This window comes from Acidobacteriota bacterium (assembly GCA_030949985.1).
Taxonomy (GTDB): Bacteria; Acidobacteriota; Polarisedimenticolia; order J045; family J045; genus JALTMS01.
The window spans coordinates 1-56,819 of sequence record JAUZRX010000021.1 but is presented as its reverse complement, the minus strand read 5'-3'; the positions used below and the strand labels follow the sequence as shown (position 1 = coordinate 56,819).

General features: G+C 66.1%; 56 protein-coding genes (1 of these 56 running past the window's edge). 44 read left to right on the top strand and 12 right to left on the bottom strand.

The features are described 5' to 3' along the window. From Q9Q40_05205 to Q9Q40_05180, 6 genes are all read right to left on the bottom strand, one after another. Positions 1-190: the 5' portion of an Hsp20/alpha crystallin family protein gene (locus Q9Q40_05205; GenBank protein MDQ7006607.1), read on the bottom strand. The gene continues 230 nt to the left of window position 1, outside the view; 190 of the gene's 420 nt are visible here — the first part of the coding sequence; the start codon lies at positions 188-190; its stop codon lies beyond the left edge, outside the window. Between the two features lie 167 nt (positions 191-357). Beyond that, entirely contained in the window at positions 358-1,254 is an 897-nt protein-coding gene (locus tag Q9Q40_05200) for a tyrosine recombinase XerC (protein MDQ7006606.1), read from the bottom strand. Between the two features lie 8 nt (positions 1,255-1,262). Further along, positions 1,263-1,718: a DUF4870 domain-containing protein gene (locus tag Q9Q40_05195; protein MDQ7006605.1), complete on the bottom strand. Its 456-nt coding sequence runs from the start codon at positions 1,716-1,718 to the stop codon at positions 1,263-1,265. A 106-nt stretch (positions 1,719-1,824) separates the two neighbouring features. Then, positions 1,825-2,514, bottom strand: coding sequence for a hypothetical protein (locus tag Q9Q40_05190; GenBank protein MDQ7006604.1), 690 nt, complete (start codon positions 2,512-2,514; stop codon positions 1,825-1,827). Continuing rightward, positions 2,511-3,905, bottom strand: a complete 1,395-nt coding sequence (gene trmFO / locus Q9Q40_05185) for a methylenetetrahydrofolate--tRNA-(uracil(54)-C(5))-methyltransferase (FADH(2)-oxidizing) TrmFO (GenBank protein MDQ7006603.1) — start codon at positions 3,903-3,905, stop codon at positions 2,511-2,513. Before trmFO ends, Q9Q40_05190 begins: the two co-directional genes overlap by 4 nt. 133 nt (positions 3,906-4,038) lie before the next feature. After that, positions 4,039-5,556, bottom strand: coding sequence for a sodium:proton antiporter (locus tag Q9Q40_05180; GenBank protein MDQ7006602.1), 1,518 nt, complete (start codon positions 5,554-5,556; stop codon positions 4,039-4,041). Between the two features lie 144 nt (positions 5,557-5,700). Here Q9Q40_05180 and Q9Q40_05175 point away from each other — a divergent pair, with 144 nt between their 5' ends. The 4 genes from Q9Q40_05175 to Q9Q40_05160 are packed head-to-tail and all read left to right on the top strand — an operon-like array spanning position 5,701 to position 10,748. Beyond that, positions 5,701-6,858: a hypothetical protein gene (locus Q9Q40_05175; protein MDQ7006601.1), complete on the top strand. Its 1,158-nt coding sequence runs from the start codon at positions 5,701-5,703 to the stop codon at positions 6,856-6,858. Continuing rightward, positions 6,848-7,891, top strand: coding sequence for a DUF362 domain-containing protein (locus tag Q9Q40_05170; protein MDQ7006600.1), 1,044 nt, complete (start codon positions 6,848-6,850; stop codon positions 7,889-7,891). Before Q9Q40_05175 ends, Q9Q40_05170 begins: the two co-directional genes overlap by 11 nt. Further along, positions 7,888-9,549, top strand: coding sequence for a 4Fe-4S dicluster domain-containing protein (locus Q9Q40_05165; GenBank protein MDQ7006599.1), 1,662 nt, complete (start codon positions 7,888-7,890; stop codon positions 9,547-9,549). The genes Q9Q40_05170 and Q9Q40_05165 overlap by 4 nt, the downstream gene beginning before the upstream one ends. Next, positions 9,546-10,748, top strand: a complete 1,203-nt coding sequence (locus Q9Q40_05160) for an aldo/keto reductase (GenBank protein MDQ7006598.1) — start codon at positions 9,546-9,548, stop codon at positions 10,746-10,748. Before Q9Q40_05165 ends, Q9Q40_05160 begins: the two co-directional genes overlap by 4 nt. An 82-nt stretch (positions 10,749-10,830) precedes the next feature. Here the strand turns inward: Q9Q40_05160 and Q9Q40_05155 are convergent, their stop codons facing one another. Both Q9Q40_05155 and Q9Q40_05150 read right to left on the bottom strand, forming a co-directional pair. Next, entirely contained in the window at positions 10,831-11,295 is a 465-nt protein-coding gene (locus Q9Q40_05155; GenBank protein MDQ7006597.1) for a CopD family protein, read from the bottom strand. 88 nt (positions 11,296-11,383) lie between these two features. Further along, the gene (locus Q9Q40_05150; GenBank protein MDQ7006596.1) at positions 11,384-12,817 is read right to left on the bottom strand and encodes a glycosyltransferase family 2 protein; all 1,434 of its coding nucleotides are present in this window, start codon (positions 12,815-12,817) and stop codon (positions 11,384-11,386) included. Between the two features lie 179 nt (positions 12,818-12,996). Here Q9Q40_05150 and Q9Q40_05145 point away from each other — a divergent pair, with 179 nt between their 5' ends. The 20 genes from Q9Q40_05145 to Q9Q40_05050 all read left to right on the top strand — a co-directional run bounded on the left by Q9Q40_05145 (position 12,997) and on the right by Q9Q40_05050 (position 32,786). Continuing rightward, on the top strand, positions 12,997-13,974 hold the full coding sequence (locus Q9Q40_05145; protein MDQ7006595.1) for an ABC transporter ATP-binding protein: 978 nt from the start codon (positions 12,997-12,999) through the stop codon (positions 13,972-13,974). Next, positions 13,971-14,948, top strand: a complete 978-nt coding sequence (locus Q9Q40_05140; GenBank protein ID MDQ7006594.1) for an ABC transporter ATP-binding protein — start codon at positions 13,971-13,973, stop codon at positions 14,946-14,948. The genes Q9Q40_05145 and Q9Q40_05140 overlap by 4 nt, the downstream gene beginning before the upstream one ends. Before the next feature lie 23 nt (positions 14,949-14,971). Further along, complete coding sequence (locus Q9Q40_05135; GenBank protein ID MDQ7006593.1) at positions 14,972-16,612, top strand: TolC family protein; 1,641 nt, start codon at positions 14,972-14,974, stop codon at positions 16,610-16,612. 388 nt (positions 16,613-17,000) lie between these two features. After that, a complete protein-coding gene (locus Q9Q40_05130) occupies positions 17,001-17,633 on the top strand; it encodes a MotA/TolQ/ExbB proton channel family protein (protein ID MDQ7006592.1) in 633 nt (210 codons plus the stop codon). 12 nt (positions 17,634-17,645) lie between these two features. Further along, entirely contained in the window at positions 17,646-18,092 is a 447-nt protein-coding gene (locus tag Q9Q40_05125; protein ID MDQ7006591.1) for a biopolymer transporter ExbD, read from the top strand. An 11-nt stretch (positions 18,093-18,103) separates the two neighbouring features. After that, on the top strand, positions 18,104-18,598 hold the full coding sequence (locus Q9Q40_05120) for a biopolymer transporter ExbD (protein ID MDQ7006590.1): 495 nt from the start codon (positions 18,104-18,106) through the stop codon (positions 18,596-18,598). A gap of 10 nt (positions 18,599-18,608) precedes the next feature. Beyond that, positions 18,609-19,337, top strand: a complete 729-nt coding sequence (locus Q9Q40_05115; protein ID MDQ7006589.1) for an energy transducer TonB — start codon at positions 18,609-18,611, stop codon at positions 19,335-19,337. Between the two features lie 280 nt (positions 19,338-19,617). Continuing rightward, positions 19,618-20,868 carry a tetratricopeptide repeat protein gene (locus tag Q9Q40_05110; protein MDQ7006588.1) on the top strand — a complete coding sequence of 417 codons (1,251 nt, stop codon included), beginning with the start codon at positions 19,618-19,620 and terminating at the stop codon, positions 20,866-20,868. A 266-nt stretch (positions 20,869-21,134) separates the two neighbouring features. Beyond that, on the top strand, positions 21,135-21,512 hold the full coding sequence (gene ndhC, locus Q9Q40_05105; GenBank protein MDQ7006587.1) for an NADH-quinone oxidoreductase subunit A: 378 nt from the start codon (positions 21,135-21,137) through the stop codon (positions 21,510-21,512). Positions 21,513-21,514: 2 nt separating this feature from the next. Continuing rightward, entirely contained in the window at positions 21,515-22,006 is a 492-nt protein-coding gene (locus tag Q9Q40_05100; protein MDQ7006586.1) for an NADH-quinone oxidoreductase subunit C, read from the top strand. A 55-nt stretch (positions 22,007-22,061) separates the two neighbouring features. After that, entirely contained in the window at positions 22,062-23,264 is a 1,203-nt protein-coding gene (gene nuoD, locus Q9Q40_05095) for an NADH dehydrogenase (quinone) subunit D (protein MDQ7006585.1), read from the top strand. Between the two features lie 53 nt (positions 23,265-23,317). After that, entirely contained in the window at positions 23,318-23,797 is a 480-nt protein-coding gene (locus Q9Q40_05090; GenBank protein ID MDQ7006584.1) for an NAD(P)H-dependent oxidoreductase subunit E, read from the top strand. Between the two features lie 2 nt (positions 23,798-23,799). Continuing rightward, a complete protein-coding gene (gene nuoF, locus Q9Q40_05085) occupies positions 23,800-25,080 on the top strand; it encodes an NADH-quinone oxidoreductase subunit NuoF (protein ID MDQ7006583.1) in 1,281 nt (426 codons plus the stop codon). Positions 25,081-25,097: 17 nt separating this feature from the next. After that, positions 25,098-26,747, top strand: a complete 1,650-nt coding sequence (locus Q9Q40_05080) for a 2Fe-2S iron-sulfur cluster-binding protein (GenBank protein ID MDQ7006582.1) — start codon at positions 25,098-25,100, stop codon at positions 26,745-26,747. A gap of 13 nt (positions 26,748-26,760) precedes the next feature. Continuing rightward, positions 26,761-27,804, top strand: coding sequence for an NADH-quinone oxidoreductase subunit NuoH (nuoH, locus tag Q9Q40_05075; GenBank protein MDQ7006581.1), 1,044 nt, complete (start codon positions 26,761-26,763; stop codon positions 27,802-27,804). Then, entirely contained in the window at positions 27,801-28,337 is a 537-nt protein-coding gene (locus Q9Q40_05070) for an NADH-quinone oxidoreductase subunit J (GenBank protein ID MDQ7006580.1), read from the top strand. The genes nuoH and Q9Q40_05070 overlap by 4 nt, the downstream gene beginning before the upstream one ends. A gap of 3 nt (positions 28,338-28,340) precedes the next feature. Then, positions 28,341-28,664 (top strand): NADH-quinone oxidoreductase subunit NuoK, encoded by a 324-nt coding sequence (gene nuoK / locus Q9Q40_05065; GenBank protein ID MDQ7006579.1) that lies wholly within the window; start codon positions 28,341-28,343, stop codon positions 28,662-28,664. A 25-nt stretch (positions 28,665-28,689) separates the two neighbouring features. Further along, the gene (nuoL, locus tag Q9Q40_05060) at positions 28,690-30,843 is read left to right on the top strand and encodes an NADH-quinone oxidoreductase subunit L (GenBank protein ID MDQ7006578.1); all 2,154 of its coding nucleotides are present in this window, start codon (positions 28,690-28,692) and stop codon (positions 30,841-30,843) included. 12 nt (positions 30,844-30,855) lie between these two features. Further along, a complete protein-coding gene (locus tag Q9Q40_05055; protein ID MDQ7006577.1) occupies positions 30,856-32,337 on the top strand; it encodes an NADH-quinone oxidoreductase subunit N in 1,482 nt (493 codons plus the stop codon). Further along, the gene (locus tag Q9Q40_05050) at positions 32,334-32,786 is read left to right on the top strand and encodes a PTS sugar transporter subunit IIA (GenBank protein MDQ7006576.1); all 453 of its coding nucleotides are present in this window, start codon (positions 32,334-32,336) and stop codon (positions 32,784-32,786) included. Before Q9Q40_05055 ends, Q9Q40_05050 begins: the two co-directional genes overlap by 4 nt. A gap of 67 nt (positions 32,787-32,853) precedes the next feature. Here Q9Q40_05050 and Q9Q40_05045 read toward each other — a convergent pair whose 3' ends face one another. Next, positions 32,854-33,444, bottom strand: a complete 591-nt coding sequence (locus tag Q9Q40_05045) for a PilZ domain-containing protein (protein ID MDQ7006575.1) — start codon at positions 33,442-33,444, stop codon at positions 32,854-32,856. Continuing rightward, entirely contained in the window at positions 33,441-34,493 is a 1,053-nt protein-coding gene (locus tag Q9Q40_05040) for a GGDEF domain-containing protein (protein MDQ7006574.1), read from the bottom strand. Before Q9Q40_05040 ends, Q9Q40_05045 begins: the two co-directional genes overlap by 4 nt. Before the next feature lie 190 nt (positions 34,494-34,683). Here Q9Q40_05040 and Q9Q40_05035 point away from each other — a divergent pair, with 190 nt between their 5' ends. The 6 genes from Q9Q40_05035 (at position 34,684) to Q9Q40_05010 (ending at position 39,965) form a co-directional block, all read left to right on the top strand. Further along, positions 34,684-35,520: a flagellin gene (locus Q9Q40_05035; GenBank protein MDQ7006573.1), complete on the top strand. Its 837-nt coding sequence runs from the start codon at positions 34,684-34,686 to the stop codon at positions 35,518-35,520. Positions 35,521-35,872: 352 nt separating this feature from the next. Continuing rightward, positions 35,873-36,715: a flagellin gene (locus Q9Q40_05030; GenBank protein MDQ7006572.1), complete on the top strand. Its 843-nt coding sequence runs from the start codon at positions 35,873-35,875 to the stop codon at positions 36,713-36,715. A gap of 281 nt (positions 36,716-36,996) precedes the next feature. Continuing rightward, positions 36,997-37,227 carry a flagellar protein FlaG gene (locus Q9Q40_05025; GenBank protein MDQ7006571.1) on the top strand — a complete coding sequence of 77 codons (231 nt, stop codon included), beginning with the start codon at positions 36,997-36,999 and terminating at the stop codon, positions 37,225-37,227. A 52-nt stretch (positions 37,228-37,279) separates the two neighbouring features. After that, positions 37,280-39,199 carry a flagellar filament capping protein FliD gene (gene fliD / locus Q9Q40_05020; GenBank protein ID MDQ7006570.1) on the top strand — a complete coding sequence of 640 codons (1,920 nt, stop codon included), beginning with the start codon at positions 37,280-37,282 and terminating at the stop codon, positions 39,197-39,199. A 35-nt stretch (positions 39,200-39,234) separates the two neighbouring features. Beyond that, positions 39,235-39,648, top strand: a complete 414-nt coding sequence (gene fliS / locus Q9Q40_05015) for a flagellar export chaperone FliS (protein MDQ7006569.1) — start codon at positions 39,235-39,237, stop codon at positions 39,646-39,648. Next, on the top strand, positions 39,645-39,965 hold the full coding sequence (locus tag Q9Q40_05010) for a hypothetical protein (GenBank protein MDQ7006568.1): 321 nt from the start codon (positions 39,645-39,647) through the stop codon (positions 39,963-39,965). Before fliS ends, Q9Q40_05010 begins: the two co-directional genes overlap by 4 nt. Positions 39,966-39,984: 19 nt before the next feature. Here Q9Q40_05010 and Q9Q40_05005 read toward each other — a convergent pair whose 3' ends face one another. After that, positions 39,985-40,452, bottom strand: coding sequence for a hypothetical protein (locus Q9Q40_05005; protein MDQ7006567.1), 468 nt, complete (start codon positions 40,450-40,452; stop codon positions 39,985-39,987). A gap of 185 nt (positions 40,453-40,637) precedes the next feature. Beyond that, positions 40,638-42,056, bottom strand: a complete 1,419-nt coding sequence (locus Q9Q40_05000) for a sigma-54 dependent transcriptional regulator (protein MDQ7006566.1) — start codon at positions 42,054-42,056, stop codon at positions 40,638-40,640. A gap of 341 nt (positions 42,057-42,397) precedes the next feature. On the opposite strand from Q9Q40_05000, the gene Q9Q40_04995 reads away from it, so the two are divergent. From Q9Q40_04995 to Q9Q40_04930, 14 genes are all read left to right on the top strand, one after another. After that, complete coding sequence (locus tag Q9Q40_04995) at positions 42,398-44,233, top strand: hypothetical protein (protein ID MDQ7006565.1); 1,836 nt, start codon at positions 42,398-42,400, stop codon at positions 44,231-44,233. Beyond that, on the top strand, positions 44,230-45,417 hold the full coding sequence (locus Q9Q40_04990; GenBank protein ID MDQ7006564.1) for an ATP-binding protein: 1,188 nt from the start codon (positions 44,230-44,232) through the stop codon (positions 45,415-45,417). The genes Q9Q40_04995 and Q9Q40_04990 overlap by 4 nt, the downstream gene beginning before the upstream one ends. Beyond that, entirely contained in the window at positions 45,414-46,760 is a 1,347-nt protein-coding gene (locus Q9Q40_04985) for a sigma-54 dependent transcriptional regulator (GenBank protein MDQ7006563.1), read from the top strand. The genes Q9Q40_04990 and Q9Q40_04985 overlap by 4 nt, the downstream gene beginning before the upstream one ends. Before the next feature lie 153 nt (positions 46,761-46,913). Then, entirely contained in the window at positions 46,914-47,288 is a 375-nt protein-coding gene (flgB, locus tag Q9Q40_04980; protein MDQ7006562.1) for a flagellar basal body rod protein FlgB, read from the top strand. Next, complete coding sequence (flgC, locus tag Q9Q40_04975; GenBank protein MDQ7006561.1) at positions 47,288-47,716, top strand: flagellar basal body rod protein FlgC; 429 nt, start codon at positions 47,288-47,290, stop codon at positions 47,714-47,716. Before flgB ends, flgC begins: the two co-directional genes overlap by 1 nt. 15 nt (positions 47,717-47,731) lie before the next feature. Next, a complete protein-coding gene (gene fliE / locus Q9Q40_04970) occupies positions 47,732-48,043 on the top strand; it encodes a flagellar hook-basal body complex protein FliE (protein MDQ7006560.1) in 312 nt (103 codons plus the stop codon). 41 nt (positions 48,044-48,084) lie between these two features. Then, complete coding sequence (gene fliF / locus Q9Q40_04965) at positions 48,085-49,665, top strand: flagellar basal-body MS-ring/collar protein FliF (protein MDQ7006559.1); 1,581 nt, start codon at positions 48,085-48,087, stop codon at positions 49,663-49,665. A gap of 3 nt (positions 49,666-49,668) precedes the next feature. Next, entirely contained in the window at positions 49,669-50,697 is a 1,029-nt protein-coding gene (fliG, locus tag Q9Q40_04960) for a flagellar motor switch protein FliG (GenBank protein ID MDQ7006558.1), read from the top strand. After that, on the top strand, positions 50,687-51,268 hold the full coding sequence (locus Q9Q40_04955; GenBank protein MDQ7006557.1) for a FliH/SctL family protein: 582 nt from the start codon (positions 50,687-50,689) through the stop codon (positions 51,266-51,268). Before fliG ends, Q9Q40_04955 begins: the two co-directional genes overlap by 11 nt. Further along, positions 51,265-52,620, top strand: a complete 1,356-nt coding sequence (locus Q9Q40_04950) for a FliI/YscN family ATPase (GenBank protein MDQ7006556.1) — start codon at positions 51,265-51,267, stop codon at positions 52,618-52,620. The genes Q9Q40_04955 and Q9Q40_04950 overlap by 4 nt, the downstream gene beginning before the upstream one ends. Further along, a complete protein-coding gene (locus Q9Q40_04945; protein ID MDQ7006555.1) occupies positions 52,617-53,093 on the top strand; it encodes a flagellar FliJ family protein in 477 nt (158 codons plus the stop codon). Before Q9Q40_04950 ends, Q9Q40_04945 begins: the two co-directional genes overlap by 4 nt. Further along, positions 53,090-53,716, top strand: coding sequence for a hypothetical protein (locus tag Q9Q40_04940; protein ID MDQ7006554.1), 627 nt, complete (start codon positions 53,090-53,092; stop codon positions 53,714-53,716). The genes Q9Q40_04945 and Q9Q40_04940 overlap by 4 nt, the downstream gene beginning before the upstream one ends. A gap of 600 nt (positions 53,717-54,316) precedes the next feature. Continuing rightward, positions 54,317-55,477 (top strand): sulfotransferase domain-containing protein, encoded by a 1,161-nt coding sequence (locus Q9Q40_04935; GenBank protein ID MDQ7006553.1) that lies wholly within the window; start codon positions 54,317-54,319, stop codon positions 55,475-55,477. Positions 55,478-55,563: 86 nt separating this feature from the next. Continuing rightward, a partial coding sequence (locus tag Q9Q40_04930; protein ID MDQ7006552.1) for a class II fumarate hydratase occupies positions 55,564-56,819 on the top strand: 1,256 nt, incomplete at its 3' end.

The window sequence follows — 56,819 nt, the reverse complement described above, 5'->3', positions numbered from 1 at the left end:
CGATGTTGAGATGCACGTCGTCACGGCTCAGGCCGGGCAGTTCGACGGCGATCAACATCGATTCGTCCGTCTCGACGATGTCCACTGCGGGGGTCCAGCCGAAGAAGCCACCATTGGGTGTCAGAAGATGGTCGAGTTCACTCGAGAGGCGATCGAGTTCACGGAAGGGGTTGAAGGGTACGAGCTGCATGGTTTTCCTCCTTTCCTGATCGCGATGCTTGGCTTTCTCGCGTTTGCTTTTTGCTTCGGGCCGGGGGGCGGCGATCTTTTCGCTTCTTCCCGGCCGCGGATTCCATGGGATCGAGACGCGGAGTTGTCAACCTCTCCGTGTGCCGTCCGAAGCCAAAAAGCGGTGGTTCAGGAGCGGGGGTGAGTCCGATCGTAGACTTCCAGGATGTGGTCGAGGGACAGGCGGGTGTAGCGCTGGGTGGTGGCCAGGCGGGCGTGGCCCAGCAGCTCCTGGATCGCCCGCAGGTCCATGCCGGACTCCAGCAGGTGAGTGGCGAAAGAATGGCGCAGCACGTGGGGATGGACGCCCCGCGCCAGAGCGGCCCGGGACACGGCGGCATCGAGGATCCGCCGTACCGAGCGATCGCTCAGGCGGCCTCCCCGAAGGTTGAGGAACAGGGCATGTTCGCCGCTCTTCTCCCGCAGGGGCACGAAGGCGGCCAGGTAGGCGCCCAGGGCGTCGGCGGCCTGGCGTCCATAGGGGACGATGCGTTCCTTGCCGCCCTTGCCGAGCACGCGTACGGTGCGTCCCCGCAGGGCCAGATCGTCCAGGTCGAGACCCACCAGTTCGGAGACCCGCAGGCCCGCCCCGTAGAGCAGTTCCAGCAGGGCCCGGTCCCGCAGACCGGCGCGGCGGGAACGATCGGGAGCGGCGAGGATCGCCTCCACGTCTTCCACGTTCAGGTGCCGGGGGAGGGAGTCCGGACGCCTGGGGTTGGGGATTTCCGCCGCCGGGTTGGCCGCGACTTCACCACGCTCCACCAGCCAGCGGAACAAGGCCCGGGCCCCGGCCAGGCGCCGGCCGATGGATGTGGGCTTGAGCCCCCGGTGATGAAGGTCGGCGACCCAGGCGCGGATCATCCGCGGCGTCACATCCCCCGGGGGGGGCGGCACCTGCTTACCGGTCAGGCCGGCGAGAAAGGTCGCCAGGTCGCCCAGGTCACCACCGTAGGCGCGCACGGTTTGAGGCGACACGCCCCGCTGAAACTGCAGGGAATCGAGGAACCGCTGGATCTCTTCGATCACGTCCTGGATCAGGAAAGCTGTTTGCGGGCCAGTTCACCGGCCACCATGTACTCGGTCCACAGCCCGTCCTTGGCCTTGATCCCGACAAACACCCCGTAGACGGCTCCACCGATGTTGATCAGCAGGCTCAAGGGAGCCGTCAGCAGGAACAGTCCGAACATGCCGAAGACCCACAGACCGAAGTTGGCCACCCCGATGGCGCCGAAGAAGAACAGGGCCTGCAGGGAGTGGAAGGCCACGAAACGGGATTTGTCCTTGTTGAACAGGTAGATCAGCAACGCCGGCGCCCAGCCGAACGGCGCCGTCAGGCAGATCAGCGAAAGGACCGCTCCGATGATGTGCGCCCACATGGCGGTCAGGGCATCGGCGTCTCCGGGCTGACCCGAGTCGGCCCCACCCGGTGGCGGTGGTTGCGGCGACGAAGGGGGAGGAGGCGGAGGGAGGGCCGTCTCGTTGTCATTCATCGGGGAAGGTTCCTTCTCGGGATAGGAGCGCCGTGGAAGGCGACCCTAACAATCCCCACTGCGGGCGGCAACCGCTCCCGGGAAGGCGAAGTCCGGCGGGTCCGCTTCAGACCGAGCGCGGTTCGCCCGCGGGCCGGCCGGCGTCGATCCACGCAATCAGTCGGCGAATCCTGTCGGAGGTGGCGACGGCTTCCGCTCCGGCTTCCCGCTCGTGGCGTTCGTGACGTTCGAGAGACTCGGCCAGCACACCCCGGACCTGGGCCGGGTCGTGGCCCGCCTCGAGCAGGTCCATGGCCACCCGCCAGTCGGGCAGTTCGCAGGATTGCCAGGCGCCGAAGGCCCCGAGCCGGTCTCCGTCGGCGAGCATCGCGCGGGCCAGCAGGGCGTGGGCCCGGGAGTAGAAAACCGGAGACCCCTCGTCCCGTTCCTGGCACCACTGCAGGGCGAGGGCGGCGTGATGGGAGGCCCGCCCCGCGTTGCCGGCCAGCAGCAGGTAGCCCTCGGCCAGCATCAGGGCGGTTTCGGGTTCCGGCGGGAAGTCACTTTCGATTTCGCCGAGTACCTCGGCGGCCTTTTCCGGCTCGTTCATCCGGGCATGGCAGAGGGCGATCTGGGAGAGGAGAAAACGCCGGCCGGTGATGTCGTCACCGCGCTCCCGCGTGCGTTCGAGCTCCTTGCGAAGGATGGCCACCGCCTCTTCTCCGCGTCCCTCCGCCAGCCGCCGGGCGACGGCGAAAGATGCGGTGAAGTAGGCGTCGGCCCTCCGGCGGGCAGGGGCATCGGGCTCACGGGTCATGCCGGCTCACCTCCTGGTCGCAAGGCTCCCCCATCCGCCGCGGATTCCGGGGGATGCTGCGGGCCTTCAAAGAGTGGGCATTGACAAAGATAGTCAGAAAGGGCGCGCAAGGCCCGTTCCGAGATCATTCTTTTTCTTTCGCGCCGCCGCCGGGGGCCCTGGGCCAGGGGGGGGAGCAGGCCGAAAGAGATGTTCGTCGGCTGGTACCGTGTTCCCTCGGCGTGGGCGATGTAGCGCTGGAGCGAGCCCAGAGCGGTTTCCGCTGGAAAGACCGGTGCCTCGAGACCCCGTAGCAGGGCCACCGCGCCGACGCCCGCCACCAGCCCCGAGGCGGTGGACTCGGTGTAGCCTTCGACGCCAGAAATCTGGCCGGCGAAGAAGAGATCGCCCCGCTCCTTGGCCTGGAAGGTCTCCCGCAGGATGCGCGGGGCGTTGATGTAGGTGTTGCGATGCATCATGCCCAGCTTGACGAAGCGGGCCTGGCCCAGGCCGGGAATCATGCGGAACACCCGCTTCTGTTCGCTCCACTTCAGGCGATTCTGGAATCCGACCATGCTCCAGTGGGAAGCGGCGAGATTGTCCTGGCGCAATTGCACGGTGGCCCAGGGCCGGTGCCCTGTGCGGGGGTCCACCAGGCCGACGGGCTTGAGCGGGCCGAAGCGCAGGGTGTCCCGCCCCCTGGCCGCCAGTTCTTCCACCGGCAGGCAGCCCTCGAAAAGCAGTTTGCGGTCGAAGTCGTGCAGCGGCGCGGGGTCGGCGGCCAGCAGCGCCGCGTGAAACGCTTCGTACTCCTCCCGGTTCATCGGGCAGTTCAGGTAGTCATCACCACCACCCTTACCGTAGCGGGAGGCGCGGAAGGCGATGGAGGTGTCGATGGACTCTCCCTCGACGATCGGACTGATCGCATCGAAAAAGGCGAGCTGCTGTTCCCCGGTGAAGCGGGCGATGGCTTCGGCCAGGGCCGGTGAGCAGAGGGGTCCCGCCGCCACGATCAGCGGTCCTTCCGGTGGCAGGCCGGTGATTTCTTCGCGCCGGATTTCGACCAGGGGGTGCTGCTCGAGTCGCTCGGTGACGCGACGGGCGAAGGCCTCCCTGTCCACTGCCAGGGCGGCGCCGGCGGGGAGTCGGGCGGCCATGGCGCAATCGATCACAAGGCTGCCCGCGGCTCGTAGCTCGGCCTTGAGCAGGCCGTGGGACGAGACCGTCTCGAGGGACTTGAAGGAATTCGAGCAGACCAACTCGGCCAGATCGCCGCTGCGATGGACCGCGGTGGGCCGCGTGGGGCGCATCTCGTAGAGCCGCACCGGCACACCCCGGCACGCGCACTGCCAGGCGGCCTCGCTGCCCGCGAGGCCGCCCCCGATGATCGTGACCCTGCCTGGAGACCTCATGGCTGCGATGGTAGCCCGGATTCCGCCCGGCGCCCGTGCTCTCCTGCGAGGTCAGGGTTGGTGCCCGTCTCCGCGCCTTTTCCTCGTCATTGCGGCTCTCCGCCTTTTCCCTGCAGTCCGGGAGCCGGGATCATCAGAGGAAGAAGAGGAAGGTCACCACCAGGAAGGTGGGGATCAGGATCGGCAGGGTCCAGCGGAAGATGTAGCCGAAGAAGGAAGGCATCTGGATGCCGGCCTGCTCGGCGATCGACTTGACCATGAAGTTGGGCGCGTTGCCGATGTAGGTGCAGGCCCCCATGAACACGGCTCCGGAGGCGATGGCCTCGAGGAAGATCTCGTTGTTGGCGATCAACTGGCGCACGGCCTCGGCCTCCACCACGCCGGGATAGAACTTACCCAGGGCCGTGTTGAAGAAGGTCAGGTAGGTCGGCGCGTTGTCGAGGAAACTCGAAAGCCCACCGGTGATCCAGAAGTAGTGCCAGGGTTCGTTCACCGAGCGGATCAGGCCCGCCAGGGCGCCATGCTCGCCGGCCTTGAGGATTTCGAGGGCCGGGATGATGGTCATGAAGATGCCGGCGAAGAGATAGGCTACTTCGAGAATCGGTTCCCAGGAGAACTCGTTCTCGCGGCGCAGTTCCCGGCGGGTGGTCCACAGGGAGAGCAGGCCCATGACGATGATCCCCACGTCCCGGGCCAGGTTCTGCAGGCCCACCTCGATACCCATCACGCTCAGGTGGCCCGGCTTCCACACGCCGCTCATCAGCACCAGGCCGACGATGCCGGCGAGGAAGAGGAAATTGTGAGCGCCGGCGATGGCGAACTTCCGCCGCTCTCCCGAATGTTCGAGGGTCGCGGGATCTTCCTTGCGGGCCAGCACCGTGTCGATGGCGAAGTAGGTCGCCAGCAGCAGGACCGAGACCACCGCCATGGGCAGGGCGAGCTTGAAGGTCCAGAAGAAGGGCACCGAGTGGAGAAAGCCGAGGAAGAGCGGCGGATCACCCAGGGGGGTCAGGGAACCGCCGATATTGGCGACGAGAAAGATGAAGAAGATGACCGTGTGCACCTTGTGGCGTCGGCTGGCGTTGGCCCGCAACACCGGCCGGATCATCACCATCGCCGCGCCGGTGGTCCCGACCCAGGAGGCGATCAACGTACCGATGGCCAGCATGGTGGTATTGACCGCCGGTCGGCCGCGCAAAGAGCCCCGTACGACGATGCCGCCGGCCACGGTGAACAGGCCCCAGAGCAGGATGATGAAGGGGATGTAGTCGATCAGGTAGATATGGACGATGGCGTGCAGGGCCTCGTGTCCGTAGGCCACCAGGAAGGGGATGGCCAGCAGCAGGGCCCAGAAGGCCGCCACCTTGGGATAGTGGTGATGCCAGAAAGCCGTGGCCAGCAATGGGAACACGGCGATCGAAAGCAGGATTCCGGCGAAGGGTACGACCCACCAGAGCGCCAGTTCCGCGCCCAGATGCTCGGACTGCGCCGACGCATGCTCGGCCCCTCCGTGCAGGGCGGCGGCTTCTTGGCTGTGGGCGGGCGGCCCGGTATGGGAAGATTCCTGGCCCAGCGCGAGCCCCGCGGCACCGCAAACGAGCAAGACCAGGACGCTGACCAGGAACAACCGGCTGAGTCTTCTCAAGCTCATTGTTGACGTCTCCTCCGGCCCCGGGCGGAACGACCCGCGGTGGGGGCCGGAATCGGGAGTCGGATTCTACTCCCCTTTCTCCCGATGTCTTTTCGGGTTGTTCGCTCCTGACCTTGAGCCTGATTTTCCTGGAAGTAAAAATCGGTGGCGGACTTTGCCGACCGACTGCGGGTACAATCCGCTGCGGGTATCGACGTGGTTTCTCGTGACCAGTCCCAGCGGGTCTTCAACCCCATCCCCCGTCGTCTCCTCCGGCGGCGGATCACCCGTGCCGAGGCGATGGCCGGTGGCCTGACCCTGTTGGCGCTGCTGGTCTTCGGAGCCTGGATCCTGACCCGCGCCGAGGCCTACGACCCGGCGGAGAGGGACATCGCTTTCGAGACCCTCCAGCAGGGGAGTGTGGCGGACACCCTCTACCGGCGCCCTGTCCGGCGCTGGGTCGACCCGGGTACTCCGGCGGCCCCCACGGTGGATCTCGGGCCCTTCCCCCCGTCCCTGCTCGAAGGTGGCTGGACTCTCGATGGCCGGGTGGAGACCTACACTCCCGAGAATCTCTACGTGAAGATCAACGGGGCCGCCGAGCAGTACCTGGCCTTCGATTTCCGCCGGTTGACCTACTTGACCCTGGCCCGCGGTCCCCTCTTCCTGACCATCGAACTCTACGACCAGGGCCGGCCGGCCCATGCCCTGGGACTCTTTGCCCGCCAACGGAACGCCGACGCCCCGGTGCTCTCCGAACAGGGCGTGCATTACACCCGGACCTCCGTGGGCGCGCTGGGCATGCGTGGCGGCCTGTTTTTCCGGATCGCGGCCAGCGCCCCCGGGCCCCTGGTGGAGGCCAAGACCCGGCAGGTCCTCCGCCTGCTCGCCGAAGTGGATCGGTCCGGGCAGGAGCCGGACGGGAAGATCGTCGAGTTTTTCACCGGGCGCCTCGGCCTGCCTTTCGAGGCGGTCTCCTACCAGAAAGAGAACGTCTTTCAGTATGACTTTCTCGAGGACTTCTGGTTTGCCTCGGGGCTCGAGAAGCTCGGCGCCGGTCGCGATGCGCGGATCTTCGTTCACCAGGCGCGTGACGCGGGTCGGGCCGAGGCGCTCTACCGGCGCCTGGTGGCCGAGCAGCTCGCCGAGTACGAGCCGATCGAGCAGGCGGGGGAGGACATCCTGCTCCGCCATCGTTATCTGGGCACGGTCTTCGCCCTGGCCCGGGATGGGGCGCGACTCTACGGTGTCGAGCACGCGGCGGATCGAGCCGTCGCACGCGCCCTGCTGGCGCGGATGCAGGAGGCTGCCGGTGGCGACTAGGCGAGACAAGCCCCTCCAACATCCCGAGTACCGGAAGCAGATCCTGGGCCGACGGGAATTTGCCCGGCGTCTGCTGGCCACCGTCGGTTTCGGCGGCGGTGTCGCGTACCTGGCCCTGGCTCCCGAGAACTGGCCCCTGTCCCTGCGCGATGGCAGCGGTCTGCGATCGGTGCCCGCGGAAAGGCCGATGCGCCTGGGCGACTACCGGGTGCCTCCCCCGGCCGGCTCCGCGGAGGTGGCCGTGGGCTACGGGTCGAGCGTGGCCGAGCGCCTGGACAAGGCCCTGGACGCGGTCGGCGGCCTGCGCCACTACATCGAGCCCGGCGAGATCGTCCTGGTCAAGCCCAACGTGGCCTTCGATCGTTCGCCCAACCTGGGGGCCACGACCCACCCCGAGATTCTCGGGGAGCTGGTACGCCGCCTGCTGGTGGAGTGCCGGGCCCAGGAGGTGCGGGTAGCCGACAATCCCATCGAGTCGCCGGCCGACTGCTTTGCCAAGAGCGGTATCCGTCGGGTGGTGGAGCGGGCCGGGGGGCGCATCTACCTCCCGGATTCCAATGCTTTCCGCACCCTCGCCACTCCGGGGGCGCGGTTGATCGAAAGCTGGCCCGTGCTCTATCGCCCCCTGACCAACGTGGACAAGGTCATCGGCGTGGCGCCCGCCAAGGATCACAATCTCTGCCAGGCCTCGCTGGGTATCAAGAACTGGTATGGACTGCTCGGCGGCCGGCGCAACCAGTTTCATCAGGATATCCACGAGATCGTCTCGGACCTGGCCCTGATGATGCGACCGACCCTGACCATCGTCGACGGCAGCCGCGTGCTGATGAAAAACGGTCCCACGGGGGGAGACCCCTCCAACGTCAAGCCGGGGCATGCCGTGGTGGTCGGGGTCGATCCCGTGGCCGTCGACGCCTGGAGCTACCGCCACCTGCTCGAGCGGGACGACGAACTCCCGGCCTACCTGCGCAAGGCCGAAGAGAAGGGCACCGGGCGCATCGACGCGGCGGGCAGGCTGAGGGAGATCGCATGAGCGATCTGCCCCGCCTGCCGGTCTACCAGCCGGCGCCGCCCGTCCGTCGCCTGCTGCGCCTGACCAACGTGCGGATCGTCTCCCAGGCCTTCTTCTTCCTGGCCTTCGTGATGGCGGTGTGGGCCACCTGGACCAGCCGCTTGGGAGGCTACCCGGTTTCGCGATTGCTCGAGATGGACCCGCTGGTCGCGTTGTCCACGGTGCTGTCGACCGGTTTTCTCTACCGCTTTTTGCCCTGGGCCCTGGTGGTGGTGGCGCTGACCTTGCTGTTCGGCCGCGTGTTCTGCAACTGGATATGCCCTTACGGCACACTGCACCAGTTCGTCGGCTGGCTGTTCAACGTGCGCAAAAACAAGGAACGCTGGCATTCCAATCGCTACCGATCGATCTACTACCTGAAGTACGCCTTGCTGCTGGTCTTCCTCATTCTGGCGGCCCTGGGGGCGCTGCAGATCGGCCTGCTCGATCCGATCTGCCTGATGTATCGCACCTTCGCCACGGCCCTCGCCCCGGCCTCCGACATCTTGCTCGATGGCATCACCCGTTTTCTCGGCGGCTTCGGCCTGGAGGCGTCCCTGCTCGATCACCTGAAGTTCGCGCCGGGAAGTGAGCGGCGCATCTTCGTCGGTTCGTTCTGGATCGGGCTGTTGCTCGTCGGCCTGGTGGGCCTGAACGTGGTCGTTCCCCGGTTCTTTTGCCGGGTCCTGTGTCCCCTCGGCGCGTTGCTGGGCGTCACCGCACGCTTCGCCCTGTTTCGTATCGATCGGGACGTGCATCGCTGCACCGACTGCAACGTCTGCATGTCCCGCTGCGAAGGCGCCGCCGATCCCCAGGCGGAGCTGCGCCTGAGCGAATGCTTTGCCTGCATGAACTGCCTGGATGATTGTCCCGAGGATGCGCTGCGCTTCTCGATGCTTCGGCTGGACGCCAAGCAGGTGCGTCCCGGGCCGGAGATCGGCAGGCGGCAGGTGGTCTTCTCGTCGATTCTCGGCCTGCTGGCCTATCCCTTCCTGCGCAGCCACGGGGTCGACGACGATCGCAACTATTCTCCCGCGCTGATCCGGCCGCCGGGTTCGGTGGAAGAGAGCCTCTTTCTCGAAAAGTGCATCAAGTGCGATCAGTGCATCAACGTCTGCCCGACCAATGTGCTCCAGCCCGCGACCTTCGCCGAGGCCGGCGTCGAGGGCCTGTGGACCCCGGTGATGAATTTCAACATCGCCCACTGCCAGCTCAAGTGCGCCCTTTGCAGCGAGGTCTGCCCGACCGGAGCGATCCGCCGCATCACCGTGGAAGAAAAGCTGGGCAAGGGGGCATACGTCGAGCAGGGGCCGATTCGCCTGGGAACCGCCTTCTTCGACAGGGGGCGCTGTCTGCCCCACGCCATGGAGATCCCCTGCGTGGTCTGCGAGGAGGTCTGTCCGGTTTCTCCCAAGGCGATTCAGACCGTCGACGAGGAGGTCAAGGACGTCTTTGGGCGGATCGTCCTGCTCAACAAGCCCTTCATGGTGCCCGACCTGTGCATCGGCTGCGGCATTTGCCAGGCCGAGTGCCCCGTCACCGATTCCCCCGCGGTTTACGTCACCGCCGTGGGCGAGTCCCGTTCCCCTCACCGGCGACTGTTGCTGCAGCATCGCCGGCCCGGCAGGAGGCCAGGATGAGCAAGACAGAAGGTACGAGCAGACGTGGATTCATCAAGGCTGCGGTCGCGGGCGGCGCCGGTCTGACTTTCGCGGGGTCCGCGGCGCTGGGTGCCGGGGGGGCCTCCACCCCCGCCGATCACCCGAAGGTGCCGCGGCGGGAACTGGGGGCCACGGGGGCGAAGATTCCGATCCTTCTGCTGGGTTGCGCCCAGCGTTTCGATCCCAGGTACGACAAGATTCTCCATCGCGCCTACCAGGCGGGAGTGGACTACCTGGATACCGCCCTGGCTTACGAGGATGGCATGTCCCACAAGACCATCGCCCCGTTCATCAAGCAGGTCGGCGGGAAGGACAAGCTGTGGATCACCTCCAAGGTGGTATCCCGCGGCTATGATCCGGCGGAGTACGAGACGGGTATCGACACCTGCCTCGAACAGCTAGAGGTGGATCACCTCGATCTTTTCTTCATGCATGCCGTCGACGATGCCAGGGCTCTCGACCGGCCCTGCCTGGAGGCGGGTGATCGGCTGCGCAAGAGCGGCAAGACGCGTTTTTTCGGCTTTTCCTGTCACGGCGACCGGGTGGTGGAGTTGATGGAGAAGGCGGCTCGGGTGGGGGGTGTCGATGCGATCATGTTCCGCTACCACTTCGGCAAATACGGCGATCTGGCTCTCAATCGGGCCATCGACGCCTGCCGCAAGAAAGGAATCGGCCTGATCGCGATGAAGACCCAGAAGTCCGTGCCCGCCGATGCGGAGCAGGTGATCGGCTTCAAGTCCCGGCATTTCACTCTGCCCCAGGCCAAGCTCAAGGCGGTGTGGGCCGACGAGCGCATCGACGCCGTGGTTTCTCACATGGACAACACCAGGAAACTCGCCGAGAACGTGGCTGCCGCCCGTTCCCCCCGGCAATTGTCGATGGAGGAGTTCCAGCAGCTTCAGCGCCTGGCCACCGCCACCGCCCCCTGGACCTGCGAAGGGTGCTCGCGGCACTGTGAGCCGGCGGCGGGGGGCAAGGTGCCGATCGCCGACACCCTGCGCGTGCTGATGTACCACGAGTGCTATGGGGAAACCGCCAAGGCCAGGCGCCTGTTCCGGGAGTTGCGGCCGGCGGGTCGGGAGATCCGGGAGGCCGACCTCGTCGCCGCCTCCCGCGCCTGTCCCCAGGGCATCGACATCGCCTCCCGGCTGCCCCACGCCCTCCAGCTTCTCGGCTGAGTCCGGGTGGACGCGACGACGGCGCACATCCGGTCGCCCCTCGCGCCTTGGGCGGGGAGCCCCGGGGCGGAGCTTGCTTGCGTCAGAACATGTGTCGCCCGCCCGCGCCAAGGATCACGGCGAGAAAGCCGAGGTGCAGGTTGACCATCACCAGCAGCCGGATCTGGCGCAAGGCCCTGTCGGCTTCGGCGGGGTCCGAGGCGTCGGCGGCGCGACGAAAGCGGCCGAAAGGCACGAAGAAGAGATAGGCGAAGATCAGCGCCATCAGCAGGCCCAGGGTCATCATCAGGTTGATGTGCAGGGCCAGCCCCTTCATGCCCCCGTAGAAGGCCAGGATCATCCGGAAGCCCGTGGCCAGCAGCACGATGACGGCTATCCAGGTCCATGTGAAAAAGCGGGAGAGCGCCGTGAGCCAGAGTCGGTTCCGCACAGCGGGGTCCGCCAGGGTGGCCGCAGCCGGTCGCAGGGCGATCATCGAAAAGAACATGCCGCCCACCCACACCGCCGAGGCCAGGGCGTGCAGCAGCAGGAGAATACCCAGTTCCATGATTCCGCCTTCCTGGATCCGCGAGTGGATCGTTTCGGGAGCCTACTGTGCTTGGTCGCGCAGGCCGCGTCAAATCGGGCGGAAGGTTTCAGGAGCGGACCGGGTGGGTCGCCTGCCAGGGGGCGATGAAAAGTTTCTCCCGCTCGTAGTCGCCCGTGGGAAGCTGCTCGGGGGTGTAGCCCTGCTGCAGGCTCAGTTCGGCGGGAAGTTCCCACTTGGCCTTGAAGCGTTGCCAGTTGCTCTTGTGGATCTCGTCGAGCCCCCGGCTTTCGAGGGGCAGGCTGGTGGCGCCCTCGTGATGCACGAAGACATCCTCCGCCCGGTAGGGAATCAGCCGGCTGCTCAGTAGCCGCAGCGACCAGTCTTCATCCTCGAAGGAGCCCGGGAAGAAGCGCGGATCGAAGCCGCCCACCAGGCGCAGGGTGCGCCGGGGGATGGCCAGGCAGATCCCGCAGAGTTGGGAGACGGGCATGGCGATGCCGTCGTTGGCCCGTGCCAGGCGCCGGGCGAAGGTGTCGAGGCCCTCGAGGGTGGTCGGGTCGTAGCCGACCCGGGCCAGCGCCTGGAAATTGGGGGCCAGATTCGTCCGGGCGCCCACTGCTCCCGCCCTGGGGTACTCACGCAGATGGGAGATCAGGCGGGTGGACCAGTCCCGGGTCACCACGGTATCGGCGCCCAGCAGCAGCACCACGTCCCCCCGGGCCCGGGCCAGGCCGTGGTTGCAGGTGGCGGCAAAGCCCCTCTGGGTGTCGTGGGACACCACTCGAATCCGCGGGTCGTCATGGGCCCGACGGCCCAGCAACTCGAGGCTGCCGTCGGGGGAGGCGTCGTCCACCACGATGACCTCGAGCAACTCGGGGGTGTGCTCGATCACCGAGTCGAGGGTGCGCAGCACGCGTGTTTCACCGCCTCGCACCGGAATCACCACCGTGGCCCGTGTCGGCCCACCCAGGGCGGGCAGGTGAGACAGGCCGCGGACCGCAGCCTCGTGGGGCCCCGCCGGCACCGCCCGCACGGGCAACGCCGGCGTGGTGGCGGCCAGGGGGTAGAGCCGTTCGGTGTCCGGCAGCACCACTCCCTCGGCCCAGGGCCAGAGTCGCCGGCTGTCGGGAATGCCGGCCTCCGCCAGGAGTTCCACCTGCACCGGCGGGCGCCGTGGACCCTCGGCGACCAGGGGGAGCAGCGAGAGCAGCGTGTCATCGGCCATCAGGTAGATCGCCTCCACCTGCCCGCCGCGCCGGGAGTCGATGCCCAGGAGCCGGTCGAGGGCCGGGACCGTGCCCGGCCCCGGCTCGGCCAGGGCCGCCCGAGTGGCGGGATCCGCCGCCACCAGGCGCACGGAGGCGGGCAGGCCCCGGACCTCGGCCGGATCCTGCTGTTCTCCGGTCAAGACCAGGCTCACGGGCCCACTCCAGCAACTCGCCAGCGCCGTGGCCCGGGCCGCGGCGCCGGCGCCGGATGCGCTTTCCAGCCGGGGGGCGATCACGGCCAGCAGGCCCCTTTCCTGGCTTCGGGTGGTCATGCCCTCGATGCCCTCCGCCGCCCGCCGGCCGGGGGCCGGTCGCGCGGATGAGCGATCCCCGAGCCCAAGATCGGGCGTCAGGGCCGGGAAAGCCACATCCGGTTCGGATCTTCCTGCCCCGGGGAGCGGAAGCCCGGCGACGGGGCACGGGGCCCTCCGGGGTGATATGTTCCCTGCCGATGGATCGAACGGCATTGCTCGAGGTTTCCGGCCTGACCGTGGAGTTTCCGCGAGGGTCCGCGGTCGTTCGCGCTGCCCAGGACCTGGCGTTCAGCCTGGCCCGAGGGGAGATCGTCGGCCTGGTCGGCGAGTCGGGATGCGGAAAATCGGCGTCGGCTCTCGCGCTGCTGCGGCTGGTGCCCCCGCCGGGCCGGGTCGTCGCGGGGCGGGTCGAACTGGAAGGTGTGGACTTGCTCACCCTTCCGGAAAAGGATCTGCGACGTTACCGCGGTGCCGGCCTGGCCTATGTACCCCAGGAGCCGGGTCAGGCGTTTTCCCCCGTGCTTTCCGTAGGGGCCCAGGTGGTCGACGTGATTCGGGCCCACCGCAAGGTGGAGCGCAAGGCGGCCTGGGCCGAGGCCGAAGCGGCGCTCGAGGCGGTGGGCATCCCCGACCCGGCCCGCCGGGCCAGGGAGTATCCACACCAGTATTCCGGCGGCATGAAGCAAAGGGCCCTGATCGCCATGGCGCTGGCGGCGGGCCCGAAGGTGCTGATCGCCGATGAGCCCACCACCGCCATCGATCCCACGCTGCAAGCCGGCATTCTCGAGCTTTTTCGAGGCCTCGTGGAACAGGGTCGGCTGGGTGGCGTGCTCCTGATCACTCACGATCTCGGAGCGGTCGCCCGCATCTGCACCCGGGTTCTGGTGATGTATGCCGGGCGTATCGTTGAGCGGGCTCCCGCCGCCGAGCTGCTCGCCCGCCCCCTTCACCCTTACACCCGGGCCCTGCTCGCCTCCCGGCCGCGCCCCGGGCATCCCCGGGGGCGGTTGCCGACGATCCCGGGCCAGGTGCCGGACCTGGCCGAGTTGCCGCCGGGCTGCGCCTTCGCTCCGCGTTGCTCCCTGGCCGAGGAACGCTGCCGCCGGGCGGTCCCGCCTCCGGTCGATGCCGGGGAGGGTCGAGAAGTGGCCTGTGTCCTGGAGGAGCCCCGGTGAGCGCCCCCCTGCTCGAGGTACGCGGCCTGGTCAAGGCCTACCCCGTGCGCAGCGGGCTCTGGGGCCGGCGCCGGGCCTTGCGGGCCGTGGATGGGGTGGACCTGGTCGTCCGGCAGGGCGAGATCGTCGGGCTGGTGGGGGAGTCCGGATCGGGCAAGACCACCCTGGGCCGGTCGATCCTCCGCTTGATCGAGCCCACCGAGGGGCGGATCCACTTCGACGGAATCGACCTGCGGGCCCTGGGGGCCGGGCAGCTCCGCCGTTTCCGTCGCCGTATGCAACTCGTCTTCCAGGACCCGGGAGCGGCCCTCAATCCGCGGATGAAGGTCCGGACCCTGGTGGGCGAGCCCCTGGTGATCCACGGCATCGCCCACGGTCGGCGGCTCGAGGCCAAGGTCGCCGCCCTGCTCGAGGAAGTGGGCCTCGGTGCCGCCGCCATGGATCGCTATCCCCACGAGTTCTCCGGCGGCCAGCGCCAGCGGATCGGCATCGCGCGGGCCCTGGCCCTGCGGCCGGAGTTCGTGGTTTGCGATGAGCCGGTCTCGGCTCTCGACGTATCCGTCCAGGCCCAGATCATCAACCTGCTCGCCGAGCTCCAGCAGCGGCTGGGCCTGGCCTATCTGTTGATTTCCCACGACTTGTCCCTGGTCACGCACCTCTGCGACCGCGTGGTCGTCCTGTACTTGGGCCGGGTCATGGAAAGTGGCCCGGGGAACGATCTGCACAGCCGGCCTCTGCACCCCTACACTCGGGCCCTGTTCGACGCCGCGGCCACGGCCGAACGGCCCGAAGCCCCGCAACAGGCCGCCCTCTTGGCCGGTGAAATACCCTCGCCTCTGGACCTGCCGTCGGGCTGCCGTTTCCATCCTCGTTGCCCCTGGGCCGAGGAGCGCTGCCGCCGGGAAGAGCCGGAACTGCGAGCGGTCGGTGACGGGCGATGGGTGGCGTGTCATCTGGCGGGGGATGGACGTTGAATAGTGCTGAGGAGAGTCACGAGATGAAGAGAGTCGATTGCGCGGGCTGTTGTCGCCCGGTGTTCAGCCTGCTGGTGATCCTGGCCGCCATGTTGCCGACGCTTGCCGCCGACCCCGAGCCTCTGAGTCTGTCCCTGGCCGACGTGGTGGCCCGCGCCCTCGAGCACAATCTGGATATCGCCGTGGCCCGACTCGATCCCCGGAGGGACGAGCAGGGGGTGGTGATCAGCGAAGCGGTGTTCGACAGCCGGGTGGAGGCCAATGCCTCCTACACCGAGATCAGCCAGGAGCCCACCAGCGACTTCTCCCTGGAGTCCCAGACCTCCAAGCGCGCCTCGGTGGCCTGGATCGATCCTCTCCAGTCCGGCGGATCCTGGCAGGCTTCGCTGGCTTACAACGAGCTGATCCAGACCTTCCCGGCCGAGGCGGAAGCCCGCTTCGGCATCGTGCCGACCCGGGCCGATGCGTCCTTCACGCTGCAGTTCACTCAGCCCCTGCTGAGGAACTACGGCCTGTCGATCAACCGGACCCAGATCGAGCAGGCCAAGAACACCCTGCGCATCACCGAGGCCCAGTTCCGGGATCGGGTGATGGAAGTCATCGAGGCGGTGGAGGCGGCCTATTGGGACCTGGTGGGCGCGCGCCGGCAGCAGGCCGTGGCCGAGCGGTCGATGAAGCTGGCCGAAGATTTCCTCCGGCAAACCAAGGTCAAGGTCGAGGTGGGGACCCTGCCGCCGATCGAGATCACCACCGCCGAGGCGGAGGTGGCCGGTCGCGACGAAGCCCTGATCGTTGCGGAGAACGAGGTTCGCGACGCGGAAGACAACCTGCGGGCGCTGATGCGCGTGCCTTCCACCTCCGCCGACTGGGATCGCCCGATCTTCCCCACCGACCAGCCTCCTTTCTACCCGGTGGAACTGGATGAGGACCTGGCCATCGAGCAGGCTCTGGCCAGGCGCGCGAGTCTGGTCCAGGCCGAGTTGAACCTGAAGAACGCCGAGTTGAGCGAGAAGTGGCGGCGCAACCAGGTGCGCTGGGACCTGTCGGCCAACGCCAGCTACACGACCAGCGGCAACTCGTTCGATTTCGTGCCCGGAACCGGTTCCTCGACCGTCCTCGACTTCTTCGGCCCGGACGGAATCTTCCTCAGCGGTGACGAGCAGGGGCGGGCTTTCGAGGTCCAATTCGATCGACTGGTGCGCGAGGACCAGAGCAAGACCGAAGCGTTCAGTGAACTGCCGAGTCTCGACAATACGAACTGGACCGTGGCCCTGAGCCTCAAGGTTCCGTTGGGCAACCGCAATGCCCGCGCCGAACTGGCCCGGGCCCGCATCGCCCTCGACCAGGCGGCCCTGCGGGTCGACGCGACCCGGCAGGCCCTGCGGGTGGAAGTGCGCCAGGCCGTGAGAAGCGTGCGCACGGCGTCCCGCCGGGTGCACTCGGCCCAGGTCAACGCGGAACTGCAGAAGAAGAAGACCGATGCCGAGCAGAAGCGTTACGAGAACGGTCTGTCGACGGCCTATCAGGTCCTCCAGTTCCAGCGGGATTTTCTCGAGGCGGAAAGCCGCGAGATTCGGGCGATCATCGATTACAACAAGGCACTTTCCCGTCTCGAGCGGGTCAAGGGCACGCTGCTCGAAGCGCGACGGATTCACCTCGACTGAGACGGGCCGGTCTCGACCCGGCGACGAGACCGGAACAGGCGGGAAGGAATCTGGATGCCGTTGGGGCGGGGCGCCTGTTGCGGCCGTCTCGCGAATCGGGAGAAATCGCCGCCGCGCCACCCGGGGGCGGGTATCCCGCGGGTTTTTTGCCGCGGAGCCGCATCCCCTGTACGACGCGGCAGATAGCCCGCGTTCTCTTGACACCCCCCCGGCCCGCCCGTATTCTCGCAGCCGTCTGTGGCTTGAAAGGTTATCAGTTGAGCTTTCCCGGACCCGGCGAGGCGCGTTTTCGCCATCCCCATCCACCGGCCTGCTGCCCCCTCGTGGCGAGTTAGCAGTCTCCAGCCGGTTGGCGCCTCGGCTCCCGGGAGCCGCTGGAGGATTGATCGTGCTGGCTATTGGTGGAACTCTCGTCGGTTATTTCAAGCAGGGCGGTCCGGTGATGTGGCCGCTGCTCATCCTTTCGATCATCGGCCTGATCGTGATCCTCGAGCGCGGCTTTACGCTCTACGTCCGTGCCCGCACCAAGACCGCCGAAATGGTGGGCAAGGTGCGTCGCCTGGTGTCCGAGGGCAAGACGGACGCTGCGCTCAAGGCTTGCGACGAGTACAAGGGCCCCACCTCCGCGATGGTCAAGGCCGCCATCCTGCGCTGGGACGCCAGTCGGGAAGAGCTCGAGAAGCTGCTCGAGAACGCGGCGCTGCACGAGATCGCCCGCCTCGAACGCTGGCTGTGGGTGCTCGCCCTGATCTCCAACATCGCGCCGATCATCGGCTTCCTCGGTACCGTCGTCGGCATGATCCAGTCCTTCGACGTGATCGCCAGGGAAGGTCTGAACAACCCGGGCAAGGTGGCCAAGGGTATCTCCGTGGCGCTGATCACCACCGCCGGTGGTCTGATCGTGGCCGTCTTCACCCTGCCGTTCTACAACTTCTACACGACGAAAATCGCCGGCTACATCCGTGAGCTGGAGACCACCGCCAACATCATTCTCGAGACGCACGACCAGGTGAAGGCCTAGCCGGAGGCGACGATGGCCTTTATCAAGCGCAGCAAAGCGATTCCGGCCAATATCCCCACCGCTTCGATGGCGGACATCGCCTTTCTGCTGATCATCTTCTTCATGGTCACCACCAAGTTCGACGTGGATCGGACGCGGGTCAAGCTCCCCAAGTCCACGGTGCGCAACGAGGTGCCGAAAGGCTCGGCCTACGTGGTGGTCGCGAAGGATGCGGCGGGTTTGTTCAGTTACAAGTTCTCGGACGGGGAGCAGATGTCCCGGCCGGTGGCTGACGTGACCCTGCTCGAGGCGGAAGTCAACGCCGTCGCGGCCCGGGATCCGGGCAAGCCCTTCGTGATCAAGGCGGAATCCGACACCCCCTACGAAGATATCGACACCGCGCTCGACATTCTGCGCCAGGCCGGCGTCGAGAATGTCGTCCTGCTGACCGAGCAGCGCACGGTCAATGACGTGGATTAGGAGGGGAGGTCATGGGTAAGCTCACCGACAAAGCCACCAAGATGGACGCCGAGATCACCTCGTCCTCGATGGCGGACATCGCCTTCCTGCTGATCATCTTCTTCATGGTCACCACGGTCTTCTCGGCGACCAAGGGCCTGGATTTCAAGCTGCCCTCCGATGACCAGACGCCTCCTTCCACGGAGAAAGAGGAGGCGATTTTCTTCAAGGTGCTCGAGGACGGTTCCTTCCTGATGGATGGAAGGCCCGCGGTACGGGAGGACATCATGCCGTACATCGGTCCGAAGCTCGAGCGCTGGCCGGAAAAACCGATCATTCTCTACGCGCGGCGCCAGGCTCCCTACAAGGCCATGGTCACGGTCTACGACGAGTTGCAGAAGACCACGCTACCGCCGGAACGGGGAGGCTTGGGCCTGAGCAAGCTGCCGAACATCTCGATTCCCACCAACCGGGAGATTCAGCAGTACATCGCCCTGTTCGGGATCAATCCGTTCGAGGAGCAGTAGGGGAGTCGACATGGCCGATCAGTCGAAGAAACCAGCCGCGGCGCCTGCCTCCTCGCAGCCCTCCTTGCCCAGCGAGGTTTTCCTCCAGGAGCACTTCGAGGATTCGGGGCTGAAAAAGAACTACCCCTTCATCCTCATTGCGGTCGTGCTCCACCTGATCCTCTTCATCATCACCTTCCCCGAGATCAAGTACCAGATTCAGGCGCCGAAGAACACGCGCAAGGTGATGATGGTCCGGCGCTACACGCCGCCGCCGCCGCCGCAGAAGCAGCGCAAGAAGATCGAGCGCAAGCTGGTCAAAAAGGTGCCGCTGCCCGATCCCACGCCCGAGGAGCCGGAACCGATCATCGAGCCGGAGCCGGATCCTGATCCTCCGCCGATCGATCCCGATGTCGAAATTCTGATCGGCGAGCCCGAGCCGCCTCCGGCCACCGGGCCGCTGATGCCGGGAGTCGCCGGCGTGACGGATCCCGAATTGATTCCGGAAACCAAGGTCGAGCCGGAGTTCCCCGAACTGGCGCGCCGGGCGAGGATCCAGGGCAAGGTGATTCTCCAGGTCGTGGTCCGCAAGGACGGAACCGTGGGAGACATCCAGGTCTTCAAGGAGCCGGCGGCGAACCTCGGTTTTTCCGAGGCGGCGATCAACGCGGTCAGCCAGTGGCGCTACCATCCCGCTCGGCAGAATGGCCGTCCGGTGGATGTGTTCATCACCGTCGTCGTCAACTTCACCATCGAGTAGGTTCGTCTTCAGGGGAAGGTTCCAAGGGGCGGGCCCGGCGGCCTGCCCCCCTCTCGTGTCGGGCGCCGTATCCGGTGACGGGCGTCCAGAGCCTGGGGCGCATCCGCTGCGCTATCCACGCGGAAGTTCGTGTTAGTTTTGCTTTTGTTGTTATATCGTCCATGCGACGCCTCCACCGCGTGCGGACTCCTCGCTGGCGTGCGCCATGGAGTGAAAGAGGGCAGACTGAATGGCAGGGACCCAGGAGCGGTCAAGCCGGACCGCCCGGAGGAGCTTGACGATGAGATTTGACGGCGCGTCCAAAATTCTGCTGGCCACGGTGGCCTTGCTGGCGCTGGCCATGGCACCCGTGATGGCCGACTACGATGCCGGTTTGGCGTACTTCAAACAGGGCAAATACGTGGAGTCAGCGGCTGAATGGGAAGGCGTGATCGCCAACGCTCCCGAGTATGCCTACGCCTACTACATGCTGGGCAACTGCTATTTGAAGCTCAAGAAATACCGGGACGCCGAGCCCCAGTTCCGCAAGGCGGCCGATCTGGATCCGGGGAAATTCAACTATCACCTGAATCTGGCTCAGACACTGATGGCGCTGCGGAAGTACACCGAGACGATCAACGTCCTCGATCAGGCGGAGGATCTGGCCACTTCGGAGCGGCAAAAGACCCTGCTGCATCGCCTCAGGGGCCTGGCTCTGGTCAGTACCAAGGATTACAGCCGGGCTGCCGAGGACCTCAAGCAGGCCAATCCCGGGGGCCATCACCAGGTAGCCTCCAACCTGGCGCGGGCGTGCTACCAGATCAACGACTACGACTGCCTGAAAGACGCCGCGACCAAGGCTCTCAAGCTCAAGGCCACCGATGAGGCGACCCAGAGCCTGCTGGTTCGGGCCACGGTCGAGCGTGCCCGCAGGACGAAGGACAAGGCCCGGAAGAAAGCGATCTACAAGCAGGCGGCTGCCTACGCGGCGAAGTTGATCCCCATCGCCAAGGATAAGGTCAAGGCTCACGAGCTCAACGGGGCCGCCCTGTTGGGGGCCGAAGACTACAAGAAGGCCATCGCCGAGTTCCGCAAGGGACTCGAGCTGAAGCCCAAGAGCTGCAACGCGATGATGAATATCGCCACCGCCTACCAGCAGCTGGCCGACTGGGATGCGGTGATCGAATGGGCCGGCAAGGCGGCTACCTGCGACCCGAAAAGCCATGCGGCCTATGGCAAGATCGCCTTCGCCTACAACAAGAAGGCCAAGAATGCCGACAAGTCCCGGCAGGAGGCCCTCTATGGCAAGGCGATAGCCGCCGCGGACAAGGCCCTGGCGATCAAGGCCGGCGACAAGTGGGCCCGGCAGCAGAAGCAGATCGCCCGGAAGGGCATCGAGGCCAAGCGTCAGAATGACGCCGTCGACGCCGATGCCCAGCGCGTGGCGGCGGAAAAGGCGGCCGCCGAGCGGGCCGCGGAAGAGGAACGCAAGCGGCTCGAACGGTGGAAGGCCCTCCAGGGCGAGAAGAAAAAGAGCGGGGGCGGGAGCTAGCTCGCCGGGCGACCGGCTTCGCTCCGTTCTCGAAGCTCCTCGCGGCCCCGGCGTGGCAGCCGGGGCCGCGGCTTATGGGGAGAGATTGGCCGGTTATTCAGGGGCCATCCCCGGTTTTGCCGCAGCCGGCTTACGGTTTGGTTTGAATCCTCGTTGACACCCCCCCGGGGGGTTGCTAGCATCCCCGTCCCTGCCCTCTTCGATTTCGCGCATTTCCACCCCGAGTTGGCGTCGGGAGGTTCGATCAGACTTCCGGAGGCGCAAGAGTGGACCAGACAACCATTGCCCTGCTCGTGCTCTTTGCCGCCGCGGTGGCCACCCCCGCGGGGATGCTGACGGTTTCCGCCATCGCGGGGCCGGCGCGCCGTCGACGGCGGACCGACATGACGCCCTACGAATGCGGCGTCCAGCCCTTCACTTCGGCCCGGGGGCGCTTTTCCCTCAAATTCTACCTGGTGGCGATGCTCTTCATCGTCTTCGACATCGAAGCCGTTTTCCTCTACCCCTGGGCGGTGGAACTCAAGCAGCAGGTGTTGTCCGGGCGCGGACTCTTCGTCTTCTTCGAGATGATGGTCTTCCTGGGCATTCTGATCGTTGGATTCATCTACGTCTGGGGCCGCGGCGCCCTGGAATGGGACCGCTGAGAATGGGCGGCGAAAACACGGCGGCGCATGCGCCGTCCCTGTGGGACGAGGGCGGGAGTCTCGAGCGTCTGCGAGAGGCTTTCGGCGAGGTCGAGATCGGCGCGCAGAGTTTCCGCGGCCAGACCACCCTGGTCGTGCCCGTCGAGGCGCTGCTCGACGTGCTGGCCTTCCTGCGTGACGACCCCGAGTGTGGCTACGATTTTCTGACCGACGTCACGGCGGTGCACTGGCCGGCCGACGCCCAGCCCTTCGAGATCGTCTACCACCTCTATTCCTTCGGGCGCCATACACGGCTGCGGGTCAAAACGCGCCTCGGGCCGGAAGCGACTCTTCCTTCGGTAGTCGAGCTCTGGCCCGGCGCGAACTGGCTCGAGCGCGAGTGCTACGACATGTTCGGCGTGACCTTCGAGGGGCATCCGGACTTGCGGCGCATCCTGATGCCCGACGACTTCGAAGGTTGGCCGCTGCGCAAGGAATTCCCTCTCAAGTGCTGACAGCACCGGCCGGGGGCCGTTTCTCCCGCACCCGGCCGCGGAATGGACAACGACGATGAGCGAACCGGTCTACCGGCTGCCACCGGACGAAGACAGCGAGCGAATCACGATCAATATGGGGCCGAGCCATCCCGCGACCCACGGGGTGCTGCGCCTCGTTCTCGAACTCGACGGCGAGGTCGTCAAGAGCTGCAAGCCCGACCTGGGCTATCTGCACCGTGGATTCGAGAAGATCGCCGAGAACAAGACCTGGCAGCAGTTCATGACCTGGACCGATCGGATGGATTACCTGGCGCCGATCTCGAACAACACGGCGTACGCCCTGGCCGTTGAAAAACTGCTGGGCATCGAGGTCCCCGAGCGCTGCAAGGATCTGCGGGTGATTCTCTGCGAGATGGCCCGCATTTCGGCGCACCTGCTGTGGCTGGGCACCCATGCTCTCGACCTGGGTGCGATGACCGTCTTCTTCTACACCTTCCAGCAGCGTGAGTACCTCTACGACCTCTTCGAAAAACTCACCGGTGCGCGGCTGACGACCTCGACGATTCGCATCGGCGGGATGGCCCGCGACGCCAGCGCCGAGTGGCTCGCCGAAGTGGGGGAGTGGAACGAAAAGGTCGTCAAGATCTACGACGAGTGCGAAGGTCTGCTGACCCGCAACCGGATCTGGGTCGACCGGACTCGCGACATCGGCGTGATGAGCGCCGAGGAAGCCATCGCGATGAGCCTCAGCGGACCGGTGCTGCGGGCCTCCGGGGTGGAGTGGGACCTGCGGCGCGCCCAACCCTATCTCTCGTACCCGGACTACGACTTCGAGATTCCCGTAGGCACGGTGGGTGACACCTACGACCGCTACCTGGTGCGCATCGAGGAGATGCGCCAGAGTTCGCGGATCATCCGGCAGGCCTTGAAGAAGATTCCCGACGGGCCGATCAACGCCGACGCGCCGAAGGTCGTCCTGCCGCCGAAAGAGAAGGTCCTGACGTCGATGGAGGACCTGATCCATCATTTCATCATTCTCACCGAAGGCATCCAGCCCCCCAAGGGCGAGGTCTACCACGCCATCGAGGCGCCCAAGGGAGAGCTGGGGTTCTACATCGTCAGCGACGGGGGCCCCGCGGCCTACCGCTGTCGCATTCGGGCCGGAGCCTTTGTCAACCTTCAATCCGTAGAGAAGATGGCGCTGGGCCACATGGTGGCCGACGTGGTGGCCATCATCGGCAGCCTCGACCCCGTGATGGGCGAGGTCGACCGCTAGCGATCGAGGAGCCGAGAGTGTTTGGCGAGGCTTTTGAGAAGAAGGTCGATCAGATGGTGGCGCGGTACCCCCAGCCGCGGGGCGCCGTGATGCCGTTGCTGCACATGGTGCAGGAAGAGGAGGGCTTCGTCAGCCCCGAGGCCGAGGCTTGGATCGCCCGGCGCCTGGGCCTGACACCGGCCTACGTGCACGGCGTGACCACCTTCTACACCATGTACCGCACCGCGAAGCAGGGGCGTTATCTGCTGCAGCTCTGCACGACGGTGTCGTGCATGTTGCGCGGTTGCGACAACGTGCTCGAGCACATCAAGAAGCGGTTGGGCATCGAGGAAGGCGAGACCACCGCGGACGGGACCTTCACCCTGGTCACGGTGGAGTGTCTGGGTTCCTGCGGCACAGCTCCCATGATGCAAGTCAACGACGACTACTACGAAGATCTCGACATCGAGCGGGTCGATGCCCTGCTCGACGCCCTCGAGCGCGGGGAACGGCCCGAACCTGGACCGGGTCCCTGCCGGGTGTTGGTGGAGTAGCCATGGACAAGGTCCTCACGCGGCTCGTCGGTATCGAGGGTTCTCGCACGCTCGATGTGGCCCGGCGGCACGGCGCCTACAAATCCCTCGAAGCGGCGGTCAAGATGGACCCGGGGGAGATCATCGAAAAGGTCAAGGCCTCGGGTTTGCGGGGCCGAGGCGGTGCCGGCTTCCCCACCGGGGTGAAGATGTCTTTCATGCCCAAGGAACCCACGCCGGAACGTCCCAGCTACCTGATTTGCAATGCCGACGAGTCGGAGCCGGGAACCTTCAAGGACCGCGTGATTATCGAGGAAGACCCTCACCTGCTGATCGAAGGATGCTTGATCTCCTCGTTCGCCATGCGTTGCTCGTGCGCCTTCATTTACATCCGGGGGGAATACACCCTCGGGGCGCAGGTCCTCGAGCGGGCGGTGGAGGAGGCCCGGGCCGCGGGGCTGGTGGGCAAGAACATCCTCGGCTCGGGCTGGGATTGCGACGTGGTGGTGCACCGGGGAGCCGGTGCTTACATCTGCGGCGAGGAAACGGCGCTGATGGATTCTCTCGAGGGCGGCCGCGGCAACCCACGGCTGAAGCCTCCCTTTCCCGCCCAGGCCGGCCTCTATGGTTGTCCCACGACGATCAACAACGTGGAGACTCTGGCCAACCTGCCGGTGATCATCGAGCGCGGTCCGGAGTGGTTTGCGGGCATTGGCCGTAACGAGCGCAACACGGGGCCCAAGCTCTACTGCGTGTCGGGGCATGTCAAACGTCCCGGTGTCTACGAACTGCCGATTTCGACACCGTTGATGGAAATCATCGAAGAGCACTGCGGCGGTCTGCTGCGGGACGGCAGCCGGTTGAAGGCCGTGATCCCCGGCGGCTCCTCGGTGCCGGTGCTGCGGGCCGACGAGTGTCAGGATCTGCCGATGGACTACGACGCCGTGGCCGAACGCGGTTCGATGCTGGGATCATCGGCGGTGATGGTGATGGATCACACCACCGACATGGTCAAGGTGATGGCTCGGATCGCGCATTTCTATGCGCACGAATCCTGCGGCCAGTGCACACCGTGCCGCGAGGGAACACCTTGGCTGGAGAAGATCTTCCAGCGCATCCTGCGGGGAGAAGGCCGGCCCGAGGACCTCGATCTTCTCGACTCGGTGGCGGGTCACATGCAGGGAACGACGATCTGTCCGCTGGCCGACGCGGCGGCGATGCCGGCCCGCTCTTTCATCTCCAAGTTCCGCGACGAGTTCGAGCACTACATCCAGCACGGCCGCTCCGCGGTGGCGGCCGGCTGACGAGCAGGGCGACGACGATGCCGACCTTCACGATCAACGACCGCGAGCTGACCGTCCCGGAGGGAACGACGATCCTTCAGGCGGCTCTCGCCCATGGGATCGATATTCCCCACTACTGCTATCACCCGGGCCTGAGTATTGCGGGTAATTGCCGGATCTGCCTGGTGGAAGTCGAGAAGTTCCCGAAGCCCGCCATTGCCTGCAACACGGTCGTCTCCGACGGCATGGTGGTCAGTACCGAGTCGGAAAAGGTACAGGGCTGGCGGGAGTCGGTGATGGAGTTCCTGCTGATCAATCACCCTCTCGACTGTCCGATCTGCGATCAGGCCGGCGAGTGTCGCTTGCAGGAGTATTCCTACCGGCACGGCGCCCCCACGACCCGCTTCGTCGAGGAGAAAGAGCACGGGCCCAAGCGACGCGACCTGGGGCCCCACGTGCTCTTCGACTGGGAACGTTGCATCAAGTGCACCCGCTGCATCCGGTTCTGCGAGGAAGTGCCCAAGACGGGCGAATTAGGCATGTTCCTGCGAGGCGTGCGTGAGGAAATCGGCGTCTTCCCCGGCCGCGAACTGGCCAATCCCTACTCGGGCAACGTGGTGGACATCTGTCCGGTCGGGGCGTTGACCCTCAAGGAATTCCGGTTCCGTTCGCGCGTCTGGTTCGTCACGGACGTGCCTTCGGTCTGCCCGGGGTGCGCCCGCGGCTGCTCGGTCGACCTCGGTACGCTGCGCAACGAGATCTACCGCATCACCCCCCGTACCAACCATGCGGTGAATCGCTGGTGGATCTGTGACGAGGGGCGGTTGTGGAATCGGCGCCTCGCCGAGGCGCGCGACCGGAGGCTGGGTGTTCCCCGTTCCGGTGATCAGGAAGGCGACTGGGAAGCGGCTCTGGCGGCGGCCTCCGCCGCTCTCTCTTCCGCGGCCCCCGGGGGCAAGGTGGCGTTACTGGCCAGTCCGCGGGCGACCGTGGAGGAGATCTACCTGCTGGCGCAACTGGCCATGGGGCCGTTGGGAGGCGCTCGGGTCTACCTGCCCCGGCACGAGCGGGGCGAGAATGACGAGTTACTGATTCGCTCCGACCGCTCGCCCAATGCCCGGGGCGCCGAGATGGTTCTCGACGCCGTGGCTGGTGGTTTTGGCCGGGTGGAGGCCCTCGAAGAGGAACTGCGTGCGGGGAAGATCGATGTGCTGCTGGCCCTGGGTCCCGGACTGTTGGGGCCTGTCGACGACGAGGATGACGTCATCGATGGCGAGGCGCTCGGTCACGCATCCCGCGTGATCGTGCTCGATGCTTACGCCTCCCCGCTTTCCGCTGCCGCCCAGGTATTGCTGCCGGTCTGCAGCTACGCGGAGAGTGGCGGGACATGGGTCAATTTCGCGGGTCGGGTGCAGCACGCGGAGAAGGCCTTGTTGCCTACCGCGACGGTGCGGCCGGCCTCCATGGTGCTGGCTGATCTCTTCGATTCGCTGGGTTCGAGGAAGGCTCCCGCGCCGGCGGAAGTGGCGGCCCATATCGCCGAAAGCGTGCCGGATCTCGCCGGGATCGAGTGGAAAGCCCTGCCGGGTTCCGAGGGGCAGGACGCCGCCGGCTGCCAGGCCGCCGACCAGGCTTGTCCGGCTACGGGCGCGGCAGCGCGCATGCTGGCTTCCGGCTGGAAGCTCTGAGGAGAGGTTCACAGTGGATCTCGTCATCGTCATCGGAGCGGTCGCCAAGGTGGCGGTCGTCGTCGGCTTGCTGCAGGTCAGCGTGGCCTTGCTGACCTGGGTCGAAAGACGAGGCTCGGCGCTGATCCAGTTGCGCCGCGGCCCCAATCGGGTGGGCCCCTTCGGATTGCTGCAGCCCATGGCCGACGGCATCAAATTCTTCTTCAAGGAAGATATCCTGCCGCCCTTCGTGCACAAGCCGACCTTCATCCTGGCGCCCGCGGTTTCGCTGTTTTGCGCCTTGATGGCCTTTGCGGTCATTCCCTTCGGTGGCGTGCTGGAGATTTCGGGCCGGGAGATCCCGCTGGTCATCGCCGACATCGACGCCGGGGTGCTCTTGCTGCTCGCCGCCAGCGGGCTGGGCGTCTACGGCATCATCCTGGCGGGCTGGGCTTCGAACAACAAGTATTCGCAGCTCGGCGGCCTGCGCGCCTCGGCTCAAATGATTTCCTACGAACTCTCTCTGGGCCTGGGCGTCATCGCCGTACTCGTCCTGGCGGGTACACTCAACCTGGGAGAGATCGTCGAACTCCAGTCGCGACAACTACCCTTCGCGATCTTCCTGCCTCTCGGTTTCGTGGTGCTGCTGATCGCCGGTCTGGCCGAAACGAACCGCTTGCCGTTCGATCTGCCCGAGGCCGAGTCGGAATTGGTGGCGGGCTACCACACCGAGTACTCGTCGATGAAGTTCTCCATGTTCTTCATGGCCGAGTACATCAACATGATCACTTCGGCCGCCCTGCTGGTGACCCTCTACCTGGGTGGTTACGCGGTTCCCGGGTTCATTGCCGGGCCGCTCGGTCTGTCGGGTAACGCGCTGGCCGTAGCGCAGGTGGCCAGCTTCGCCTTGAAGGTGGCCTTTTTCCTCTGGGTATTCGTCTGGGTTCGCTGGACCCTGCCGCGCTTCCGTTTCGATCAGCTGATGCGGGTCGGATGGAAAGCCTTGATTCCGCTGGGCTTTCTCAATGTGATCTGGGCGGCGCTGCTGGCGATCCTCAAGCCGGAGTGGTTCTCATGATCGCGCTGGGAGTGATGGCAACGATGGGTTCCGTGCAGCTGACGGTCTTCGCCCTGCTGGCCGTGCTGGCCGCAGGTAGCGCGCTGGTCGTCGTGCTGCACCGCAACCCCGTGGTCGAAGGTCTGTTCCTGGTGTTGCACCTGCTGACGATCGCGGGTTTCTACGCCCTGCTCGAGGCCTACTTCTTCGCCGTGGTGCAGGTCCTGATCTACGCCGGCGCCATCATGGTCCTGATCATCTTCGTCATCATGCTGCTCAATCTGCAGCCCGAGGCGAAGGGAGGGCCCGGCCTGGTGCCGATGTTTTTCGCCTTCGCCATGGGTCTGGCCCTGGTGCTGCTGCTGATCCGGGCGGGAACCTCCTTCGCACCGGATCCGCCCGTGGGCGCCGTCGCAGAGGATTTCGGCACGGCGGCGGGGATGGGTCGGGCTCTCTTCGGGGCGTACTTTTACCCCTTCGAGCTGGTATCGCTGGCGCTGCTTTCCGCCATGGCGGGAGCGATCGTGCTGGCCAAGCGTCATTTGGAGGATTGAGTGATGGCCGACGCTCCCAGCGCAGCCTTGTTGCTCTCGTCGCTGCTTTTCGCCATCGGAGCCTTCGGCGTCCTGACCCGTCGGGGTGCGATCACGATCCTGATGTGCATCGAGATCATGCTCAACTCCGCCAACCTCGCGCTGGTCTCCGTCAGCCGCGCGCTGCCGGGTGTTGGTGGGAGCGGCGCGGTGGATGGGCAGGTGATGGCGCTTTTCGTTCTCGCGATCGCCGCCGCGGAGGCGGCAGTGGGCCTGGCGATCGTGATCGCCCTGTTCAGGCTCAAGGGTTCCACCGATATCGACCTCGCCCGATTGCTGAAGTGGTGAGCGCCGACCCGGGGAGATACAGGCAATGCTTCCTTACCTGATTCTGATTCCCCTTGCGCCGCTGGCGGGTTTCCTGCTGGTCGGTTTGCTCGGCTCGTGGGGGCTGCTGGAGGACAAGTGGGCCCACCGCATCGCGGTGACCTGCTCGGCCTTGAGCTTCGTCTTGACGCTCGCCGTGGTCGCCGATTTCAGCGGTGGCCTCGAAAATTACGCTGTCGGCGCCGGCAGCGCCTACGAGGTCGTGACGGGCAACGAGCACGATCCGGCTCGCTTCGAGGTGACGTATTGGGAGTGGCTCCCCCTGGGTGAGGCCAACCTGCGGGGTTGGGGGCCCGATGGCAGCGTGAGAGCCAACCTCAGCGTGGGCTGGACCCTCGCCGTCGACGCCCTGACCCTGGTGATGCTCCTGGTGGTCAGCGGCATCGGTACCCTGATTCACATCTACTCCATCGGCTACATGGCCGGGGAGCGTGGCTACTACCGCTTCTTTTGCTATCTCAACCTCTTCATGGCGATGATGTTGACCCTCGTCCTGGGGGGCAACATCCTGGTGATGTTCGTCGGCTGGGAAGGCGTGGGGCTCTGCTCTTATCTGCTGATCGGCTTCTACTATGACCAGGTCTTCGACAAGGAAAGCGGGCTGACCTGTGCCGACGCCGGGCGCAAGGCCTTCATCACCAACCGTATCGGCGATTTCGGCTTTTTGCTCGGCGCACTGCTCCTGGTGGTGACCTTCGGTACACTGGACTTCTCGGAGATCGCCGCCGCGATCAATGCTTCTTCGGCCTTCTGGTACGGATCGGCCCTGCTTACCGGTATCGGGGTTTTGCTCTTCGTCGGTGCCACGGGGAAGAGCGCCCAGGTGCCGCTCTACGTCTGGCTGCCCGACGCGATGGCCGGACCGACTCCCGTCTCGGCTCTGATTCACGCGGCCACGATGGTCACGGCCGGCGTCTACATGTTGGCCCGGATGTCCGCCCTGTATTGGCATGCGCCGGGGGCGATGTTCGTGGTGGCCGTGGTGGGCTGCCTGACGGCCGTCTTCGCGGCGACGATGGGCATGGCTCAGTACGACATCAAGAAAGTGCTGGCCTATTCCACGGTTTCCCAGCTCGGTTACATGTTTCTGGGCGCCGGCGTCGGGGCTTTCGTGGCGGCCGTCTTCCACCTGGTCACTCACGCCTTCTTCAAGGCCTGCCTCTTCCTGGGCTCCGGATCCGTGATTGCCCGCTGCGGTCACAGCAACGACATGCGGCTCTACGGGGGCCTGAAGCGGTGGATGCCGGTAACCTACGCCACGTTCCTGGTCTCGACTCTCGCGATCACGGGTTTCCCGCTTCTGTCGGGTTTCATGTCCAAGGACGAGATCCTGGCTCGCTCCCTTTTCTCCTACCGCGGTTCCTTCTGGCTCTGGTTGTTCGGAACTCTTGGTGCGGTGATGACGTCGTTCTACATGTTCCGTGCCGTGTGGATGACCTTCCACGGTGAGAACCGGTCTCCCGAACACGTGCGCGAGAATCTCGGGGAGTCGCCCCGTGTGATGACCGGCGTGCTCGTGGTTCTGGCGATCGGCGCCGTCCTGGTCGGTTTTCTCGGGATCCCCGGCGGGGTGAGCAACCTGCTGGGCCTGGGCGATATCAACTGGTTCGAGCACCAGCTGCACCCGGTCGTCGCCGCCCGCGGCGTGGTGGCCATGGCGGCCCACGGCGGCGGCCACGCCCCGGTGGGGGAGCATGGCCATGATGCAGGACACGGTGCGGCCATGGAGGTGCTTCGAGAGGGTATGGCGCATCCGGCCCTGAGTACCGAGTGGGGGCTGTTCGGTGTGGCCCTGTTGGTCTTCCTGGTCGGCCTGGGCATGGCTTCCTGGGCTTACGGCGGGCTGGGGGAGCGTGCGCAGAGGCTGGGTCGAGCGCTGGCGTATCCGCGGCGACTGCTGTACCGCAAATGGTTTGTCGATGAGGCCTACCAGCGTCTTCTCATCGGGCCTTTCTGGTCCTTGAGCCGATTTTTCGATGGAACGGACCGCCGGGTCGTCGATGGCGCGGTGAATTTCAGCGCGGCGGCGTCCGAGCTTTCCGGGCAGGTGATCAAGCTGTTCCAGACCGGCATCGTGCGCCACTACGCGCTGTGGCTGCTGTCCGGGGCGGTGATGGTCATCTGGCTGATGACGAAATAGGGGATCGGGGCGATGGCTGGAACGGAACTGATGCTGGACCTCAGGGCCATGATGCCGACCCTCTTTCCGGCGGTCTACGGCCTGCTGTTGTTGATCGGTGTGCCGCTGCTGCGGCGCGATGATCGACGTTGGCTGTGGTATATCGCGGTCGGAGGAATGCTGGTCAGCACCCTGGTGCCGATCAGCCTGCTCTACACGGGAACCGCCGGCCAGGGTGGCATGGAGATGCTGCGCTGCGATCCGATGGCCCTGTGGCTCGATGTCATGTTCGCGGTGGCGGGCCTGATGGCGCTGCTCGTCATCCCGGCCTACCTCGAACGCGTCGATGCCTACCGGGGAGAGATCTTCCCGTTGATGTTCTTCGCCGTGACGGGAATGACCATCATGGTCGCTACCGAGAACCTGGTGATGATCTTCATCGGTCTCGAGGTCCTGTCCATCGCGCTCTACGTGATGACCGGGATGGTGCGAGGGCAGCAACGCTCGGTGGAGGCGGCGCTGAAGTATTTCCTGCTCGGCGCCTTCTCGACCGCCCTTTTCGTTTATGGCATCGCCCTGGTATACGGAGTGACGGGACGCTTCGACCTGGTGGGCATCGGTGGCGCTGTGATCAGCGGCGAGGTCTTTGGTATGCCGATGCTGCTTGCCGGCCTGGCCCTGATCATCGTCGCCTTCGCCTTCAAGGTGGGGGCCGTGCCCTTCCATTTCTGGGTGCCCGACGTCTACCAGGGAGCGCCCACGCCGGTGACGGCCTTCATGGCCGCGGGGACGAAGGCCGCGGCTTTCGGCGTATTGTTGCGCATGCTCCACACCGGCTTCGATGGTAGCGCGGAGGTTTCATCCCGCTGGGTGCTGGCCCTGTCGGTGCTGGCTGTGGCTACGATGCTCGTCGGCAATCTGCTGGCGCTGGTCCAGGATCGGCTCAAGCGCCTGTTGGCCTACTCCTCGGTGGCTCACGCGGGTTACCTGCTGCTCGGCCTGATCGCGCCGATCGAAGTGGGAGCGGCCAACGTGCTGTTCTACCTGCTGGTCTATACCTTCATGACCGTCGGCGCCTTCGTGGTGCTCTCCCTGTTCCAGGAAGACGGCGAGGATGCCGACCATCTCTCTCACTTCTCCGGGCTCTTTCAGCGTCGGCCGCTGCTCGCCATCGCGATGGGCGTCTTCATGCTCTCACTGACGGGCATTCCTCCCCTTGGCGGCTTCGTGGGCAAGTACACGATCTTCCTCGCGGCCGTGCGTTCGGGGCACGTGGGGCTGGCGGTCGTGATGGGCGTCGCGGCCGTGATCGGCGCGGCGTACTATCTTAAGGTGATCGTCGCCATGTTCTTCCGCGCTCCCGAGCGGTCCCTCGTAGACAACCTGAAGGTGCCGCTGCCGGCTGCCGTGGCGGTGGCCCTGGCCGTGGCAGGCACCGTCGTCCTCGGCGTGGCACCGTCGTTGGTCCTGGGTCCGCTTTCCCGGGTGCACGTCGGGATCGCCCTCCTGCCGTGAGTCTCGCCGAACGCATCGACCCGCGCTGGGTCCTTGTCGACCTGGAAGCCGGTGATGCGGAGAGTCTGTTCACCGCGGTCACCGAGACGCTCGCCCGAACGGGTTTCTTGAACCAGGCTGAGCGCGCCAGGGCCAAGCTGCTCGATCGCGAGAGGATCATGAGCACGGCTATCGCTCCCGGTGTGGCCGTCCCCCATGCCCGCTGCGAAGACTCGGACCGCGTCGGTCTGGCCGTCGTCCGGCTGGCCGGCGAGGGCATCGACTTCGGTGCGCGGGACGGTCAGCCGGTCCGCCTTTTCTTCGTTTTGCTCGGCCCCCCCGAGGCGACCGCCGAGCACGTCCAGGTCCTCGGCCAGATCGCCCGCCTGATCCAGAATCGCCAGGCCATCTCTCGCCTGCTGGCCGCCCGGTCCGCCGGGGAAGTCCTCGATGTGCTGCGCGAGGAGTAGCGTTCTCGGATTCGGCGGCGTGCCGGATCGCCCGAGATCGCGGGGGCGGTGACTTCCCGCGGGGGCGTCAAGGATCCTCGTCGGCTCGCATCTCTCGAATCTGGGCTCGCTGCTGGGCGAATGTGTAGCGAATAATGGCCTGCCGGTCGTCGTCGTGAAAGGCGTCGAAGGCCACCCCCAGGTGATAGCGTCCGACGGGGAGCCGGTCGCCGTCGGGATGAACCAGGGTGACGATGTGCCCGAGGATGCGGACGACTCCCGTAGGCTCACCGAGAAGGGTGAACTCCACTTCCACCGGTGTGCCCTCCTCGAGTTTGCGGGGCAGCCTGAGTCCGGCACCCGATCCCGAGAGACTCACCGTTTCTCCCTCGATCCATTCGGGGCCATCGGCCAGCGACACGCCCAGGTTGTCCGCGATCTTCTCGAGGCCCCGTTCGAGCTTCTCGAGCCGCTCGATCAGGGTATAGAGAGCCAGCCGCTCCCAACTGCTGCGTGCTTCGCGACCCGGGTGGTCGATGGAGAGCTTCTGGGCATAAGTGGGCTCCATCTCGAGCCGCTCGGCGAGCTCGGCCGCCTGCTGGGCATCGAGGATTTGCAGGCGCACGGGAATGCGCACGTCCACACGGGCGAAGGAGCGGGAGGTGTCGCTGATAGTCATGGGTTGCTCTCCTGTTTCCTGGCGGTGGGGTGGAGGCGGGAGGCGCGATCCTGGCGCCGGCGGCCCTGGCCGCGGTGGACCCGGTGGCCTCCGCGACGCTTGGCTGAATAGAGAGCGCGGTCGGCGGCCTCCACCAGTCCTTGAGCCCCGCCGCCGGAGTTCTCCAGTTCGGCCACGCCGAAGCTGCCCCGGGCTCGCAGGAGGGGATCGCCATCATTTTGCCTTATTTTTGCCCTGGCCAAGGCGTTCCTCAGGCGACGTGCCAGCTTGACCCCGGCGTCGAGGCCGGTTTCTGGCAAAAGTACGGCGAATTCATCGCCGCCGATACGGGCGACGATATCGGAGCGTCGCAGGTTCGACAGCAGAACGCCCGCCACGGAGGCCAGAAGGGCGTCCCCGGCGGGATGCCCGAAGCGATCGTTGATCGGTTTGAAATCGTCGAGATCGATCAGGATCAAGGTCAGCGGGCGCCCGCTGCGAAGGGCACCCTGGGATTCTCGTTCGATGAAGGCCTCGAAGGCCCGGCGGTTGAACAGCCCGGTCAGGGGGTCCCGCAGGGCCAGCGCAAGGGCTTCCCCGTGCACGTGGGCGTTGCGCGTGGGGATGCCGGCCGCGGCGGCGATTTCCCGCAGGGCGGCCCGGGCCTTCCGCGTGGACCTCTCGTCATCATTGCCGTCATCCACCACGGCGATCCAGCCCAGCACCTCCTCCTGGTCCTGAATGGGCACCGCCAGCAGAGGGGGGATCCGGCGCCGTGCCGGCCAGGGGCGGGTGGGGCGTCCGGGTTCCGCCAGCCGCCGGGGTTCAGTGGCGGGAGAGGCCAGGTTGACCAGCAGGGTGCGTTCCGGCACCCGGCTACGAAGGACCTCGATCACCATTTCTTCGAGTTCTTCGAGGGCCAGGCAGCGCGCCAGGCGGCCGAGGAGTTCTCCTGAAACCGGGGCGGGAGCCCCGCCAGTGGCCGGAATCCGCCCCTGTGTCGAGGAATCGGCCACCGGGTGACGAATCGAACACTGCTGTTCATGGACTTGTGAAGCCTTGTTGGCCATGGGTCTAACTCTTGCTCCTTCAGGGTCTTCCTGATCAAAGTTGGTTCGTTCCGGCCCGTTCGGCAAGGGAAACGCGAAAACGGGTTCTAAAGTCCCAGCAGAAACGGTCGAGGAGAAGAACGAACACGGCCGGGCGCCAACCTGGCAGAGGTTTTCTGGACCCGCTCGCCGTGGAACGGAGGTTAAAGAAATGGCTGCGTTTTCGGTAGTGACCAACATCGGAGCACTGAAAGCTCACAACCAGTTGGTGTCCACGGAACGAAATCTGAACGTGACACTGAATCGGCTCTCCTCGGGCCTGCGGATCAACGGTGCCGCCGATGATGCCGCCGGCCTGGCCATCGCGGAGAACCTGCGAGCCGATGTGCAGGGGCTCAACCAGGCCGTCCGCAACGCCAATGACGGCCTGAGCGTGATCAACGTCGCCGACTCGGCGCTCAACGAGATTTCGAACATGCTCCAACGAGCGATGACCCTGGCCGAACAGGCCGCGTCGGATACCTCGGGTCAGGACAGCTCGTCGTCCAAGAGCGCGATCAACGACGAGTACAACCAGATCCTCTCGGAGATCGACAGGATCGCTTCCACCGTCTCGTTCAACGGTATCAACCTGCTGTCCTCCGGCGGAGCGACGATCGACGTTCAGGTGGGCCTGTCCTCGTCGACCAACGACCGGATCACGGTCACCACCAGCGCCATCTCGGCCGCCAGCCTCGGCCTGGCCAGCGATCAGCTGCTGACCAAGTCCGATGCTCGGAACGAGCTGGTCGCCCTGCAGAGCGCGATCGATACGGTTTCCTCCGATCGTGGCGACCTCGGCGCCTCCTACAATCGTCTGACCAACACGATCGCCGTGATCACGGTCCAGGCGGAGAACCTGATGGCTGCCGAGAGCCAGATTCGCGACGCGAACATCGCCCAGGAAGTCGTGAACATGACGAAATACCAGGTCCTGACCCAGAGTGGCCTGGCCGCCCTCGGACAGGCGAACAACTCTTCTCAGAACGTGCTGAGCCTGCTGCAGTAGCGGCGCGGAAAAAATTGTCGGTTTCTGAAGCCGACACCAGGCCGTTCGAAAACCTCCGGATAACGCCGCTCGGGATCGACCGAATCCCGGGCGGCGGCATCGCCCGTCTGTTGCGCCCCGATCGGGGCTAAAGATCCTTTTCCTCCCTCCGAAAAGTCCTCACGAAAGGCACCGCGAGCCGCCGCTTACGAGCCCCCGGGAGCCCGCCTGGCCAGGCGCGGTGGCTATCGCAAGCCTAGGGAAACAGGGAAGGAACCTCTTTTTCAGACAACGCCGGCAACGGCAAAGCGAAAGGCAGCAGAAGCTGCCCGGACGGCATGGACGCCGCCCGCACTTTCAAGGAGGAAACAACATGGCTGGATTCTCTGTCGTCTCGAACCTCGGCGCCCTCAACGCGATGAACAAGCTCAGCAAGACCCAGATCGGCATGAGCCGGACCCTCGAGCGTCTGTCCTCCGGTCTGCGGATCAACGGCGCCAAGGACGACGCTGCAGGCTTGGCCATCGCCGACGCCCTGCGCGCCGACGTGGCTGCTCTCAACCAGGGCGTTCGTAACGCCAACGACGGCATCGGCGTGATCAACGTCACCGACTCGGCGCTCGGTGAGATCAGCAACCTGCTTCAGCGTGCCGTCACTCTGGCCTCCCAGGCCGCATCCGAAACCTCCGGTGCCGACAACAGCACCTCCAAGGGGGCCCTGAACGACGAATACACCGCGATCCTCAACGAGATCGATCGAATCGCCTCTACCGTGGAGTTCAACGGCGTCAACCTGCTCAGCGCCGGCGGTGCCACCGTCGACGTCCAGATCGGAATGGGCAACACCGCCAACGACAGCCTGCGGATCACCACGACCGCCGTCACGGCCGCCGGTCTCGGCCTCAATACCGCCGGCACCGTGCTGAACCTGGCCTCCTCTGCCCAGGACGAGCTGGTGGCCCTGCAGAGCGCCATCGACACCATCGCTTCGAATCGCGGTGATTTGGGTGCCGTCTACAACCGTCTGACCAACGCGATCCAGGTCATCACGGTGCAGGCGGAGAACCTCAAGGCCGCCGAGTCCCAGATCAGCGACGCGGACATCGCGGCGGAGGTGGTGAACCTGACCAAGTTCCAGGTGCTCAACCAGACCGGGATCTCGGCCCTGGCTCAGGCGAACATCTCGAGCCAGAGCGTACTGTCCCTGCTCGGATAACGGGGCGGTCCTTTTGACAGGGCGGGGCACGGTGTCCCGCCCTGCCCGAGGACTTTCGAACTCGAGGAGGCCAAGAGATGACCAGCGAGATGATGGATGCGGTCCCTCCTGTCACCTCCGTGTCGCCCCTGCGCCCCCGGGAGAAGGCTGGAGGGCAAAAAGAAGACGTAAGTGGGCGATCCAGCGACACTCTCACGGTGGCTCCAGCGGGCCAGCCCGTCGGACAAGGACAGGAACCGGTACCACGGAAGGAAGGGACGGGTCCCCCGGATCAGCCCTCCATGCGAGAAGTCGCGGAAGACATCGGAAGGCGCTTGACGGAGGTCCAGGAACGTGGATATCTCCGCGAGCTGCGTTTCGACTATGAACATGTAGAGGAAGGAGTGTTCCAGCTCAAGGTTCTCGATGCGAGAACCGATAAGGTTCTACGGACGATCCCCAGCGAGGAGCAGATCGAGTTTGCCAAGAAACTCGAGCGCTTTCTCGGCATGTTGATCGACGAAACGGCTTGATCGTCCACGTTCGGGTCCCCGGACCCGTGGAACGGCAAGGAGGAACACCCCTATGCCTTTGGGCTCCGTGCAGTTTGGACAGGGCTTCGCTTCCGGTATGGACTACAGGGCGATCATCGATGCCGTCCTGCAGGCCGGGCGTGTCCCGATCGATTCGATCCAGGATCGCATCGACACTTTCGAGCGTGCCAAGAGCTCCTTTTCGCAGTTCTCCGGCCTTCTCGACGATTTCGTCTCCAAGCTCGAGGGCCTCGACGACAGCGCCAAGCTCGCGGGTCGCTCGACGTCCCTCTCTTCTTCGGATGCCCTGACCGCGAAGGCCACTTCCAAGGCGTCTGCCGGATCTTACCAAATCAATGTGACCCAGATCGCCCAGGCGCACCGGGTGCGTTCGGATGGACTGAGCGATCGCTATTCGCCCCTGGTCACCGATGGGACGATCACCATCCAGGCCGGGGGAAACAACCTGATTACCGTCAACGTCAGCTCGGCCAACGGGAACAACTCGCTCCAGGCCATCGCGGACGAAATCAACAACGCCGACGAAGGCGTCATCGCGACGGTCATCAACGATGGGACCAGCGACATCCTCGTCGTGCGTTCGGAAGAGACCGGAACGACCCACAGCCTGACCATCACCGATACGACCAACCTCAATCTCGATACCGCGGGTAACGAATTGCAGGCCGCCCAGGACGCGGTGCTCGACGTGGACGGCGTCTCCATCACCTCGTCGAGCAACTCCGTCACCGGAGCGATCCAGGGAGTGACCCTCTCCCTGACCGGCACGACGTCTTCGGCAGTCACGCTGACTGTCAGCGAGGACACGGAAACGGCCAAGAAGTCGCTCCAGGAGTTCGTCGACGCGTACAACGAGGTGAACGACTACTTCGACCAGCAATTCGGCACTCCCGAGTTCCGCGCCGCCTCCGCGGTCGCCGGTTCGCTGACCGTACGCCAGGTGCAGCTCGACCTGCAGTCGATCGTCACCGGCAGTGTCACGGGCATTCCGAGCGGCAAACTCTCTTCACTTTCGGAGCTGGGCATCACCTTCGCCGATGACGGGACCGGCCGTCTCGAGTTCGAGGGATCCAAGTTCGACGCCCTGGTCGATGCGGGGCGCTTCGATGAAATCGCCGCTGTGCTGATGTCCACCGGCTCGACCACGGACAGCTCTGTTGTCTTCGACAGCGCCAGCTCTCGCACGGTGGCGGGCACCTACGCGGTGACCGTGACCCAGGCTGCGGAAAGGGCCGACGTGGCCGGATCGACGGCGATCGCCGCGGGCGGCCTCAGTCAGGCCGAGAATCTGACGATCGAGCTCAACAGCAGCTCGCTCAATGTGGCCCTGGCCGCGGGCGACACGATCACCGACGTGGTCTCCAAGATCAACAGTGCCTTCGAGCTCAACGGCATGGCCGCCACGGCCTATTCCTCCTCCGGCGTACTTCACATCCGGGCGGACGACTACGGTGACGACTACACGATCCGCGTCACCAGCGACGTGGCCGATCTGGCGGACGGCAACAGCACCGGCATCGGCACGACCCAGTTGACGGATACCGGTATCGACGTGGCCGGCAGTATCGGTGGCCAGGCGGCCCAGGGAATCGGCCAGCAGTTGATCGGGGCCGATGGGACCAACATGGACGGGTTGATCGTCACGGTCTATGCCACGGCGGCCTCGATCACGGCCAAGGGCGGTAATTTCGGCACGGTAGGCTACAGTGCCGGTGTCATCGAGTCCTTCAACGACAAGATCGACGGCCTGACCGACCCTTACGAGGGGGTCCTCAAGTCGATCCAGGATAGCTACGACGATTCGATCGATGTCGCAGAGAGGCGGATCGAGGCCCTCGAGGCGGCGCTGGCCCGCAAGGAAGAACTCATGGTCAGGCAGTTTTCGGCTGCTGAACAGGCCATCGCCCAGCTCCAGCAGCTTCAGGCGTCACTGACCAGCGTTCCGAGATAGGCCGTCATCGGCCACCGACGAGTGGGAATCTTTGGATGAACCAGTTCATGCTCACCCAGAAGGCCCGGCAGGCCTACCAGGCGACCCAGATCGAAGCGGACGATCCGATGGGTCTCGTGGTTCGTCTCTACGACGGTATGATCGGCTTCCTCCACCGCGGGGCCGACGCCCTTGCCGGCGGTGACCCTGCCCGCGCCGCCGAGCCGATTCGGCGGGCCACCGACATCGTCGGAGAACTCCAGGCCGTGCTGAACATCGACGCCGGCGGAGAGGTTGCCGTCAACCTGGACCGGATCTACTCCTATTGCAGGAGGCAGATCATGCAGGCCCATCTCGATAAGGATCCCGCCGGACTGCGGGAAGTCGCCGAATTGCTGACGCCCCTGCGGGATGCCTGGGCCGAGGCCCGGGAGAAGCAGATGGCCGAGGCGATGGCGGTCACGCCGTGAGCCGGGTCGAGGACCTGGAGGCGATCGCCCGGAGGCTGCTGGAGATGGTGGCCGACGAGCAGCGCTTGATCGCCGAGGGGCGCCTCGAGGAGGTGCCGGCGGCTCTCGAGCAGCGTCGGGAGTTGATGCGGCAAGTGCCCGCGGACCGGGTGCCGCCCCCGGAGATCCAGCAAGTACTCGAAAAAGTGCGTGAGGAGGGCGACCGGACCTTGAGCCTCCTGTGCGCCTTGCGCGACGAGCTGGCCATCCGCCTCGGCCAGGGGCAGCGCCGGCGGCTGGCGATCTCCGGCTACGCCCGGGCCGGCCGCTCCGGCTGAAAGTCCCCTTCGGTCGGCCTCAGGATTCGCCCTGCTGTTCGCCGACCATGCTCCAGTCCCGGAAGACGTGTCGGAAACGCGACATCATGCTGTCGTCCATGGCGCTCAGGCGCCAGCGGGAGGCGTCGATGGCCCGAATGACGATTTCGCAATCGCCGTCCCGCTGCTCCACTTCGTCTTTCCGCGGCAGGCGTTCGGCGTCCCGGCAGCCCACGATCACGGCGTCCATGATCTGGAACACCGAGCGTGAGAATTCCTCGAGTTCGTCCCAGTTGAGCAGGACCCCATGGGGTGAGCGACTGACCTCGTCGCCCAATTCACGCATGGTGCGTCCCAGCCGGTGAGGATTGCCGACGGCATAGAGGTTGAGGATCGCCCATTTCAGGGTGCGTCCCTTTTCCTCCACCAGTGGCAGGATGTCGCCTAGCTCGACCGCCGGAAGTCCCTCGTCATCGCGATCCTTGATCTCGATCGTTGTTCCAGACATGAAGCTTGTTCCTCCGCACCTGGACGCGGGCCAAGACCCGAATCCGCTCTCCCAGCCCCACGCTACAGCGCGAAGAATACCCCGCTTTTCCCGGGATGGAAGAGCGTCGGGCGGCAAAAGAGCCCCGCTGAAATCATGCGGAAGAAACCGAATCAAAAAAGCGGTGCGCCAGATCCCTCCGGCAGCTACATCAGCACTTCGTCCTGGGCGATGCGCTTGAGCTTCTCGACGAAGGTGGTGCGCTTGAGCGCCAGCAGTTGCGCGGCGCGGGCCTTGTTGCCGCCGGTCAGTTCGAGGCTCTGGAGAATCAGGTTCTTCTCCACCTCCGAGACGACGCTGCGGAAATCGAGGCCCTCCTCGGTGACCTGGAAGGGGATGGCCGTCGCCTGCGGAGCTTCGGAGATCTCGATCGGCAGGTCGGAGACTTCGATGACCGTCCTGCCCGCCGACATCACCGTGGCGAACTCGATGGCGTTCTCCAGTTCCCGCACGTTACCCGGCCAGTCGTGGCGTGTCAGGGCGCGCATGGCTTCCTGGGTGATTTCCTTGGCCGGCAGCTGATTGCGGCTGGCGTACTTGGCGGTGAAGTGGGCCGCCAGCAAGGGGATGTCACTGCGCCGTTCCCGCAGGGGGGGGACATAGATCGGGATCACGCAAAGCCGGAAATAGAGGTCTTCCCGGAACTCACCCCGCTCGACCTTGGCCTTGAGGTCTTCGTTGGAAGCCGCTACGACCCTGACGTCCACGGGAATCGACTTGGTGCCGCCAACCCGTTGCACCTGGCGGGTCTGCAGCACGCGTAGCAGCTTGACCTGAAGATCCGGCTTCATCGTGCCGATTTCGTCGAGGAAGAGGGTGCCGCCGTCGGCCATCTCGAAGCGACCCGGCTTGTCTCGTTCCGCGCCGGTGAACGCCCCCTTGACGTGGCCGAAAAGTTCGGACTCGATCAGGTTGTCGGGAATCGCCCCGCAGTGCACGGGGATCAGCTTGCCGTTCTTGCGCAGCGGGTGCCGGTAGTGCAGCGCCTGGACGATCAGTTCCTTGCCCACGCCACTCTCTCCGGAGATCAGCACGGTGGAGTCCACCTGGCAGACCTTTTCGAGCAGGCGGAACACGCGCTGCATGGCGGGAGACTTGCCGATGATCCGGTCGAAGCTGGTGAGCTGGTGGATCCGGGTCCGCAGGCGGGAGTTTTCCTCCTGGAGCTTGCGGTGGGCCACGGCCCGTTCGAGGGCCAGTTTGAGCTGGGCCATGGCAAAGGGCTTGGGCAAGTAGTCCGAGGCCCCGTAGCGCATGGCCTCCACCGCCGAGTGGATCGTGGCGAAGCCGGTCATCACGATCACCACCAGGCCCGGAAAGTGCTCGCGGGCCTGGCGCAAGAGGTCCTGCCCGGTCATTTCGGGCAGTTTGAGGTCGGTGACCAGGGCGTCCGCCGGCTGCTGGGAGAGCATTTCCAGGGCCCGTTCCCCGCACGAGGCGCTGCGGACCCGGTGACCAAGCTTGGAGAGGTAATCGACGATCATGGGAAGCAGCGACCGGTCGTCCTCGGCAACGATGATATCGAGACGTTCTGAGCTGGTCGGTACCTCGGTTGATTTGGTCACAGGAGTCCCCACTGTTGTCCCTATCCCTTCCGGCGGATCTTCAGCCCGATGCTCATGACGGCGCCATCACTCCCCTGTTCAAGCTCTATACATAGTTCGACGGGCCGGGGTGTCAAGAGTTCGACCTTCTCTCCTTCCGCTTCAGCCGCCTGTTGTCAGCGTGGTGCGCCGACAAGTCGGTCTTCCCAGCGCCGGCGGGAATCGCAAGCGCTTAGTTAGCAGCCGGTTGCAGGCCTGCTGGCTCCATGTGGGCCAGAACGGCACGTCCTTTGCTTGAAGGACGGAAAGACGACGGCCCATGGGAAAAAAAAACACCCGGGGACCGGGTCGCAAGGACGAAGATGAGAACAGCGACGAGAGCAGCACTCCTGGGCCTGCTGGCGCTTCCCCTGGTGGTGGTCGCCGGCCCCTCGGCGCCGGATGCCACCGACCCCGAAATCCAGGCCGGTCGGCCCACCGATGGCCAGATCCTGGACCTGCGCCGGCAGCTCGACGAGGCCGAGACCCGTGAGGCCTGGGAGATGGTGGCTCGGCGGTTGCTCGCGGCCCTGGACCGTCGGGGGCTGGGCCGGGAACCCGAAGCCCTGTGGCTGGTCAACCACTTGCTCGAGACCGTGCCTGACGATCCGGTCCTGCTCTGGCGTCGGGCTGACGCGGCGCGGCGCGCCGAGGACCCGGGTGGTGCGATCGACGACCTCGAGCACCTGGTTCAGGTCGCTCCCCGCCATCCTCTCGGAGTGCGCGCCCGCCGTGCGCTTCCGGCCCTCTACCTGGCGATGGGACGCAACGCCGATGCGGCCAAGGCCGATGAGGCGCTGCTTGCCGAAGGGCTGGCCGATCCGATCGCGGTTCTGGGCCGGCTGGCCCGGACCTACGCCTTGATGGGGGATACCGCCCGGGTACGCGCCTGCCTCGAGCGCCTCGAAAAGCGCGCTCCGGATCGAGTGCGGCTGGACCCCGAGATCATGTGGCTCTACGCCGAGGCCGTGTCCCGTCTCGGCGAGCCGAAGCGTACGGCCCAGGTGATGCTGCATTTCGCCAATCTCTTTCCCAGGGATCCCAGGCGCTCCCGGGCCCTCTCCGAAGCGGCCCGCGCGTTCCGGGACTTGGGGCGCGGCGAGTTGGCGCTGCAATTCATCGGGGAAGCGCTCGAGCAGACACAGGATCCGCTGGAGGCCGTGCAGGTACGCCTGACCCGTGGGGAGGTGCTCGCTTCTCTCGGGCGCAAGCATCAGGCGCGCGGGGAATTCGAAACGGTGATCAGCAGCGCCCTGGACCCCGAGCCCGCTGCCAGGGCCCTGCGCCTGCTGCTGGACATGGAAGAGCAGGAGCGGGGCGTCCGGGCCGCGGTGCTGATGGCCGTCGGCCTGGTGCGCAATGGTGATCCCTTCATCAGGGAGATGGCGCGAAACCACTTCGATCGCCTGGTGCGCAAGCTCGGGCCCGAGCTGGATGGCGAGCCCACCGAGGCCGCTTTCTTCCTCGAGCTGGCCCGGAAGGTCGATCGCACCGCCGCGCTCTCCGCCGAGGCCACCTTCGCCGCCGCCGCTCTCCGGGAAGCGGTGGGCGATTACGAGGAAGCGGGAAAGATCTACAAGCTGAGGGTCCGGTCCTTCGGCAAGCACGGCCAGGTGGCCCGCCGGGGGGTAGCCCGCAACCTGCCGCGAGAGGAGGTGAAGGGGATTCCCCTGGACGATCCGCTGCGCCTGCGGGCCCTCGAGCGGGAGCAGGCCTGGGAGGTGATCGGGGAGATCCTCCAGGGCCAGGCCCTCGACGGTTCCGAGAGGGTCTACCGTCGGACCCTGGCCGCCCGTGCCGCATGGGCCCAGGGCCGGCAGGCGCAGGCGGCGCGCGTGCTCGAGCCCCTCTCTCCGATACGGGGCGAGGCCGCGTTGATGCGGGGAGATGCCCGGGCGCTGGCGGGGCGCTGGAAAGAGGCTTGCGTCGATTTCCGTGCCGCCGCCCGGGGCCTGAAACTGCCCTCTGCCCGGCACTGGCTCCAGGTCCGCCTGGCGGCCTGCGAGATGCGTGAGGGGCGCCGGGAAGCGGCGCGCAAAAGGATCGAGAAACTGCTCGAGAGGGAAAAGCCCCCGATGCCGGCCCTTTTCGCCGCCGAACAACTGCTGGCGCGGATCAGCGGGCAACCGCTGCGCGCCGAGGGAGAGCCCAGCTCGTGAGCACGACCGAGCCGACCCTGGCCGTCCAGCGCGATTTGCCGGCGGTGCTGGCCCGCATGGAGCAGGCCTCGAGCCACCTGGAGCAGCAGTACACCCGGCTCGGGCGCCGCCTCGAGGAGGTGCGTGGTCGGCTGGAGGTGGCCCTGGAGGAAAAGCAGCGCCTGGCGGGGCTGCTCGACTCCGTGCTGGAGAGCATCGAGGCGGGGGTGATTCTCCTGGGTCCCGACGGTCGGATCATCGCGGCCAACGCCGCGGCGCGGCGGGCGGAAGCCGTGGAGGACTCCGCGGAGGGTTTCCGGCTCCATCCGGCCCTCGCCTCGGTCTCCGACTTTCCCAGCCTGGTCAGACCGCAAGGGGAGCGAGGTCCGGCGTGGGACCTGCGTGAAAGCGTTCTGCGCCTGGCGGGGCTGGGCGAAGGCCGACTTCTGCTGGTCCAGGACGTGACCCGCCTGCTGCGTCTCGAGGAGCAGGCTCGGCGTCGCTCGCGCCTGGAGGCTCTCGGGCGCATGGCGGCGGAAGTGGCTCACGAGGTCCGCAATCCCCTCGGTTCCCTCGAGTTGTGCGCCACGCTGCTGATCGAGGACCTCGACGACCGCCCCGACGACCGGGAACTGGCCGAGCAGATCCTCCTGGGCGTGCGCCGGCTGTCGGGCACCGTGCATCGCCTCTTGTCCACGGTGCGCGGTGGTCCCGCCCGCACCACGGTCCAGGATCTTCGCGCTCTCGCCCGCGAGGTCCGGGATTTCGTGCGGCCCGTGGCCCAGGCCCGGAGCATCGAATTGCAGGCCGTCCTCCCCCCCGGGCCGCTGGCGGCGCAGGTCGATGGAGAAGGCCTCCGCCAGGCCCTGCTCAACCTGCTGGGCAACGCCTTCGATGCGGCGGGGGAAGGGGGGCGTGTGCGCCTGGAGGTGCGTGCGGAGGGGGCCGACCTGTTGCTGGAGGTGGGTGACAGCGGTCCGGGCATTCCTCCGGAGATGCGCGAGGAAGTGCTCGAGGCCTTCTACTCCACCCGGGAAGAAGGTACCGGTCTCGGTCTGGCCGTGGTGGACGCGGTGGCGACTTCCCACGGCGGCCGGGTGGAGATCGGCCAGGCGCCGGAGGGGGGAGCCCTGCTCCGCCTCTGCCTGCCGGGAGTGCTCGTCGGCGCAAAGGGGAGCGGTCCAGAAGGAGAAGCTCAAGCGTGAACCGGAAACGATCAGTGCTGGTGGTGGACGACGATGCGGCGATGCGTTTGGCCATGGCCCGGGTGCTCCAGCGTTCCGGCTACGAGGTCCTGCGCTGCGGCAGCGGCGCCCAGGCTCTCGAGGCCCTGGCGGCCCGTCCCTGGGAGGTGATGGTCAGCGACATCCGCATGCCCCGGATGAACGGCAAGGAATTGCTCGGTCGCGCCCTGCAACTCCGGCCCGAGCTGAGAGTGGTGATGGTCACCGCCTACGGCACCGTGGCGGACGCCGTGGAGGCCATCCGCTGCGGGGCCAGGGACTACCTGCTCAAGCCCTTTGCGCCCCAGATCCTGCTCGAAGCGGTGGGACGTTGTTTCGAGGGGAGCGGGGCGCGCCGTTCGGGGGCCTCCGACCCTGGCTTGATCGGCCAGGCTCCGGCTTTCCTCGATCTGCTCGAGCAGGCTCGCCGGGCGGCCCGCAGCCAGACCACCGTGCTGATCACCGGCGAGAGCGGCACGGGAAAGGAAGTGCTGGCCCGCTACATCCACCGGCGCAGTTCCCGCGCCGACGGACCCTTCGTCGCCGTCAACTGCGCGGCCCTGCCTCCGGACCTTCTCGAGGCCGAACTCTTCGGCGTTCGCCGGGGAGCTTTTACCGGCGCCGACAGCGACCGGGAGGGTCATTTTCAGCGGGCCGACGGAGGCACCCTTCTCCTCGACGAGATCGGCGACTTTCCTCTCGCCTTGCAAGCCAAGCTGCTGCGGGCCCTCGAGGAGAAGGTGATCGTGCCCCTCGGGGCGGGAGAGCCCCGGGAGGTGGATCTGCGGGTGATCGCCTCGACCCACCAGGACCTGCGGCAGGCGGTGGGGGAGGGGCGGTTCCGCCAGGATCTCTACTTCCGTCTCTGCGTGATTCCGCTGCAGGTGCCGCCCCTGCGCGAGAGGCCCGGGGACGTGGTGCTGCTGGCCCGCCACCTGGCCGCGGAACTGGCCCGGCGTGCGGGGCGACCGGCGCCCCACTTCACCCGGCAGGCGCTGGAGCGGCTGCGGCGCCATCCCTGGCCCGGAAACGTGAGGGAACTGCGCAACGTGATCGAGCGTGCGGTGGTCCTCGACCACTCCGGTGAGATCGGCGAAGAGAGCCTGCTGCTCGACGATTGGAGCGCGGCAGGCCGGGATGACCGCCTCTGTCCGGGGATGACCATCGCCGAGGCCGAACGGAAGCTGATCGAGGCGACCCTGGATGCGGCGGGAGGCAATCGGACCCGGGCATCGGAGATGCTGGGCATCTCGGTCCGCACCCTGCGCAACAAGCTGAAAATCTTCAGGCAGGAAGATGTTGCCGCTCCATCGTCAAGCCTCTGACGCTTTCCTCGCGCGGCTGCCGGGATCCCGCGCCTCGTCGGGCGAAAACCCACGTCCCGCGCCGGTTCCAAAGCGGCACGGGGTTTGCTTCACAAGACAGCGGACCCCGTTGTGCCGTCGTGGCGGCCCGGCGGGCAAGGAGTGGAGGAAACCGTGAGATCCATCGACCCCTTTTTCGACCAGATGGAGCGGGCTCTCGACGTGATGACCCGGCGTCAGCAACTGCTCGCCTCCAACGTGGGCAACGTGGACACCCCGGGTTACCGCACCGTCGACGTGGACTTCAACGCGACGCTGCAGGAAGCCGTCGAGCAGGCTCGTCGCCAGGACGGCGGTTCGGTGGAAACGAGCCTGCGTCCGGTGGAGATCGAGGGCCTGGCCACGCGGCCCGACGGCAACAACGTCAACATCGACCGCGAGATGGCCGAACTGGCCGCGACGCGCCACCGCTACGAGGTGGCGACCAACGTCCTGCGCAACAAGCTGCGCCAGCTTCGTTTCGCGATCATGGAAGGGAGAGGTGCCTGATGTCTCTGCATGACGCCGTCAAGGTTGCCCGCAGCGCTTTGGAGATGGAGCGGGCGCGGATGGAGTTGATCGCGTCCAACCTGGCCAACGCCCGCACGACGCGGACCCCCGAGGGTGGTCCCTACCTGCGTCGCCTGCCGGTGGTCGCGGCGACTCCCCTCGAAGGGAAGAGCTTCGGGGAGGTCCTCGACGACTCGGTGCGGGGGGTACGGGTCGAAGGCGTGATCACCGACTCCCGTCCGCCGATCATGCGCTACGAGCCCGGGCACCCCGACGCCGACGACAAGGGCTACGTGGCCTATCCCAACGTGGATCCGGTGGAAGAGGTCGTGGACATGCTTTCCGCCGTCCGCTCCTACGAGGCCAATGTCAACGTGGTCAAGATCATCGGCAAGATGAACGAGGCCGCGCTGCGGATCTCGCGCTAACGGGGGAATGAGTAGATGAACGGATCCATCCGAGACCTTGGACTGCGGCCGGAAGGCCTGCAACCCCGGCCATCCTCGTCCGTGGGGCGGGAAGACACGGGACCCGGCAAGAGTTTCGGCCAGGCCCTGGAGAACGCCTTGCGCGAGGTGGACCAGGGCCTGACCACGGCGGACCAGGAAGCCACCGATTTTATCGTCGGCAAGGGAGGCGACCTGCACAACGTGATGATCGAGCTGGAGAAAGCCGACCTTCAGTTCCGCACCATCGTGCAGGTACGCAACAAGCTTCTCGAAGCCTACAAGGAAGTGATGCGGATGCAGGTCTGATTCGGGCGGGGCGTTGAGGCCCCCGGATCGGCGGAGCGACGATGAACGAGATCCTGCAACAGATCAGTCAAGCATGGGCGTCGCTGAGTCTTCGGCAGCGCATCAGCCTGGTGCTTTCGGCCGGGATGACCGTCGCGGCCGTCGGCGGCATCGTCTGGTGGGCCCAGCAGCCGACCTGGACCGTGCTCTACACCGGCCTCGACGGCAAGGAAGCCCAGGAGATCGTTCAGGAACTGCAGGCAGCCAAGGTTCCCCTGCGCCTGAGCGACGGGGGAACGACGATCGAGGTGCCCTACGAGAAGATCGACCAGGCGCGCATCGACCTGGCAGCGAAGAACCTGCCCCAGAGCGGTCGTTTCGGCTTCATCGAGATGTTTCAGGGCGACAGTTTTGCCCAGTCCAACCGGATGCACCAGGTGCGGTTGCAGAGGGCGCTGGAGGATGAACTGGCCCGAACGATCGAATCGCTCGACGAAGTGCGGACCGCGAGGGTTCACCTGGTGCTGCCCGGAGAGCGGGTCTTCCTCGACGATGACGACGTGGCCAAGGCATCGGTGACCCTCGCGGTGGCGCGCGGCGGGCGGATCGCCGCAGAGAACGTGCAGGCCATCGCGCGCATCGTGGCGGGGGCCGTTCCGGAACTGGACATCGAGCATGTCAGTGTCGTGGATACCAACGGGCACGTGCTCTGGGAGGGTGACGGCGAAGGTGGAGGCGGCTCGATGGCCGCTTTCCGCCAGGTGGAGATGAAGAACGCGGTCGAGAGCGACATCAACCGCAAGGTGGCCAAGGTCCTGCAGCCCCTCGTGGGACAGGACCGCTTCATCGTCCGCACGACAGCCGATCTGGACCTGACCCGCTCGGTACGCAAGGAGCGCCAGTACGATCCCGACCGCGGCGTGCTGGTTTCCGAGCAGAAATCGAAGAAGAAGTCGAGCAGCGGAGGGGCGGGAGCCCGCGGCGTGCCGGGGACGGCATCCAACCTGCCGGGCGCCGCCGCCGGCGGTGCTTCCGCGCGCAGTTCCTCCGAGAGCGAGACCCGGCAGACCAACAGTTACGAGTACTCGGTGGTGGAAAAACAGGTCGAAGAGCCCACGGGACGCATCAAGCGCATCTCGGTCGCCGTGCTCGTCGATCAGACCTGGGTCAAGGGGGAAGAGGACGAGGCCGCCCAACCCGTTCCGCGCAGCGACGAGGAAATGGCGCGTATCGAGCAATTGGTCAAGGCGGCGATTTCTTTCGATGAGGCCCGCGGCGATGTGGTGACCGTCGAGCAGTCGCCCTTCAGGATCACCGAACCGGTGATCGAGGAACCGGGATTCGATCCTCGAAGCTGGCTTCCCCTGCTCAAGTACCCCTCCCTGGTGCTGTTGTTGCTGCTGGTTTTCCTGCTCTTCTACCGCCCGATGCTGAAGACGGTGCAGCAGGTTCTGCCGGCGGTGGGTTCGAGAGGAGGGACTTCTCCGGGCAGCGAGGCGAGCGCCAACCTCGAGCAGCAGTTCCAGCTCGGTCCTCCATCCCAGCTCGAAGTTCTCCGCCAGCGTCTTGCCGCGCTCGCCGCGGAACAGCCTGAAGGTATGGCCCAGACCATGCGCGTGTGGCTGCACGAGACGGAGGAGTAGTCCATGGCGGATGAGTTGACCGGGGCGCAGAAGGCGGCGATCGTTCTGACCCTGCTGGGCGAGGAAGCGGGTGCCGAGGTGCTCAAGCACCTGGAAGACGACGAGGTCAGGGCGATCACGATGGAGATTGCCCAGATCAAGATGATCGATCCTTCGCGTCATGAGCAGGTTCTCGACGAATTCCACGAGCTGATCCGCAAATCGCGTGGCCTCGAACTGGCCGGACCGCCGCTGGCGAAGAAGATGCTTTCGCTGGCCCGGCCCGAGGTGGCCGACAAGTTGCTCCACGAGCTCGAGCCCCGCCGGATCCGGGACGCGGACGAGGACGGCCCGCTTCTGCCTCCGCCCGAGCTGCCCGATCTGGTGATCGGCGCGCCTTCGCGACGCCTGGCGATGCTGCTCTCCGAGGAGGCGCCTCAGACGGTGGCCCTGATCATGGCGCTGCTGCCGCCACGCAAGGCTGCGCGGGTGATGAAGACGATGGAAACCGAGCGCCGGCTGGAAGTCACGCGTCGCATGGCGTCCATCGAAGAGGTGCAACCCGAAGTGGTCAAGCGCATCGGCAAGGTGCTCGAGGAGGGTCTCAAGGCGATCTGCGAAGAGCCGCTGGTACCTCTCGACGGGGTGCGGGCCGCCTCGGATACCTTGCAGGGTCTCGGTCGCGCTGTGGGGCAAGAGATCGTCGACGAGCTCGCCGAGGACTATCCCGAACTGGGCAAGCAGCTCAGGGACATGCTCTTCACCTTCGATATGCTCAGTCTGCTCAGCGATCGGGATACCCAGGAGGTGCTCAAGCAGGTCGATCGCAGCACCCTGGCCCTGGCCCTCAAGGCGGCCGAACCGGAGTTGCAGGTCCAGTTCTGCCGGAACATGTCCGAGCGGGCATCCCAGATGCTCAAGGAGGAGATGGAATTCCTTGGGGCGCCCAAGGTTTCCGAGATAGAAGTCGCCCAGCGCCAGATCATCGAGCTTGTTCTCAAGCTCGAAAAGGAAGGCGCGATCTCGATCGAGGAGCAGGCCGTTGCCGGGTAAGGTGATTGAGCGGGGAGAGGTGCGGCCCTATCGCCCCCCCGTGCAGCCAGGCTACGAGGACACCGAGGAGAGCCGGCGCTCGATCGAGCAGGCCATGCGCGAGGGTTACGAGGAAGGTCTGCGCCGCGGCACGGCCGAGGCGCACAAGCAGCTCGAATCCGAGCGCCTGGAGGCAGCGCGACAACTCGCCCGGGCGTTGGAGGAGATCGCCACCCTGCGGCGGAATATCCTCGATTCCCTGAGGCGGGAGACGGTGGATCTGGCCCTCGCGGCCGCGGCTCGCATGGTGCGCGCCCGTATCGACCAGGGTGACGCCGTGGTCGAGAGGGTGGTCGCCGAGACCCTCGACAAGCTCGGATCGACGGCCGTGCGGGAGATCCGGCTGCACCCCGAGGATCTCGAAGTGATGCGTAGCGGCGGCGCCGCCGAGATCGTCGAGGGCATCGCGCTGGTTCCCGACGAATCGATCGCCCGTGGAGGTGTGCTGATCGAGACGGCCGACGAGGAAGTCGACGCCCGCCAGGAGACCGCGCTCAAGGTGCTGCGCGAAAGTCTGCTGGAGGAAAAGTGAATCCCCTGGCCAGGCGGATCGGTGAGCGGTTGCGGGCCGACCGGGATCTGGTCGAGCGGCTCGACCTGACCCGCCGTGCGGGCCGGGTGACCCGGTCGGTCGGACTGGCCATCGAGAGTCGGGGTCCGAAGGTGGCCGTGGGTGAGGAGTGCCGGCTGGAAGGCGCGAGCGGTGAGTTGCTGAGCCTGGTGGAAGTGGTCGGATTCGAGGGTTCAAGGGTGTATTCCATGCCCGTCGACCCGGTGCGGGGGTTGCGCCACGCAGACCGGATCGTGGCCACCGGCCGCCATCCCCGGGTCGGCGTCGGCGACGCTTTGCTCGGCCGTGTCCTCGACGGCGATGGCCGTCCCCTCGATGGTGGGGGCGAGCTGGGGGTGACCAGGAGCGCGCCGATTCACGACACGCCCGTGCCGGCCCTCGACCGGCCGCGAATCACCGAGCCGATGGCGACGGGTGTGCGTTCCATCGACGGTTTCCTGACCCTCGGACGTGGCCAGCGGATCGGCATCTTCGCCGGCGCCGGCGTGGGCAAGAGCCGACTGCTGGGAAGCATCGCGCGCCACGCGGAAGACGAGGTGGTGGTGATTTCGCTGGTGGGTGAGCGCAACCGTGAGGTCCGGGAATTCGTCGAGGCGGAGCTGGGTGCGGAGGGACGTCGCCGGGCGGTGGTCTTCGTGGCCACCTCCGACGAGTCACCTCTCCGGCGCGTGCGCTGCGCGCTGGCCGCGACCACGGTGGCGGAAGACTTCCGCCGGCGCGGCCGCAATGTGACGCTTCTGATGGATTCGCTGACCCGGGTCGCCATGGCCCTCCGGGAGATCGGCCTGGCCACCGGGGAGCCTCCCTCGAGCAAGGGCTACACCCCCAGTGTTTTCGCCTTTCTCCCCCGCCTGCTCGAGCGTGCCGGCCGGGACCCTTCCGGCGGCGCGTTGACGGGGATCTACACGGTGTTCGTGGAGGGGGACGACCTGGCCGATCCGGTGGCCGACGCCTCCCGTGCGATTCTGGACGGCCACATCGTGCTGTCGCGGACGCTGGCCGAGCGGGCCCACTATCCCGCCGTCGATGTGCTCGCTTCGACCTCCCGAGTGATGAGCGAAGTGGTGAACGATGAGCACAAGCGCCTGGCCCTCCATATCCGGCGCCTGATGGCGGTCTACCGGGACCACGAGGACCTGGTGGCCATCGGTGCCTACCGCAGTGGTGTCGATCCCATGCTGGACGAGGCCGTCCGTCGCCGGCAGGCGATCATCGACTTGCTGCAACAGGATCTGCACAGGCCCAGCAGCCTGGAGGAGACCCTCGGCAGCATGCGGGCCATCGTCGAGGCCGAGGCGGAGAGCGCGCCGTGAGCGGGTTTCGCTATCGCCTGGAAGTTCTCCTGCGGCTGGCCCGCGTGCGGCGCCGTGAGCAGCGCCGGGAGTTGGCCGACGTGATGGCCCGCCGGGCCGACGTGGAAGAGCGGCTCGAAGCCATCGACCGCGAGATCGAGAGCTGCTCCCGGGAAATCGCCGATGCCGGCCGCCGTGGCGTGGATGGCGCGACTCTCGCGGCCCTGGAGAACTACCGACGCGGGCTGCAGGCCCGGCGCCCGGTGCTGGCGCAGCGCCATGAGGAACTGTCTCGCGAGGCCGGGCAGATCTCCCGCCGGCTCGAAGAGAGTTCACGAAGGGTCAAGGTCCTCGAAGGACAACGCGGTGAAAAAGAACGGCTGTACCTGCGGGAAGTCGATCGTCGCCGGCAGGCGGCGCTGGATGACATGGTGCTGACCCGCAAGGTCTGGCAGGCGGCGGCCGAACGCCGTGCGCGAGAGGAAGGACGATGATCAAGAAGGTGCTGCCGGTGGTATTGGGCCTGGCCGTGGCGGCCAACGGTGCCTTGATTCTTGACGCTCTCACCTTCGGCTTTTTCGTGCCCCGGGTCCTGGCCCAGGACGCCCTCGCCAACGCCGGTGACCAGGACAGCACCGCCAACGACATGCAAGGCGTGCATCCCGCGGAAACCGGACCCCGGCAGGCCGAGGAGGTCTACCGGGACCTGGTCGAGGCCCTCACGCGGCAGAAAGAAGCCCTCGAGCGCAAGGCCAGGGAGCTGACCGAGCGCGAGCGGCAACTCGCGGTGGTGCGGGCCGAACTCCTCGCGGAGCGCGAGGCGCTGGACAAGCAGAAGGCCGAGCTGGCCCGCCAGCGGGAGGAACTCGAAAACGCCGGTGCTCCCAACTTCGGCCGACTGCTCAAGGCCTACGAGGGTATGGATCCGGAGAACGCCGCTTCGGCCCTGGCGGAACTCTACGCCCGGGATCGAAACGTGGTGGTCGACCTGCTGCTGGGTCTCAAGTCGCGCCAGGCCGCGTTGACTCTCGACGCCCTCGCCTCCACCCACCCCAAGATCGCCGCGGAGCTCTCCCTGCAGATCTGGCAGAAGGATCCCAAGGTGCGGCGCCGCTGAATTCAGGGCTCACAGCCGGGGTCGTACTCTCCCGGCAGGGCTTCGCGCAGCGTGGGCGGGTGGCGGAGCCGGCAGGCGATCGCCTCGCTGACGCGGGTCTCCCGAGGTGAGCGCCACCGTAGACGGGCTCGCCCCGCGAGTTGTGAATGATTGACGGCATGTCGTCGATGGCGGGATCGGCGGGGTCTGCGGGGGGGGTGTCGAGGTGCGGGACCTCGCCCGTGGTGAACTGGCAGCTCCAGTCTTAGGTCGTATCCCCGGCGGTGAACCGGGAACCAGTAGTCCTTGGCGCGCTGCGGCGACCAGGGGATCGGAAGGGAGGATCCAACCCGGGCTCCTGTCGGCACGGGTCATCTCTCGCCGTGGTCGGGGCGCGGGACCCTGTCGTCGCGCCGGGATCGGTTCGGAGTGCCCGTCCTGGCACTCGAGCGTGCCGGTGGAGACGGCGGGGTCATGCCTCGGATCCTTCACCATCGGTCATAGGGCGTGATCTCCAAAGGCTTTGACGCCGCAGCACGATGCACTAAACTTGCCGACGATCGACGGATCCTGCACGCTCGACCCGAGAAATCCGAACGACGGTGACCAGAGGAGTCAGCGGTGGTGCAGCATTTCGTCTCGGGAATGGCATGTTATCGGGGGGGCGTCGTTATCGGCTACGTTTTCGCGGGCGTTGCGATGTTGGCGCTGAGCCAGGTCGTCTACTTGGCCCTGGTACTCGCCTGGGTCGATGCTCGAACGTCCGGCAACGAGTACTTCGGTCAGACCGGAGATCGTCGGGCGCGTTTCCGGCGGATCCTTGGCCGGCACGCCCTGCTTCTGGCGCCCACGCTCTGGCTGCTCGGTAAGCTGACGCGATTCCACTTTCCCGGTTCCAGTTTCACCTTCCGGGGCGTGGCCGGTCCGAAAGGCATGTGCAGCGTCGAGACGTTTGCCGCTGCCGTCGCTTTCAAGCCGCGGAAGGGCGATGTCTTCGTCGCTACCCAGATGAAGTGCGGCACGACCTGGATGCAGCACCTGGTTTACCAGGTGCTGACCCGCGGACAGGGTGACATCGTTGCGGAAGACACGACCTTGTGTGCCGTTTCACCCTGGTTGGAGTCGAGAAAGACGATCGCCGTCGCTGATGCGCCGAAGGTCCCCGGTACTGAAAATGCGCGCATCATCAAGACCCATCTTCCGGTGAGCTTGTGCCCCTACTGCCGGGAGGCCAAGTACATCTATGTGGTTCGACATCCGGTGTCCTGCTTCGCCAGTTGTACCGACTTCTTGGGAGCCAACCTGGGCTACTTGAGTCCTCCGCTGTCGGTGTTCGAAGAGTGGTTCTGCGGGAGAGACTCCATGTGGTGGGGGACCTGGCCCGCGCACGTCCAAGGATGGTGGAAATGGTCTCAGCTACGGCCCAATGTCCTGTTTCTATCGTTCGAACAACTCAAATCCGATCTGTCATCGACCGTTCGACAATTGTCTGCATTTCTGGCCTGCAACCCGCTCTCGGGGAATGAGCTGGAGAATATTCTCCACAAATGCAGTTTTTCCTACATGAGAGAGCATGAAGCACATTTCTCGATGCATCCGCCGCAACTCATGCAAAGGGGGGCCGCGTTCTTCGTGAGTGGAAAAGGTGACCGGCATGCCGATGTTCCGGAAGAAGTCGCCCAGCGCATCAAGGAGTGGTGCCGGGCCGAGCTCCTTCAAGGTGAATTCCCGCTGAGCGCGTACTATCCGGATGTCGCGCAGGCGGGTTCCGGCGGTTCGTGAACGCTCCGGGCCCGGCCCGTCGACCCTGTACCCGCCGCCGGCGCCGCCGCGTATGCTGATGGATGTCGATTCGAGGAGGCGGCCGCATGAACGAACGTATCGAAAAGGACACCATGGGTGAAGTGTCCGTACCGGCCGACGCGCTCTGGGGCGCCCAGACCGCCCGGGCGGTGGCCAATTTTCCGATCTCGGGACAGCCTCTCGGCCGGGAGATGATCCGGGCGCTGGGCCTGGTCAAACAGGCGGCCGCCGAAATCAACCGCGAGTTGGGCCTGCTCGATCCGCGGCTCGCCGGAGCCATCGCCCAGGCCGCCGAGGAAGTGGCCGCCGGTCGCCACGACCGGCACTTTCCCGTGGATCTGTTCCAGACCGGTTCGGGCACCAGCTCGAACATGAACACCAACGAGGTGATCGCCAACCGGGCGATCGAGATCCTCGGCGGACAGGTGGGTAGCAAGGACCCGGTTCATCCCAACGACCACGTTAACCTGGGCCAGTCGAGCAACGACGTCTTCCCCAGCGCCCTGCACATCGCTGCCCTGACGGCAGTCGAGGACGAGTTGCTGCCCGCCCTGGAAGTCCTGCATCGGGAACTGGCGGCCCGGAGCCGGGACTTCCACGATGTGGTCAAGGTCGGCCGCACGCACCTGCAGGACGCCACGCCCATTCGGCTGGGGCAGGAGTTTTCCGGCTATGCCGCGCAGGTCGACCGGGGGCGCGCTCACCTGCTGCAGGCCATCGAGGGCTTGCGGGAGCTGCCCCTGGGCGGGACGGCGGTGGGTACCGGTCTCAACACCCACCCGGAGTTCGGGCGCCGCATGGCGGAGCGGATCTCCGGCATGACCGGCAAGGGTTTCGTCGAAGCGACGAACCATTTCGAAGCCCAGGGCGCTCGCGACGCCGCAGTGCGCGTCAGCGGAGCCTTGAAGTCGATCGCCGTCTCCCTGGCCAAGATCGCCAATGATATCCGCTGGCTCGGCTCGGGCCCCCGCTTCGGCCTCGGCGAGCTGGAGCTACCCGCAGTGCAGCCCGGGTCGAGCATCATGCCGGGCAAGGTCAACCCGGTGATGGCGGAGGCCCTGATCCAGGTCTGCGCCCAGGTGATCGGCAACGACGCGGCGATCACCCTCGGGGGCCTCCACGGCCATTTCGAGCTCAACGCCATGCAGCCCCTGATCGCGCGCAACCTGCTCGAGCAGGTTCGCCTGCTGGCGCGGGCCGGTCGCCTCTTCGCGGAGAAGCTGGTCTCGGGCCTGGCCGCGTGCCGGGAGGCCATCGAAGCGCGTGTCGGGAGGAGTCTCTCCCTGGCCACCGCCCTCGTGCCGGAGATCGGCTATGAGCG

Coding starts and splice junctions, on each gene's coding strand:
- Q9Q40_05195 (MDQ7006605.1), bottom strand. CDS start 1,718: ATGAATGACAACGAGACGGCCCTCCCTCCGCCTCCTCCCCCTTCGTCG.
- Q9Q40_05190 (MDQ7006604.1), bottom strand. CDS start 2,514: ATGACCCGTGAGCCCGATGCCCCTGCCCGCCGGAGGGCCGACGCCTAC.
- trmFO (MDQ7006603.1), bottom strand. CDS start 3,905: ATGAGGTCTCCAGGCAGGGTCACGATCATCGGGGGCGGCCTCGCGGGC.
- Q9Q40_05180 (MDQ7006602.1), bottom strand. CDS start 5,556: ATGAGCTTGAGAAGACTCAGCCGGTTGTTCCTGGTCAGCGTCCTGGTC.
- Q9Q40_05165 (MDQ7006599.1), top strand. CDS start 7,888: ATGAGCGATCTGCCCCGCCTGCCGGTCTACCAGCCGGCGCCGCCCGTC.
- Q9Q40_05160 (MDQ7006598.1), top strand. CDS start 9,546: ATGAGCAAGACAGAAGGTACGAGCAGACGTGGATTCATCAAGGCTGCG.
- Q9Q40_05155 (MDQ7006597.1), bottom strand. CDS start 11,295: ATGGAACTGGGTATTCTCCTGCTGCTGCACGCCCTGGCCTCGGCGGTG.
- Q9Q40_05150 (MDQ7006596.1), bottom strand. CDS start 12,817: ATGACCACCCGAAGCCAGGAAAGGGGCCTGCTGGCCGTGATCGCCCCC.
- Q9Q40_05145 (MDQ7006595.1), top strand. CDS start 12,997: ATGGATCGAACGGCATTGCTCGAGGTTTCCGGCCTGACCGTGGAGTTT.
- Q9Q40_05135 (MDQ7006593.1), top strand. CDS start 14,972: ATGAAGAGAGTCGATTGCGCGGGCTGTTGTCGCCCGGTGTTCAGCCTG.
- Q9Q40_05125 (MDQ7006591.1), top strand. CDS start 17,646: ATGGCCTTTATCAAGCGCAGCAAAGCGATTCCGGCCAATATCCCCACC.
- Q9Q40_05120 (MDQ7006590.1), top strand. CDS start 18,104: ATGGGTAAGCTCACCGACAAAGCCACCAAGATGGACGCCGAGATCACC.
- Q9Q40_05115 (MDQ7006589.1), top strand. CDS start 18,609: ATGGCCGATCAGTCGAAGAAACCAGCCGCGGCGCCTGCCTCCTCGCAG.
- Q9Q40_05110 (MDQ7006588.1), top strand. CDS start 19,618: ATGAGATTTGACGGCGCGTCCAAAATTCTGCTGGCCACGGTGGCCTTG.
- Q9Q40_05100 (MDQ7006586.1), top strand. CDS start 21,515: ATGGGCGGCGAAAACACGGCGGCGCATGCGCCGTCCCTGTGGGACGAG.
- nuoD (MDQ7006585.1), top strand. CDS start 22,062: ATGAGCGAACCGGTCTACCGGCTGCCACCGGACGAAGACAGCGAGCGA.
- Q9Q40_05090 (MDQ7006584.1), top strand. CDS start 23,318: ATGGTGGCGCGGTACCCCCAGCCGCGGGGCGCCGTGATGCCGTTGCTG.
- nuoF (MDQ7006583.1), top strand. CDS start 23,800: ATGGACAAGGTCCTCACGCGGCTCGTCGGTATCGAGGGTTCTCGCACG.
- Q9Q40_05080 (MDQ7006582.1), top strand. CDS start 25,098: ATGCCGACCTTCACGATCAACGACCGCGAGCTGACCGTCCCGGAGGGA.
- Q9Q40_05070 (MDQ7006580.1), top strand. CDS start 27,801: ATGATCGCGCTGGGAGTGATGGCAACGATGGGTTCCGTGCAGCTGACG.
- nuoK (MDQ7006579.1), top strand. CDS start 28,341: ATGGCCGACGCTCCCAGCGCAGCCTTGTTGCTCTCGTCGCTGCTTTTC.
- nuoL (MDQ7006578.1), top strand. CDS start 28,690: ATGCTTCCTTACCTGATTCTGATTCCCCTTGCGCCGCTGGCGGGTTTC.
- Q9Q40_05055 (MDQ7006577.1), top strand. CDS start 30,856: ATGGCTGGAACGGAACTGATGCTGGACCTCAGGGCCATGATGCCGACC.
- Q9Q40_05045 (MDQ7006575.1), bottom strand. CDS start 33,444: ATGACTATCAGCGACACCTCCCGCTCCTTCGCCCGTGTGGACGTGCGC.
- Q9Q40_05040 (MDQ7006574.1), bottom strand. CDS start 34,493: ATGGCCAACAAGGCTTCACAAGTCCATGAACAGCAGTGTTCGATTCGT.
- Q9Q40_05035 (MDQ7006573.1), top strand. CDS start 34,684: ATGGCTGCGTTTTCGGTAGTGACCAACATCGGAGCACTGAAAGCTCAC.
- Q9Q40_05030 (MDQ7006572.1), top strand. CDS start 35,873: ATGGCTGGATTCTCTGTCGTCTCGAACCTCGGCGCCCTCAACGCGATG.
- Q9Q40_05025 (MDQ7006571.1), top strand. CDS start 36,997: ATGCGAGAAGTCGCGGAAGACATCGGAAGGCGCTTGACGGAGGTCCAG.
- fliD (MDQ7006570.1), top strand. CDS start 37,280: ATGCCTTTGGGCTCCGTGCAGTTTGGACAGGGCTTCGCTTCCGGTATG.
- fliS (MDQ7006569.1), top strand. CDS start 39,235: ATGAACCAGTTCATGCTCACCCAGAAGGCCCGGCAGGCCTACCAGGCG.
- Q9Q40_05005 (MDQ7006567.1), bottom strand. CDS start 40,452: ATGTCTGGAACAACGATCGAGATCAAGGATCGCGATGACGAGGGACTT.
- Q9Q40_04995 (MDQ7006565.1), top strand. CDS start 42,398: ATGAGAACAGCGACGAGAGCAGCACTCCTGGGCCTGCTGGCGCTTCCC.
- flgC (MDQ7006561.1), top strand. CDS start 47,288: ATGTCTCTGCATGACGCCGTCAAGGTTGCCCGCAGCGCTTTGGAGATG.
- fliE (MDQ7006560.1), top strand. CDS start 47,732: ATGAACGGATCCATCCGAGACCTTGGACTGCGGCCGGAAGGCCTGCAA.
- fliF (MDQ7006559.1), top strand. CDS start 48,085: ATGAACGAGATCCTGCAACAGATCAGTCAAGCATGGGCGTCGCTGAGT.
- fliG (MDQ7006558.1), top strand. CDS start 49,669: ATGGCGGATGAGTTGACCGGGGCGCAGAAGGCGGCGATCGTTCTGACC.
- Q9Q40_04940 (MDQ7006554.1), top strand. CDS start 53,090: ATGATCAAGAAGGTGCTGCCGGTGGTATTGGGCCTGGCCGTGGCGGCC.